At 72.1% G+C, this 53,332-nt stretch carries 64 protein-coding genes (2 of these 64 cut by a window edge); 39 read left to right on the forward strand and 25 right to left on the reverse strand.

Annotated elements, in window-relative coordinates:
* A protein-coding gene (locus QRX60_RS42165) for an alpha-L-fucosidase (RefSeq protein WP_285997061.1) crosses the window boundary here: on the reverse strand, position 1 shows a 1-nt sliver of it. It extends 1,805 nt beyond the left edge of the window; only 1 of the gene's 1,806 nt is visible here; its start codon straddles the left edge of the window (only 1 of its three bases is visible, at position 1); its stop codon lies beyond the left edge, outside the window.
* A gap of 251 nt (positions 2 to 252) precedes the next feature.
* On the opposite strand from QRX60_RS42165, the gene QRX60_RS42170 reads away from it, so the two are divergent.
* Positions 253 to 1,044, forward strand: a complete 792-nt coding sequence (locus tag QRX60_RS42170) for an IclR family transcriptional regulator (protein WP_285997062.1) — start codon at positions 253 to 255, stop codon at positions 1,042 to 1,044.
* Here QRX60_RS42170 and QRX60_RS42175 read toward each other — a convergent pair.
* Positions 1,011 to 2,018 (reverse strand): beta/alpha barrel domain-containing protein, encoded by a 1,008-nt coding sequence (locus QRX60_RS42175; protein ID WP_285997063.1) that lies wholly within the window; start codon positions 2,016 to 2,018, stop codon positions 1,011 to 1,013. The genes QRX60_RS42170 and QRX60_RS42175 overlap by 34 nt on opposite strands.
* Complete coding sequence (locus QRX60_RS42180; protein ID WP_285997064.1) at positions 2,019 to 3,380, reverse strand: MFS transporter; 1,362 nt, start codon at positions 3,378 to 3,380, stop codon at positions 2,019 to 2,021.
* Positions 3,381 to 3,530: 150 nt separating this feature from the next.
* On the opposite strand from QRX60_RS42180, the gene QRX60_RS42185 reads away from it, so the two are divergent.
* From QRX60_RS42185 to QRX60_RS42210, 6 genes are read left to right on the forward strand one after another with little or no spacing between them, the layout of a single operon-like run.
* Positions 3,531 to 4,421, forward strand: coding sequence for a DUF6282 family protein (locus QRX60_RS42185; RefSeq protein WP_285997065.1), 891 nt, complete (start codon positions 3,531 to 3,533; stop codon positions 4,419 to 4,421).
* A gap of 11 nt (positions 4,422 to 4,432) precedes the next feature.
* The gene (locus QRX60_RS42190) at positions 4,433 to 5,296 is read left to right on the forward strand and encodes a cupin domain-containing protein (protein WP_285997066.1); all 864 of its coding nucleotides are present in this window, start codon (positions 4,433 to 4,435) and stop codon (positions 5,294 to 5,296) included.
* On the forward strand, positions 5,293 to 6,063 hold the full coding sequence (locus QRX60_RS42195) for an HpcH/HpaI aldolase family protein (RefSeq protein WP_285997067.1): 771 nt from the start codon (positions 5,293 to 5,295) through the stop codon (positions 6,061 to 6,063). Before QRX60_RS42190 ends, QRX60_RS42195 begins: the two co-directional genes overlap by 4 nt.
* Positions 6,060 to 6,902, forward strand: coding sequence for an LLM class flavin-dependent oxidoreductase (locus QRX60_RS42200; protein WP_285997068.1), 843 nt, complete (start codon positions 6,060 to 6,062; stop codon positions 6,900 to 6,902). The genes QRX60_RS42195 and QRX60_RS42200 overlap by 4 nt, the downstream gene beginning before the upstream one ends.
* Positions 6,902 to 7,822 carry a BKACE family enzyme gene (locus tag QRX60_RS42205; protein WP_285997069.1) on the forward strand — a complete coding sequence of 307 codons (921 nt, stop codon included), beginning with the start codon at positions 6,902 to 6,904 and terminating at the stop codon, positions 7,820 to 7,822. Before QRX60_RS42200 ends, QRX60_RS42205 begins: the two co-directional genes overlap by 1 nt.
* On the forward strand, positions 7,819 to 8,565 hold the full coding sequence (locus QRX60_RS42210; protein WP_285997070.1) for an SDR family NAD(P)-dependent oxidoreductase: 747 nt from the start codon (positions 7,819 to 7,821) through the stop codon (positions 8,563 to 8,565). The genes QRX60_RS42205 and QRX60_RS42210 overlap by 4 nt, the downstream gene beginning before the upstream one ends.
* A 136-nt stretch (positions 8,566 to 8,701) precedes the next feature.
* Here the strand turns inward: QRX60_RS42210 and QRX60_RS42215 are convergent, their stop codons facing one another.
* Entirely contained in the window at positions 8,702 to 8,935 is a 234-nt protein-coding gene (locus tag QRX60_RS42215; RefSeq protein ID WP_285997071.1) for a hypothetical protein, read from the reverse strand.
* Between the two features lie 115 nt (positions 8,936 to 9,050).
* Here QRX60_RS42215 and QRX60_RS42220 point away from each other — a divergent pair, with 115 nt between their 5' ends.
* Positions 9,051 to 9,317, forward strand: a complete 267-nt coding sequence (locus tag QRX60_RS42220) for a GlsB/YeaQ/YmgE family stress response membrane protein (protein ID WP_247023841.1) — start codon at positions 9,051 to 9,053, stop codon at positions 9,315 to 9,317.
* Positions 9,318 to 9,349: 32 nt separating this feature from the next.
* Here the strand turns inward: QRX60_RS42220 and QRX60_RS42225 are convergent, their stop codons facing one another.
* Both QRX60_RS42225 and QRX60_RS42230 read right to left on the reverse strand, forming a co-directional pair.
* Positions 9,350 to 9,682: a hypothetical protein gene (locus QRX60_RS42225; protein ID WP_285997072.1), complete on the reverse strand. Its 333-nt coding sequence runs from the start codon at positions 9,680 to 9,682 to the stop codon at positions 9,350 to 9,352.
* Positions 9,683 to 9,781: 99 nt separating this feature from the next.
* Positions 9,782 to 10,153, reverse strand: coding sequence for an ATP-binding protein (locus tag QRX60_RS42230; RefSeq protein ID WP_285997073.1), 372 nt, complete (start codon positions 10,151 to 10,153; stop codon positions 9,782 to 9,784).
* A 98-nt stretch (positions 10,154 to 10,251) separates the two neighbouring features.
* Here QRX60_RS42230 and QRX60_RS42235 point away from each other — a divergent pair, with 98 nt between their 5' ends.
* The 3 genes from QRX60_RS42235 to QRX60_RS42245 are packed head-to-tail and all read left to right on the forward strand — an operon-like array spanning position 10,252 to position 12,613.
* A complete protein-coding gene (locus QRX60_RS42235; protein ID WP_408630174.1) occupies positions 10,252 to 11,052 on the forward strand; it encodes an alpha/beta fold hydrolase in 801 nt (266 codons plus the stop codon).
* On the forward strand, positions 11,049 to 12,269 hold the full coding sequence (locus tag QRX60_RS42240; RefSeq protein ID WP_285997074.1) for a PP2C family protein-serine/threonine phosphatase: 1,221 nt from the start codon (positions 11,049 to 11,051) through the stop codon (positions 12,267 to 12,269). Before QRX60_RS42235 ends, QRX60_RS42240 begins: the two co-directional genes overlap by 4 nt.
* Positions 12,266 to 12,613 carry an STAS domain-containing protein gene (locus QRX60_RS42245; protein ID WP_285997075.1) on the forward strand — a complete coding sequence of 116 codons (348 nt, stop codon included), beginning with the start codon at positions 12,266 to 12,268 and terminating at the stop codon, positions 12,611 to 12,613. Before QRX60_RS42240 ends, QRX60_RS42245 begins: the two co-directional genes overlap by 4 nt.
* 7 nt (positions 12,614 to 12,620) lie before the next feature.
* Here QRX60_RS42245 and QRX60_RS42250 read toward each other — a convergent pair whose 3' ends face one another.
* Positions 12,621 to 13,223, reverse strand: coding sequence for a hypothetical protein (locus QRX60_RS42250; RefSeq protein WP_285997076.1), 603 nt, complete (start codon positions 13,221 to 13,223; stop codon positions 12,621 to 12,623).
* A 102-nt stretch (positions 13,224 to 13,325) separates the two neighbouring features.
* Between QRX60_RS42250 and QRX60_RS42255 the strand changes: the two genes are divergently transcribed.
* The 3 genes from QRX60_RS42255 to QRX60_RS42265 all read left to right on the forward strand — a co-directional run bounded on the left by QRX60_RS42255 (position 13,326) and on the right by QRX60_RS42265 (position 14,700).
* Positions 13,326 to 13,457, forward strand: a complete 132-nt coding sequence (locus QRX60_RS42255; protein ID WP_285997077.1) for a hypothetical protein — start codon at positions 13,326 to 13,328, stop codon at positions 13,455 to 13,457.
* Between the two features lie 199 nt (positions 13,458 to 13,656).
* Positions 13,657 to 14,229, forward strand: a complete 573-nt coding sequence (locus QRX60_RS42260; RefSeq protein WP_285997078.1) for a VOC family protein — start codon at positions 13,657 to 13,659, stop codon at positions 14,227 to 14,229.
* A gap of 45 nt (positions 14,230 to 14,274) precedes the next feature.
* Positions 14,275 to 14,700 carry a pyridoxamine 5'-phosphate oxidase family protein gene (locus QRX60_RS42265; protein ID WP_285997079.1) on the forward strand — a complete coding sequence of 142 codons (426 nt, stop codon included), beginning with the start codon at positions 14,275 to 14,277 and terminating at the stop codon, positions 14,698 to 14,700.
* A 111-nt stretch (positions 14,701 to 14,811) separates the two neighbouring features.
* Here QRX60_RS42265 and QRX60_RS42270 read toward each other — a convergent pair whose 3' ends face one another.
* Positions 14,812 to 15,249, reverse strand: coding sequence for a hypothetical protein (locus tag QRX60_RS42270; RefSeq protein WP_285997080.1), 438 nt, complete (start codon positions 15,247 to 15,249; stop codon positions 14,812 to 14,814).
* A 100-nt stretch (positions 15,250 to 15,349) separates the two neighbouring features.
* A complete protein-coding gene (locus QRX60_RS42275; RefSeq protein WP_285997081.1) occupies positions 15,350 to 16,381 on the reverse strand; it encodes an ion channel in 1,032 nt (343 codons plus the stop codon).
* A 198-nt stretch (positions 16,382 to 16,579) separates the two neighbouring features.
* Between QRX60_RS42275 and QRX60_RS42280 the strand changes: the two genes are divergently transcribed.
* The 4 genes from QRX60_RS42280 to QRX60_RS42295 all read left to right on the forward strand — a co-directional run bounded on the left by QRX60_RS42280 (position 16,580) and on the right by QRX60_RS42295 (position 19,946).
* A complete protein-coding gene (locus tag QRX60_RS42280) occupies positions 16,580 to 18,619 on the forward strand; it encodes an MGH1-like glycoside hydrolase domain-containing protein (RefSeq protein ID WP_285997082.1) in 2,040 nt (679 codons plus the stop codon).
* 147 nt (positions 18,620 to 18,766) lie between these two features.
* Positions 18,767 to 19,084, forward strand: a complete 318-nt coding sequence (locus QRX60_RS42285; protein ID WP_285997083.1) for a hypothetical protein — start codon at positions 18,767 to 18,769, stop codon at positions 19,082 to 19,084.
* A gap of 36 nt (positions 19,085 to 19,120) precedes the next feature.
* Entirely contained in the window at positions 19,121 to 19,594 is a 474-nt protein-coding gene (locus QRX60_RS42290) for a hypothetical protein (protein ID WP_285997084.1), read from the forward strand.
* A gap of 37 nt (positions 19,595 to 19,631) precedes the next feature.
* Positions 19,632 to 19,946, forward strand: coding sequence for an SRPBCC family protein (locus QRX60_RS42295; protein ID WP_285997085.1), 315 nt, complete (start codon positions 19,632 to 19,634; stop codon positions 19,944 to 19,946).
* Here QRX60_RS42295 and QRX60_RS42300 read toward each other — a convergent pair.
* Positions 19,939 to 20,577, reverse strand: a complete 639-nt coding sequence (locus tag QRX60_RS42300) for a TetR/AcrR family transcriptional regulator (protein ID WP_285997086.1) — start codon at positions 20,575 to 20,577, stop codon at positions 19,939 to 19,941. The two genes, QRX60_RS42295 and QRX60_RS42300, sit on opposite strands and share 8 nt — an antisense overlap.
* Before the next feature lie 114 nt (positions 20,578 to 20,691).
* Between QRX60_RS42300 and QRX60_RS42305 the strand changes: the two genes are divergently transcribed.
* Together QRX60_RS42305 and QRX60_RS42310 are read left to right on the forward strand one after the other, a co-directional pair.
* Entirely contained in the window at positions 20,692 to 21,300 is a 609-nt protein-coding gene (locus tag QRX60_RS42305; RefSeq protein WP_285997087.1) for an SRPBCC family protein, read from the forward strand.
* A gap of 17 nt (positions 21,301 to 21,317) precedes the next feature.
* Positions 21,318 to 21,692, forward strand: coding sequence for a hypothetical protein (locus QRX60_RS42310; RefSeq protein WP_285997088.1), 375 nt, complete (start codon positions 21,318 to 21,320; stop codon positions 21,690 to 21,692).
* On the opposite strand, the gene QRX60_RS42315 is transcribed toward QRX60_RS42310, so the two are convergent.
* Positions 21,676 to 21,972 carry a DUF1540 domain-containing protein gene (locus tag QRX60_RS42315; RefSeq protein ID WP_285997089.1) on the reverse strand — a complete coding sequence of 99 codons (297 nt, stop codon included), beginning with the start codon at positions 21,970 to 21,972 and terminating at the stop codon, positions 21,676 to 21,678. The two genes, QRX60_RS42310 and QRX60_RS42315, sit on opposite strands and share 17 nt — an antisense overlap.
* Before the next feature lie 154 nt (positions 21,973 to 22,126).
* Complete coding sequence (locus tag QRX60_RS42320; RefSeq protein WP_285997090.1) at positions 22,127 to 22,966, reverse strand: LLM class F420-dependent oxidoreductase; 840 nt, start codon at positions 22,964 to 22,966, stop codon at positions 22,127 to 22,129.
* A gap of 110 nt (positions 22,967 to 23,076) precedes the next feature.
* Between QRX60_RS42320 and QRX60_RS42325 the strand changes: the two genes are divergently transcribed.
* From QRX60_RS42325 to QRX60_RS42340, 4 genes are all read left to right on the forward strand, one after another.
* Positions 23,077 to 23,556: a hypothetical protein gene (locus QRX60_RS42325; protein ID WP_285997091.1), complete on the forward strand. Its 480-nt coding sequence runs from the start codon at positions 23,077 to 23,079 to the stop codon at positions 23,554 to 23,556.
* A 511-nt stretch (positions 23,557 to 24,067) separates the two neighbouring features.
* On the forward strand, positions 24,068 to 24,838 hold the full coding sequence (locus QRX60_RS42330) for a choice-of-anchor P family protein (protein ID WP_285997092.1): 771 nt from the start codon (positions 24,068 to 24,070) through the stop codon (positions 24,836 to 24,838).
* Positions 24,839 to 24,842: 4 nt separating this feature from the next.
* Positions 24,843 to 25,403 (forward strand): class F sortase, encoded by a 561-nt coding sequence (locus QRX60_RS42335; protein ID WP_285997093.1) that lies wholly within the window; start codon positions 24,843 to 24,845, stop codon positions 25,401 to 25,403.
* 235 nt (positions 25,404 to 25,638) lie between these two features.
* Positions 25,639 to 26,187, forward strand: a complete 549-nt coding sequence (locus QRX60_RS42340) for a DUF1062 domain-containing protein (RefSeq protein WP_285997094.1) — start codon at positions 25,639 to 25,641, stop codon at positions 26,185 to 26,187.
* A 20-nt stretch (positions 26,188 to 26,207) separates the two neighbouring features.
* On the opposite strand, the gene QRX60_RS42345 is transcribed toward QRX60_RS42340, so the two are convergent.
* From QRX60_RS42345 to QRX60_RS42355, 3 genes are read right to left on the reverse strand one after another with little or no spacing between them, the layout of a single operon-like run.
* Positions 26,208 to 26,954, reverse strand: coding sequence for a succinate dehydrogenase/fumarate reductase iron-sulfur subunit (locus tag QRX60_RS42345; RefSeq protein ID WP_285997095.1), 747 nt, complete (start codon positions 26,952 to 26,954; stop codon positions 26,208 to 26,210).
* On the reverse strand, positions 26,951 to 28,879 hold the full coding sequence (locus tag QRX60_RS42350) for a fumarate reductase/succinate dehydrogenase flavoprotein subunit (RefSeq protein ID WP_285997096.1): 1,929 nt from the start codon (positions 28,877 to 28,879) through the stop codon (positions 26,951 to 26,953). The genes QRX60_RS42345 and QRX60_RS42350 overlap by 4 nt, the downstream gene beginning before the upstream one ends.
* Complete coding sequence (locus QRX60_RS42355; RefSeq protein WP_408630175.1) at positions 28,879 to 29,586, reverse strand: succinate dehydrogenase cytochrome b subunit; 708 nt, start codon at positions 29,584 to 29,586, stop codon at positions 28,879 to 28,881. The genes QRX60_RS42350 and QRX60_RS42355 overlap by 1 nt, the downstream gene beginning before the upstream one ends.
* A gap of 82 nt (positions 29,587 to 29,668) precedes the next feature.
* Between QRX60_RS42355 and QRX60_RS42360 the strand changes: the two genes are divergently transcribed.
* The 5 genes from QRX60_RS42360 to QRX60_RS42380 all read left to right on the forward strand — a co-directional run bounded on the left by QRX60_RS42360 (position 29,669) and on the right by QRX60_RS42380 (position 35,926).
* Complete coding sequence (locus QRX60_RS42360; RefSeq protein WP_285997097.1) at positions 29,669 to 30,616, forward strand: LysR family transcriptional regulator; 948 nt, start codon at positions 29,669 to 29,671, stop codon at positions 30,614 to 30,616.
* A gap of 23 nt (positions 30,617 to 30,639) precedes the next feature.
* The gene (locus tag QRX60_RS42365) at positions 30,640 to 32,208 is read left to right on the forward strand and encodes an amidase (protein ID WP_285997098.1); all 1,569 of its coding nucleotides are present in this window, start codon (positions 30,640 to 30,642) and stop codon (positions 32,206 to 32,208) included.
* Positions 32,209 to 32,341: 133 nt separating this feature from the next.
* Positions 32,342 to 33,625 (forward strand): phosphopyruvate hydratase, encoded by a 1,284-nt coding sequence (gene eno / locus QRX60_RS42370; RefSeq protein WP_285997099.1) that lies wholly within the window; start codon positions 32,342 to 32,344, stop codon positions 33,623 to 33,625.
* Positions 33,626 to 33,671: 46 nt separating this feature from the next.
* Complete coding sequence (locus QRX60_RS42375; protein ID WP_332845800.1) at positions 33,672 to 35,120, forward strand: phospholipase D-like domain-containing protein; 1,449 nt, start codon at positions 33,672 to 33,674, stop codon at positions 35,118 to 35,120.
* A 35-nt stretch (positions 35,121 to 35,155) separates the two neighbouring features.
* Positions 35,156 to 35,926, forward strand: coding sequence for an isocitrate lyase/PEP mutase family protein (locus QRX60_RS42380; RefSeq protein WP_285997101.1), 771 nt, complete (start codon positions 35,156 to 35,158; stop codon positions 35,924 to 35,926).
* 3 nt (positions 35,927 to 35,929) lie between these two features.
* On the opposite strand, the gene QRX60_RS42385 is transcribed toward QRX60_RS42380, so the two are convergent.
* The 3 genes from QRX60_RS42385 to QRX60_RS42395 form a co-directional block, all read right to left on the reverse strand.
* Positions 35,930 to 37,504, reverse strand: a complete 1,575-nt coding sequence (locus QRX60_RS42385; protein WP_285997102.1) for a succinic semialdehyde dehydrogenase — start codon at positions 37,502 to 37,504, stop codon at positions 35,930 to 35,932.
* A 7-nt stretch (positions 37,505 to 37,511) separates the two neighbouring features.
* Entirely contained in the window at positions 37,512 to 39,134 is a 1,623-nt protein-coding gene (locus QRX60_RS42390; protein ID WP_285997103.1) for a GMC family oxidoreductase, read from the reverse strand.
* Positions 39,135 to 39,251: 117 nt separating this feature from the next.
* On the reverse strand, positions 39,252 to 39,572 hold the full coding sequence (locus QRX60_RS42395; RefSeq protein WP_285997104.1) for a hypothetical protein: 321 nt from the start codon (positions 39,570 to 39,572) through the stop codon (positions 39,252 to 39,254).
* Between the two features lie 208 nt (positions 39,573 to 39,780).
* Between QRX60_RS42395 and QRX60_RS42400 the strand changes: the two genes are divergently transcribed.
* Positions 39,781 to 40,107 (forward strand): SRPBCC family protein, encoded by a 327-nt coding sequence (locus QRX60_RS42400; RefSeq protein WP_285997105.1) that lies wholly within the window; start codon positions 39,781 to 39,783, stop codon positions 40,105 to 40,107.
* A 3-nt stretch (positions 40,108 to 40,110) separates the two neighbouring features.
* On the opposite strand, the gene QRX60_RS42405 is transcribed toward QRX60_RS42400, so the two are convergent.
* From QRX60_RS42405 to mftR, 3 genes are all read right to left on the reverse strand, one after another.
* Complete coding sequence (locus QRX60_RS42405; RefSeq protein ID WP_285997106.1) at positions 40,111 to 41,013, reverse strand: DUF1648 domain-containing protein; 903 nt, start codon at positions 41,011 to 41,013, stop codon at positions 40,111 to 40,113.
* The gene (locus QRX60_RS42410) at positions 41,010 to 41,354 is read right to left on the reverse strand and encodes a GntR family transcriptional regulator (protein ID WP_285997107.1); all 345 of its coding nucleotides are present in this window, start codon (positions 41,352 to 41,354) and stop codon (positions 41,010 to 41,012) included. The genes QRX60_RS42405 and QRX60_RS42410 overlap by 4 nt, the downstream gene beginning before the upstream one ends.
* Before the next feature lie 79 nt (positions 41,355 to 41,433).
* A complete protein-coding gene (gene mftR, locus QRX60_RS42415) occupies positions 41,434 to 42,075 on the reverse strand; it encodes a mycofactocin system transcriptional regulator (protein ID WP_285997108.1) in 642 nt (213 codons plus the stop codon).
* A gap of 106 nt (positions 42,076 to 42,181) precedes the next feature.
* Between mftR and mftA the strand changes: the two genes are divergently transcribed.
* Genes mftA through mftD form a run of 7 tightly spaced genes read left to right on the forward strand, consistent with a single transcriptional unit; the run spans position 42,182 to position 47,802 of the window.
* Entirely contained in the window at positions 42,182 to 42,289 is a 108-nt protein-coding gene (gene mftA, locus QRX60_RS42420) for a mycofactocin precursor MftA (RefSeq protein ID WP_285997109.1), read from the forward strand.
* Complete coding sequence (gene mftB, locus QRX60_RS42425; protein ID WP_285997110.1) at positions 42,279 to 42,572, forward strand: mycofactocin biosynthesis chaperone MftB; 294 nt, start codon at positions 42,279 to 42,281, stop codon at positions 42,570 to 42,572. Before mftA ends, mftB begins: the two co-directional genes overlap by 11 nt.
* Positions 42,572 to 43,744 (forward strand): mycofactocin radical SAM maturase, encoded by a 1,173-nt coding sequence (gene mftC / locus QRX60_RS42430; RefSeq protein ID WP_285997111.1) that lies wholly within the window; start codon positions 42,572 to 42,574, stop codon positions 43,742 to 43,744. Before mftB ends, mftC begins: the two co-directional genes overlap by 1 nt.
* 2 nt (positions 43,745 to 43,746) lie before the next feature.
* On the forward strand, positions 43,747 to 44,421 hold the full coding sequence (gene mftE / locus QRX60_RS42435; protein ID WP_285997112.1) for a mycofactocin biosynthesis peptidyl-dipeptidase MftE: 675 nt from the start codon (positions 43,747 to 43,749) through the stop codon (positions 44,419 to 44,421).
* Positions 44,418 to 45,197, forward strand: coding sequence for a mycofactocin-coupled SDR family oxidoreductase (locus tag QRX60_RS42440; RefSeq protein ID WP_285997113.1), 780 nt, complete (start codon positions 44,418 to 44,420; stop codon positions 45,195 to 45,197). Before mftE ends, QRX60_RS42440 begins: the two co-directional genes overlap by 4 nt.
* Complete coding sequence (gene mftF, locus QRX60_RS42445; protein ID WP_285997114.1) at positions 45,194 to 46,615, forward strand: mycofactocin biosynthesis glycosyltransferase MftF; 1,422 nt, start codon at positions 45,194 to 45,196, stop codon at positions 46,613 to 46,615. The genes QRX60_RS42440 and mftF overlap by 4 nt, the downstream gene beginning before the upstream one ends.
* Positions 46,612 to 47,802, forward strand: a complete 1,191-nt coding sequence (mftD, locus tag QRX60_RS42450; RefSeq protein WP_285997115.1) for a pre-mycofactocin synthase MftD — start codon at positions 46,612 to 46,614, stop codon at positions 47,800 to 47,802. The genes mftF and mftD overlap by 4 nt, the downstream gene beginning before the upstream one ends.
* Here mftD and QRX60_RS42455 read toward each other — a convergent pair.
* On the reverse strand, positions 47,794 to 48,222 hold the full coding sequence (locus QRX60_RS42455) for a MerR family transcriptional regulator (RefSeq protein ID WP_285997116.1): 429 nt from the start codon (positions 48,220 to 48,222) through the stop codon (positions 47,794 to 47,796). The genes mftD and QRX60_RS42455 overlap by 9 nt on opposite strands.
* A 37-nt stretch (positions 48,223 to 48,259) precedes the next feature.
* On the opposite strand from QRX60_RS42455, the gene QRX60_RS42460 reads away from it, so the two are divergent.
* Positions 48,260 to 48,877 (forward strand): class I SAM-dependent methyltransferase, encoded by a 618-nt coding sequence (locus QRX60_RS42460; protein WP_285997117.1) that lies wholly within the window; start codon positions 48,260 to 48,262, stop codon positions 48,875 to 48,877.
* Here the strand turns inward: QRX60_RS42460 and QRX60_RS42465 are convergent.
* Together QRX60_RS42465 and QRX60_RS42470 are read right to left on the reverse strand one after the other, a co-directional pair.
* Positions 48,864 to 49,031, reverse strand: a complete 168-nt coding sequence (locus QRX60_RS42465) for a hypothetical protein (RefSeq protein WP_285997118.1) — start codon at positions 49,029 to 49,031, stop codon at positions 48,864 to 48,866. The two genes, QRX60_RS42460 and QRX60_RS42465, sit on opposite strands and share 14 nt — an antisense overlap.
* A 126-nt stretch (positions 49,032 to 49,157) precedes the next feature.
* A complete protein-coding gene (locus QRX60_RS42470) occupies positions 49,158 to 51,422 on the reverse strand; it encodes a glycoside hydrolase family 3 N-terminal domain-containing protein (protein WP_285997119.1) in 2,265 nt (754 codons plus the stop codon).
* Between the two features lie 212 nt (positions 51,423 to 51,634).
* Between QRX60_RS42470 and QRX60_RS42475 the strand changes: the two genes are divergently transcribed.
* On the forward strand, positions 51,635 to 52,993 hold the full coding sequence (locus QRX60_RS42475; protein ID WP_285997120.1) for an alpha/beta hydrolase: 1,359 nt from the start codon (positions 51,635 to 51,637) through the stop codon (positions 52,991 to 52,993).
* 21 nt (positions 52,994 to 53,014) lie between these two features.
* Here QRX60_RS42475 and QRX60_RS42480 read toward each other — a convergent pair whose 3' ends face one another.
* A protein-coding gene (locus QRX60_RS42480) for a S1 family peptidase (protein WP_285997121.1) crosses the window boundary here: on the reverse strand, positions 53,015 to 53,332 show its 3' portion. The gene runs 474 nt beyond the window's last position; the window shows 318 of its 792 coding nt (coding positions 475-792); its start codon lies beyond the right edge, outside the window; its stop codon occupies positions 53,015 to 53,017.

Below are 53,332 nucleotides of genomic sequence, written 5' to 3' on the forward strand. Positions count from 1 at the left end.
TAGCTCTCCTCGTGACGGACCGCGGCCACGAGCCCGGCGGCGGCGAGACGGGGTGGACGAACGCCAGACTAGGTCGGTCATCCATCGGATGTCTAGACCTGACCAGATGACAACGAATGTCGTCGACAAGTCACGGACCCGACTTTCGGACGAGATTGATCCGATGGGTCAAGGGAAAGCGTCCGGTCCGGTAGCCTGATGTCCGTGTTCACGAAGTGAACAGCGATTCCAGACTCCCGGCGGAGGCTCCCCGTGACCAAACCGACGCGGTCCCCGGACGCCCGCGCCGACCAGGCGGACATCCAGGCGGTGAGCCGGGTCAGCCAGATCCTCTCGCTGTTCGACCCGGCGACGCCGGAGCTGACCGCGGGCGAAGTGGCCGAACGGCTCGGCTTGAACCGCACGACGGCCTACCGGTACTGCACGTCGCTCGTCGCGGCCGGTCTCCTGGAACGCAGCGCCGAGGGCGGGTACGTGCCGGGAGGCCTGCTGTTGCAGCTCGGCGCGTTCGCCATCGGCCACCGCCGCGTCGTCAACCTCGCGCCGCGGCACATGCAGGCACTCTCGCGCGCCACGCAGACCAGCGTCGTGCTCAGCCTCTGGGGGCTGACCGGCCCGGTGGTCTCGCGGGTCGAGGAGAACGCCTCGACCATTGTCATCGTGTCCGTGCGGGTCGGCAGCCACCTGCCGCTGGACACCGCGCAGAGCAAGGTCTTCCTCGCCTACCACGCCGACCAGCTGTCGATGGAACGCCTGATCGGCACCCTGTCCGGCACCGCGCGCGACGAGCTGCGCGCCGACGTCGACCGGGTGCGCGCGGTCGGCCACTGCTCGGCGATGAGCACGCCCGGCATCGTCGCGGTGGCCGCGCCGGTCTTCGACGAGTACGGCATCTGCGCCACGATCGCGATCGTGGGCCCGGACAACACGCTGTCGATGAACGACGACACGCCCGAGCTGCGGGTCGTGGTCGACACCGCGCGCGAGCTCACCCACGAGCTGGGCGGGCACTACCGGCCCGACGACATCCAGCGCGCGGTGTAGGGCTCCCAGGCCGGCGAGGGCGGCGGCGGAACGTCGGCGTACTCGCGCGTCCCCGCCAACGCACTGCCGACGAAGTCGTCGCCGACCTCGGCGACACCGTCGACCAGCTCCCGGAGCACCGCGGGCCCGCCGATCCACAACGCCGTCACGACTTCGACCGCCCGCGCGCCGGAAGCGAGGAACCGCAGCACGTCCGTCACGGTCCGGGCGCCGTTGGTGCCGACGATGGGCACGTCGAGCTGCTGGAAAGCCTTGCTCACCCAGTACAGGCTCATCGGGAGGCACCCCGGTGAGCTCCACGCGCCCCACGACCCGAGCACCGCGCCGCCGTCGAGGTCCGGCAGGAAGCCCGGGTACCGGCCGACCAGGCCGACCGCGTCCGCGCCGGCGGAGCGGGCGGCCCGGGCCAGCGCGACGACGTCCGAGGCCTGGCCCGGCAGCTTCACGAACAGCGGAACACCGACCGCCGCGCGCACGGTCCGCACGGCGTCGCGCACACCGTCCACTTCGGTCAGCTGGCGCACCGCACGCGCCTCTCGCCCGTGCGGGGCACCGATGTTCAGCTCGACCGCCGGCACCACGTCCGCCAGCGCACGCCCGATGCGCGCGGCCGCGGCCGGATCGCCGAGGGTGATGCTGCCGACCACCGGACAGCCCTGCGCGGCTCCGTGGGCGACGCCCGCGGCGAGGATTCCGAGCCAGTCGTCCAGGTCCACCTGCGCGAGCCCCGACCGGTTCAGCAGGCCGTCACCCGGGTATGCCCGGCCTGGCGGCCGCACCTGCCGGTCGCCGGAGACGAACGCGTAGTCCGCGATGTCCAGCTGACGCCGGGCGGCGGCGCTTTCGTTCACCGACTTCGCCACGACGGCACCGGCGCCCGCGTCCACGCAGGCGACGATGCCGTCGAGGCTCATGGTCAGCTCGGACGAGCCGACCCACACCGGGCCGGCGGCGACCAGTCCGCCGACATCCATTCAGGACAGTGCCGGGATGGTGCTGTCGTCGGACATGTCGACGTCCTTGGTCTCCGGGCCGAGGAAGCCGCCGAGACTGATCAGCAGGCCGGCGAGGACGATGAGGACGCCCGGCGCGAGGTGTGCGGGCAACACCCCGTCGAACCGCTGCAGGTAGAACTGGTAGAACGCCGGGGCGATGAGCGCGAGGCTGTAGCCGACGCCGTAGCCGGTCGAGCGGATGCTCGCCGGGAACCGCTCCGTCAGGTACGCCGCGATCGGGCCGAACGTGCCGACGGTGAACACCCCGATGAGCACGCCGAAGCCGAGCGCCGCGCCGAAGCCGCCGTTCGAGGCCATCAGCAGCGTGTAGGAACCCGCCCCGACGACGACCATCGACAGGCCGTAGCCGATGTAGAACCGCCGTCGGCCGATGCGCTGGGACAGCACCCCGAACAGCGGGTAGGACAGTGCGGCGGACGCGTTGATCACGAGCATGGTCAGCGTGACCTCCTTGCTGGAAAGCAGGAGGTGCGCCTTCAGCTGCGCGGGTGTCACGGCGGCTTCCATGTTGGTCGCGAGCCACGTGCCGGTCATCAGGATGAACACCTGGCCCAGCGCCCGCGGGTACTTCACCAGCAGCCGGACGAACGGGAGCTTGTGCTTCTCGCCGGTCAGCTCGGCCGGCGGCTCGTGCACCTGCTTCTGGTAGTAGCGGAACAGCACCGCGGCCAGCAGCGCGCCGACGAAGAACGGGACTCGCCAGCCCCACTGCACGTACGCGCTGTGCAGGCCGGCCGACGGCAGCAGCTGCAGCATCAGCAGCGTGATCGCGGCGATCACCGCGTACGCGGCGGGCGAGGTCGACGTGATGATCGAGGCGTAGAGGCCGCGCTTGTGCTTAGGGCTCCACTCCATCGCCAACGGCACGGCCGTCGTGTACTCGCCGCCCAGGAAGATGCCGTCCACGAACCGCAGGGCGATGAGGATGCCGACCGACCACATCCCGATCGTCTCGTGCCCGGGCAGGCACGCGGTCAGCAGCGTGATGATGCCGAAGCCGCCGACCGCGACGAGCGTCGTGCGCTTGCGCCCGACCGTGTCGGCGAAGTGACCGAAGATGATCGCGCCGAGCGGGCGGCCGATCAGCGTGGACGCGAACACCAGGGAAGCCAGCAGCGCCGTCGTGCTCGCGCTGAGGTTGGCCGCCTGGAAGTACGCCGTGGCCGGGGCCAGCACGACGATCGGCAGGTAGATGTCGAACTGGTCGACGAAGTAGGCGAGCGTCCCGCCGCGGACCGCGGCGCGCACCTTGGTCACGTCCGGGCCGTGCGGGGTACCGGGACGGGCGGCCGCCTCGGCGGCGCTGGGCGGTGTGGACATCGGCGTCCTCCGTTGCTTCGAACTGAATGTTCACCAAGTGAACGTCAGACACTCTAAATATGCGTTCGGGGATACACAAGAGCGGTCACAGGGTTGACAGCCGGTCTTATAGTGAACTTTGACTTCATAATGTGAACCGAAAGGCCGCTCATGAGCTCGCGTCCCGCCATCGCCTCCGTCCTGGACGGCTTGGTCGACATGCACGTCCACTCCGGCCCCAGCCCGTTCCCCCGCCGCTTCGACCACGTCGAGGCCGCGCAGGACGGCGCGCGCATCGGGATGCGCGCCATGGTCGCGAAGTCCCACCACCACAACACCCAGATGGACGTCCTCGCGATGAAGGGCCGCCTCGCCGACGTCAAGGCCCAGGTCTTCGGCGGCATCGCGCTCAACAGCACCGTCGGCGGGCTCAACGTCCACGCCGTGCGGATGACCCTGCGCATGGGCGGCAAGGTCGTCTGGTTCCCGACCATCTCCTCCGGCCGGCACATCGACTGCCACCCCGAGGACGGCGCCTTCCCGACCACCACCGTCCCGCTGACGCTGGAGCGCATCGACATCGTCGACGGAGACGGCGTCCTCAAGCCCGAGGCGATCGAGATCCTCGACGAGATCAAGGAGCAGCAGGCCGTCCTCAACGGCGGCCACATGTACCCCGAGTACATCAAGACGCTGTTCCAGGAGGCGCACGAGCGCGGCATGAAGCGGATGGTCGTCAGCCACCCGGACTTCGTCATCGGCGCCGACCCGGCTGTGTGCCGCGAACTGATCGAGCTCGGCGCGTTCATCGAGCACGAGGTCGGCATGTACGACCCCGAAGGCACCCAGAAATGGGACCCGAAGCAGCTGCTGACCTGGATCGAGGCGCTCGGCCCGGAGCACACCGTGCTGGCCTCGGACTTCGGCCAGAAGGCCAACCCGAAGCCGGTCGACGCGTGGCTGCGCGTCGGCGAGGCGCTGCTCGATCTCGGCCTGCCCGAGAAGGACCTGCGGCGGATGGTCCGGGACAACCCGACGTACTTGCTGAACCTCGACGCCTGAAAGGACCTGCCGTGTACGAAAAGGACGATCCCCGGTCGGCGCTGGCCACCGCGGCCCGGCCCGACAGCGGCGCCGCGATCACCGCCGCGCAGTACCTCGACCTGCGCGCGACCCCGGTGGTGCGCGCGCAGAACGTCATCCTCATCCACACCGACGCCCGCGACGGCGACGACCTCGACAACGGCACCCTGGACGGCGAGCTGGCGATCGTCGTCACCGACGCCTCCCCCGCCTTCACGCTGCTGACCGGCGACGGCACCACCAAGGTGGACTCCCCCGGGCTGGTCGTCGTCCCGCCGGGCGCGTCGCGGATCAGCGTCCACGGCGACGGCCCGCTGGTCAGGCTGGTCGAGGCGACCGAACCGGCGTGGCGGGATCGTGTCGCCAACGCTGACGCGTACGCCGAGGACCACCCGCGCGTCACGCTGCTGGAACGCTGGCCGGCACCCGCCGAAGCACGCGTCCGCTTCTACCCGCTGTCCGAGGTGCCGGACGACCCGAAGCGGTTCGGGCGGATCTTCCGCACCCGCTCGTTCATGGTGAACTTCCTGCCCCTGCAGAACGGGCCGCGCGACCCGCACAAGCTCTCCCCGCACCACCACGACGACTTCGAGCAGCTTTCGCTGGCCGTGCAGGGCGAGTACGTCCACCACATCCGCACGCCGTGGCTGCCCGACAGCACCACGTGGCGCGAGGACGAGCACGTGCGGATCGGCAGCCCGTCGGTGACGGTCATCCCGCCGCCGACCGTGCACACGTCCGAAGCGAGCGACCCGGGCGTGAACCAGCTGATCGACATCTTCAGCCCGCCGCGCGTCGACTTCTCGGAGAAACCGGGCTGGGTTCTGAACGCCGACGACTACCCGATGCCGTGAGCGGGCGCACCGGGGGCGGGCTGTTCACCCGCGAGGCCACACCCGTCGGCACCTGGCTGAAGATCGCCTCGGGCGAGCCCGCCGAGATCATGGCGTTCGCCGGGTTCGACTTCGTCGTGGTCGACCTCGAGCACGCGCCGCTCGACCTGCAGACGGCGTACCGGCTGATCAATACGGCGGCCGCGCTCGGCATGACGCCGATCGTGCGGGTGCCGGACAAGACGCCGTCGACGATCCAGAAGATCCTCGACGCGGGCGCGATGGGCATCCTCGTCCCGCACGTCGACACGGTCGAAGAGGCGGCGGCCGTCGGGCGGGCGTGCCGGTTCCCGCCGCACGGCGTCCGCGGCGCCGGCGGCACCAGCCGGGCCGGGGCGTGGGGGCTGCGGCCGAACGCCGAATACCTGGCGGCCGGCAACGACGACGTCCTGTGCATCCCGCAGCTGGAGAGCGTCGAGGCGATCAAGGCCGCGCCGGAGATGCTCGCACTGGACACCGTGGACGCGGTGTTCGTCGGTGCGGCGGACCTGTCGATGTCGATGGGCTCGACGCCGACGTCGCCGGACGTGCTGGACCTGATCGCCTCGGCGATCGCGGCCGCGCACGACGCCGGGAAGCGCTGCGGGCTGGCGTTCGGCGGGGTGCCGGAGAAGGCCGCGCGGGCGGTGCGGGACGGCTGCGACTTCGTCCTGCTCAGCAACGACACGACGATGCTGGCCGAGGCCGCGCGCGGCCTGGTTCGAGCGTTCCGGGACGCGACCGCATGACGCTGTCCCTGCCGCGCACCGCGTTGTCGATCGCCGAGCTGGACGACCTGGACCATGGCGGCGTCGTGCGGTTCGTGCAGGCGCTCGAGGAGTACGGCCACCGGATGGTCTGGATCCCCGAGGTCGCCGGGCGCGAGGCGTTCACGACGGCGGCGCTGGTCCTCGGGTCGACGTCCCGCCTGATCGTCGGCAACGGCGTCGCCCGCGCGCTCGAACGCGTGCCGAAGTCGGCGGCGTCGGCGGCCCGCGACCTCGCCGCCGGCTACCCCGGGCGCTACGTGCTGGGGCTCGGGGTCAGCGGCGCGGTCCGCGAACGCGGGGTCGGACCGCTCCCCTTCCTGCGCGACTACCTCGACGGCGTCGACAAGGTGGCGCACGGGGTGCCGCGGGTGCTCGGCGCGTATTCGGCCGGGATCACCCGCCTGGCCGCCGAGCGCGCCGACGGGCTGATCACGTTCCTGGTCACGCCGGAGCACACCCGCTGGGCGCGCGAGACGGTCGGGCCGGACCTGTTCCTGTCGGTCGTCCAGTGGGCGGTGGTGGGTCACTCGCGGGCGGCGGCGCGGGAGGTCGCGCGCCGCCGGCTCGCCTACTACCTGACGCTCCCCCACCAGATCGCGAAGCTGACCCGGCTCGGCTTCACCGACGAGGACCTCGCCCCGCCGGGGTCCGACCGCCTGCTCGACGCGCTCGTCGCCTACGGCACGCCCGGCCAGGTGCGCGAGGCGGTGCGGGCGCAGTACGACGCGGGCGCCACGCAGGTCGCCTTGAGCCTGGTCGGCCCGCTGGACGAGGCGAAGCTCGACGCCTACCGCGCACTCGCCGAAGAGGAGAACTGATGCGCACGGCCGAAAAGGTCATCATCACCACCGCGATCACGGGCTCGGTGAACATCCCGTCGCAGAGCCCGTACCTGCCGCTGTCCGCCGACGAAGTGGCCGACGCCGCCCTGGCCGCGATCGAGGCCGGGTCGGCCATCGTGCACCTGCACGCCCGGGAGCCGGACGGGCGGCCGACGCCCGACCCCGACGTGTTCGAGAAGATCGTCGGGCGGATCACCGCGGAGACCGACGCCGTCATCAACATCACCACCGGCGGCGCGTCCTCGATGACGATGGACGAACGGCTCGCCGCCGCCTACCGGCTGCGGCCGGAGCTCGCGTCGATGAACATGGGGTCGATGAACTTCGTCTACTCCGGCATCGCCGACAAGGTGACGGAGTGGAAGCACGACTGGGAAAAGCCGTACGTGCTCAACACCTACTCGAAGCCGTTCGTGAACACCTTCGACAAGATCGAGCACACGCTGCGGACGCTCGGCGAGTCCGGGACGCGGTTCGAGTACGAGTGCTACGACATCGGGCACCTGTACTCGCTGGCGTACTTCGCCGAGCTCGGGCTGGCCAAACCGCCGTTGCTGATCCAGGGCGTGTTCGGCGTCCTCGGCGGGATCGGTGCCGACCACGCGAACCTGGAGCACATGGTGCGGATCGCGGACAAGCTCTTCGGCGACGACTACGCGTTCTCGGCGTTCGCCGCCGGCCGCGACCAGATGGGCTTCGGCACGCACAGCGCGTGGCTCGGCGGGCACGTGCGGGTCGGCCTGGAAGACAGCCTGTGGATCGGCAGGGGGAAGCTCGCGGAGAGCAACGCCCAGCAGGTCCGGAAGATCCGGGCGGTGGTGGAGGATCTCGGCAAGCCCATCGCCACGCCCGCCGACGCCCGCGCGATGCTGGCACTGCGAGGAGGAGGAGCATGAGCCTGCTGACCGGAAAAGTGGTCCTGGTCGTCGGGGCCAGCTCGGGTATCGGCGCGGACGCGGCGCGGGTGTTCGCCGCCGACGGCGCTTCGGTGATGCTGGTGGCGCGGCACGAAGAGCCGCTGGCCAAGCTCGCCGCGGAGCTTTCCGACCACGACGTCGCCTACACGACGGGCGATGTCTCGTCGGCGTCCGAGGTGGACGAGTTCGTCTCGGCGACGGTCTCGCGGTTCGGCCGCCTGGACGGCGCGTTCAACAACGCGGCGATGGGCGGCGGCGGACGTCTCGACGAAGTGTCCGAAGAGGACTTCGACCGGATCATGGCGGTCAACGTCAAGGGCACGTGGCTGTGCCTGCGCGCGGAGGTCGCCGTGATGGAGCGCCAGGGCTCCGGGTCGATCGTGAACGTGAGCAGCATCGGCGGCGTGCGCGGGAGTTCCGGGATGGGCGCGTACCAGGCGACGAAGCACGCGGTGATCGGCCTGACCCGCACGGCCGCCCACGACTTCGGCCCGCTGGGCATCCGGGTCAACGTGATCGCCCCGGGCCCGACGGAAACGCCGATGCTGGACGAGCTGCGCCGCACGATCCCGGGCGGCGTGGAGGCCCGCATCGCGGCAACGCCGTTGCGGAAGGTGGGCACGGGCGCGGAAGTCGGCTCGACGGCGGCGTTCCTGCTGAGCGACCGGGCGAGCCACCTGAGCGGGGTGGTCCTCCCGGTCGACGGCGGCTTCACGGCGTAGCTCGAAGTCCGTGAATGGCACATCGAGGGACGTAGAGTCCCTCGATGTGCCATTCACGGACTTCACTGGTCCGCGTACGCGCGCAGCTTCTTGCGGCACGTCTCCGGGCTGCCCACGATCAGCGAGTCCTGCGCGCTCAGGACGTCGAACACCTCCTCGTCGCGCACCTGCTCGCCCTGGAGGCCGGCATGAGCTCGGGCGCGGACGACAGGCTGAACTCCCCCGCCCGGTGCTCGACCTGCCACCAGCACCCGTAGCCCAGCTCGTCGGCGAGGACGGCCTGTTCGATGGCTTGCCGGAACCGCAGCTGTTCGTGCCCTTCGGGCCAGAGCCGTGGGTTCTGGATCTCGTTGAACAGGTCGATCTTCATCCACGGCCTCCCACACTCCACTGAGACCCACGTCACGTCGGCGTGGCTCATCGTGCCGGGGTGCCGTCCGCCTGCCATCCTGTGCCGTCAGGAAGACAGGCGGACGGAGGCAGCCGTGGGCGTCATCAGCTGGATCGTGCTCGGGCTCATCGCGGGACTGATCGCGAAGGCCCTCATGCCGGGCAAGGACCCGGGCGGCTGCATCATCACGATCCTGCTCGGCATCGGCGGGGCCTTCGTCGGCGGCTGGGTCGGCAAGACCCTGTTCCACACCGACCTCGGCACCTTCTTCGACCTGCGCACCTGGGGCCTGGCGGTCCTCGGCGCGCTGATCATCCTGGTGATCTACCGGATGGCCTTCGGCCGGAGCCGTCGCGACTGACGGCGGTCGGTCGAGGCTGACGCCGTCCGCGCTCAGCGCCCGCGAAGACCGTCACACCCAGGCATCCGCCCGGCCGGCCACGCGAGGTCGTCGATGGTCAGGAAGGGTTCGCCCAGCCGCTCGACCCGGACCAGGCCGCGGGTGCGGACCAGCCGGCCCCAGACCCAGGCGACCTCCGGGTCCGCCGCCGGTCCCGCTTCGGCGCGGCCGGCGAGCGCCGCGTCCGTCATCGCGAACCGCTCTTCCCACGAGGCCGCCTCGCTCAGGCGCTCGCCGAGCCGGGCCGCGGCGGCCCCTCGAGTTCCCTCGCGGCCTACCGCGCCGTCCCGGGCGCGCGGGTCGTCCCGCTGCCCGGCGCAGGCCACTCCCCCGTGCTCGAAGATCCGCCGCGGACGGCCCAGGCGCTGCTGGCCTTCACCGGGTCGCCCACGCCGAGCAGTACGGGCCGGCCGCGCCCGTGAGGGTCAGCCCAAGGCGACGGCCAGTTCGGCCCAGACCGTCTTGCCGGCGTCGTGCCACCACTGCCCCCACCGTCGGCTGCACGCGTCGACCAGCATCAGGCCGCGCCCGCCGCCGACGTCCGGGAGCCGCCGACGGGCCGGCCGGGAGCTGGCGTCGGTGACCTCGAACCGCAGGTGGCCCACCTCCCGGGCGAGCCGCACCCGGACCGGGGCGGCGCCGTGGCACAGCGCGTTCGACACCAGTTCGTCGAGCACCAGCACCGCGTCGGCCAGGCTGTCCGGCGCCAGGCCGGCCAGCAGGCCCTGGGCCCACTCGCGGATCAGCGCAGGCTGGTCCGCGCCCGTGCCGAGCTCGCGCGTCGGGATCGTTCTCACACTCCTTCGAAACCTGTGCTTGATACCCCGATCCGGCGGTTCCCAAACAAGCGCGGCTCGGCCCACGCGGCGGGTGCCCGGATGGCAGGATGTGCCCGGTGAGCATGCGCACCAGGAACAACGTGGTCGTGACCGGCCGTGCGGACGGACCCACGGTCATGCTGGCCCACGGGTTCGGCTGCGACCAGAACCTGTGGCGCCTCGTCGTTCCCGAACTGTCCGAGCGGTACCGCGTGGTGCTGTTCGACCACACCGGCGCCGGGCGCTCGGACCTGTCCGCCTGGACCCCGGAGCGCTACGGCACTCTCGACGGGTACGCCGACGACGTCCTCGCCCTGTGCCGCGAACTGGACCTGCGGGACGTCGTGCTCGTGGGGCACTCGGTCAGCGCGATGATCGCGGTACTGGCCGCCAACCGCGAGCCGGACCGGTTCGCGAAGCTGGTGCTGCTCACGCCGTCCCCGTGCTACATCGACGACGAGGACTACCGCGGCGGGTTCAGCCGCGAGGACATCGACGAGCTTCTCGAGGCGCTGGAGTCGAACTACCTGGGCTGGTCGGCGGCGATGGCGCCGGTGATCATGGGCAACCCGGACCGCCCGGAGCTGGGCGAAGAGCTCACGAACAGCTTCTGCCGCACCGATCCCGCGATCGCGCGCGTCTTCGCCCGCGCGACCTTCCTCTCCGACAACCGCGCCGACCTGGCGGAGGTCTCCGTGCCGACGCTGGTCGTCGAGTGCGCCGGCGACGCCATCGCGCCGCCGGAGGTCGGGCGGTTCACCCACGAGCGGATCAAGGGCAGCCGCCTGGTGACGCTCGACGCGATCGGGCACTGCCCGCAACTGAGCGCTCCCGAAGCCACCGCCGCCGCGATCACGGCGTTCGTGAGCGGCCCATGATGTGCGAAGCGAGCGGCCGCGAGAACGCCGACCCGGCGTTTTCGGCGCTGCTGGAGGACAGCGCGGAGGACCTCTACGAAAACGCTCCCTGCGGGTACCTTTCGACGCTGCTGGACGGCACGATCGCGAAGATCAACGCGACGCTGCTCGGCTGGCTGGGCCACGAACGCGAGGAGGTCGTCGGGCGCCGCCGGTTCTCCGACCTGCTCACCGTCGGCGGCCGGCTGTACCACGAGACGCACTTCGCGCCGTTGCTGCGCATGCAGGGCGAACTCGGCGGCGTCGCCTTCGAGATGAAGAAGGCGGGTGGCGGCCGGCTGCCGGTGCTGGTGACCTCGACGGTCAAGACCGGTTCCGACGGCGAGGCACAGCTGATCCGCACGACGGTGTTCGACGCGAGCGACCGGCGCGCCTACGAACAGGAGCTGCTGCGGGCGCGCGACGAGGCCGAACGCGAGCGCGACCGGGTGCAGCGGCTGGCGAGGACGCTGCAGCAGACGCTGCTGCCGCCCGCCCTGGCCGAAGTGCCCGGGATGCAGGTGGCGGCGTACTACCACCCCGCGTCGGCCGACCAGGTGGGCGGCGACTTCTACGACCTGTTCCCGGTCACCGGCGACACGTGGGGGTTCTTCCTCGGCGACGTCTCGGGCAAAGGCGCCCCCGCGGCGGTGGTGACGTCGCTGGCGCGCTACACGCTGCGGGCGGCCGCGGTCCACGCCCCGGACCCGACCGTCGCGCTCGGCACCCTCAACACGGTGCTCAACCAGCAGTTCCACGGCACCGACCCGCGCTACTGCACGGTCATCCACGGCCGCATCCGCCCGCACGGGGACAGCGCGACGGTCACCCTGGCCGGCGGCGGCCACCCGCCCGCGTTGCTGATCCGGGCCGACGGGACGACGTCGTTCCTGCCGATCCAGGGCGGCCAGCTGGTCGGCGCCCTGCCCGGCGCGCGCTTCGCCGCGGTGGACGTGCGCCTGGGGGCCGGGGACACGGTGCTGCTCTACACCGACGGGCTGACCGAAGCCCGCACGCACGGCCGCGCCCGCTACAGCGAAGAGCAGCTGCGCGACGATTTGACCGGCCTGGCCCCGACCACCGCCCCGTCGGTGATCGAGGCGGTCACCGACCTGCTGGCCGGCTTCGGCGACGGCGTCGAGGACGACACCGCCCTGCTGGCGTTCAGCATCCCCCTGCCCGGAGGCGATCAGCCATGACGAGCCCGTTCTCCACCTCGACGGCGTCGGCCGGGACGGGTCCGATCCTGACCGTCCGCGGCGAGCTCGACGTGGCCACCGCACCCCAGCTCCGCACCCGGATCGGCGAGCTCACCCTGGAAGCCGGGCAGCTGCTCGTGGTGGACCTGGAAGGGGTGACGTTCTGCGACTCCAGCGGCATTTCGACCCTCATCGCGGCGCGGAACGTGGCCGAGGCGGCCGAGGCGAAGGTCGCGCTGGTCGCGGTTCCCACCCGGCTCACGCGCACCCTCGCGCTGACGGGACTGGCGGACTTCTTCCCGACCTATCCGACGGCCGGGGACGCCATCTCCGCCCACGGCTGAGGTCGCGTCAGAGGCAGGGCGGCCGGTAGCCGTCGACGCGCAGCCCGCGGAACTCGAGCTCGTTGGGCGTCTTGCCGACGAAGACCAGGCCGCGGGCCTCGGTCAGCGCCGACGCGAACGAGTACGCCGGCGTGCCCAGCTCCGGCAAGGACGTCCAGTCGCGGGACTTGAAGCTGAAGAACTTCGTGACGAGCTTCCCGCGGGTCGAGGGCACCAGCGTGAGCCACTTGTCGCCGCCGCTCCAGTGGGAGGCCGGGCGCAGCTGGACGTAGAGGTCGCCGGTCGCGCGGTAGGTCAGCCAGAACCCGGCCGAGTGGGAGAGATCGGCCTGGGCCTCGAACTGGTTGCCGAGCCACACGACGACCACGTGCCACTCGGCGTTCAGGAACGTCACCTTCGCCGCGTACCCGTGCCCCTGGCGGACGAGAAGGTTCCCGGTGGGCGGGACGGTGGTGCCCTCGCCGCTGGCGAGCCACTGCTGCAGCCGGTCGATCGACGGCGTCGAGCACTCGCACGCGGGCCGCGACGACGCGTTCACAGGCGGGCTGACCAGGGAAAACACGAGGAGGGATGCGAAGATCGCGAGCGTCCGGGCGAAGGCGAGGCGCATGCGGGGAAGCTACCAGACCGGGTGTGCCCTGCGTCACGGAATGCGGGTGGATCTTGGGCGCTACACCAGGGGTAGGAACCGTACGAATCCCTAGGGAGGGCCATGTCCGCCACCACCACGCCGGCCGAAACGTCCACCACGCCGGTGGTGCCCGCGCTCGACGACTTCGACTTCCCGCTCACCGACGGCGCGGCCTGCCGCATCGACGACCCGGACTGCGAAGCCTGCCAGTGAGCCCGGCGCCCCGGTGCGGTCACCCCGCACCGGGGCCGGGCCCGGCGGTCCGGGTGACCGGCGCGAACTCCGCTCGCCCGGCTGCCGACTTCCCGGGACACTACGAGTGCCCGGGTACGACCAGGGTGCGTCCCCGGAGCCGGGGCACGGTGGTCTCGAGCGGCGAAACCCGCCGCGACGCAGGAGAGGAGTTCCGATCATGGACATGAAGCTCGAGGTCGTGGTCCTGCCCGTCGCCGACGCCGACCGGACCAAAGACTTCTACAAGGCCCTCGGCTGGCGCGAGGACGCCGACATCGACTTCGGCGCCTCGCGGATCGTGCAGCTGACGCCGCCGGGGTCGGCGGCGTCGGTCCACTTCGGCACCGGCATCACCGACGCCGCCCCCGGCTCGGTCCGGAACACCTACCTCGTCGTCGAGGACATCGAAGCGGCCCGCGCGGAGCTCGCCGGCCACGGGGTCGACGTCAGCGAGGTGTTCCACCGCGACGAGACCGGTGCGTTCGCCCCGGGCGTGCACCCCGACCGCGGCACGTACTCCTCGTTCGTGTCGTTCGCTGACCCGGACGGCAACACGTGGCTGCTGCAGGAGATCACGGCCCGGTTCCCCGGGCGGGTCGACGGCGTGGCGTACGGTTCGGCGGCGGAACTGGAACGGGCGCTGCGCGAAGCCGCGGCCGCGCACGGCGAGCACGAGAAGGAGACCGGGGAGTACGACGCGGAATGGCCGGTCTGGTACGCGCGGTACATGGCGGAGCACCAGGAGGGCTGAGCCACGGCGGCGTTCTTGTCGGTGGTGCGCGGTAGCGTCCGGCGCATGGCACTTTCGGCAGCGGAACGCGAGCAGTTCCTGGCAGAACCGCACATCGGCGCGCTCTCGGTCACCGAGCGACCGGACCGCGCGCCGCTGACGGTTCCCCTTTGGTACCAGTACACGCCGGGCGGTGAGCTCTGGGTGCGCACAGTGCCGGGTTCGCGCAAGATGAAGGCGATCGACGCGACGGGGCGGTTCAGCCTGATGGTGCAGCGAACCTCGCCGACGGTCCGGTACGTGTCGGTGGAGGGACCGGTGACCAGGACGGAACCGGACAGCCCGGAGAGGGCGCACGAGATGGCGGCGCGGTACCTGCCCGAGGAGAAGGTGGCCGGGTTCCTGGAGTTCGAGCGGACGCGGATCGGGGAGCACATCGCGGTGTTCCTGCGGCCGGAGCACTGGCTTTCGTCGGACATGGGGGCGTTTTGACCGGCGCGGTGCGGTGTCCGCATCGGACTGAGCCGGGGCCGCCGGCTCGCCCGATCCTGACGAGGTGCTCGAGCTTCGCGAGGCAGTGAAGCCGCGCGGGTCACCACCCGCTCAGTGGTAGGGCGCCTCACGCGGTGCCGGCCGCGCCCGTGGAGCCTGCGGTCGTGGCGCCTGGGCTCGCGGCGCCTGAGCTCGCGGCGTCTGGGTTCGCGGCGTCTGGGCCCAGGGTGCCTGTCCCCGCGGTGCCTGCGCCCGCGACGGGGGCGGCCCCGTGCGCCGCGCCGGTGGCCGGGCCGCTGCCGGGCGAGGCGCGCGCTCCCGCGGCTCCGGATCCGGCTCGGGCTCGCGCGCCGGTGCCCGGGATGGGCGGTTCGCCCACGAGTCGAACAGCACGATCAGCCCCGCGAACACCGCACAACCCAGCCCCAAAGCCACGTTGACCAGCGACCCGATGATGCCGGCCACCAGCAGCACCGGCAGCACCGCCATCAGGCAGAACGGGTCGATCCGGCCGAACTTCGGGCGGGACGGCCCCTCCCGGGGGCTCACCGCGCGACCTCCACTTTCCCTCGCGCCATGGTCGAAGTATGCAGCTCCCAGCCCGAACCGGCCACCACCAGCGCCCGGAACTCCGGACAAAGCGCGCGAATCACAGCTCGGAGTCCCGCAAAGCCGTCTCGACTTCCCCGCCGGTGAGCCGCCGGGGGCCGACGTAGTACAGCACCGCCCCGGCCGCCAGCTCCGCCTCCCAGCCCGGGTTCACCACCAGGTCTTCACCCGTGCGCGCGGCCAGCACCGTCGCCCCGTACGCACGGCCGAGTGCGATGCGGCACCGGGACGCCGGCAGCCGGCCGAGGGACTCCGGGAGCGCCACCGAGAACGTGTCCGCTCCCCCGGCCGTCATCAGCTCCGCGTAGACCTCCGCGATACCCGGCGAAGTCAGCTCCTCGGTCACCATCCGCGGCGTGTGCCATTGGACACAGCGGATCCGCGGGTTCACGTACCGCACCAGCGCCGCCCGTTCGAGATCACGCAGCGTGACCACGACGTGCGACGCCGGGCTGGCGTGGTCCACCGTGACCGCGACGGCCAGCGCCTCGTTGTCGTCGGCCATGTCGACCAGGACGGCAGCCGCGCGCGGCACGCCCGCCCGGGCCAGCACCTCGGCGGCCGTCGGCTCGCCGCGGACGAACTCCACCGGCTGTCCCGGCATCGGGTGCACCGGCACCTCCGCGCAGAGCACCAGCCCGGTCACGCCGTCGGCCAGCAGCTGGGCCACGATTCGCTCGGTGCGCCCGGCCGCGTACCCGACCAGCACCGTGTGCCCGGTCGCCCGCACCGGCTCCGTCCCCTGCATCCGCCGTCCCTTCGCCTGTTCCAGCACCGAAGCGAGCTTCGTGAACACCGTCGTGAGCGTGGCGAGCCCGCCGACGATGACGTACGCGCCCACCAAGTGCCCGGTGAACGTCTCCGGCGCGAAGTCGCCGTACCCGACCGTGGTCGTGGTGACGACGAAGTACCACCAGTAGGTGCCGGGCCGGACGAGCTCGCTGCCGGCCGGTTCGGCGAGCGCCATCAGCGGCCAGCTCGTCGCGAACACGACCACCACCACGGCGACCGGCAGGAGCCAGCCCCGGTTCGGCATCCAGCGCGCGAACAGCCGCGAGAGGAAGAACGTCACCGATCCTCCTCACCGGACTCGGGTCACGGTCCCGACACCTGATCACACGGTGCTACCAGGCACAACGGTCTTTACCGGACCGTGACGGCGGTCCGGGCCGCCGGACAGGAACGGACAGGATTCCCGCGTTCCCCGGGAAGAACTCGCGTTCCGTGGTGCACTGTCCCCGGTCCCCCGGGCGCAGAAAGAGGTACGCGCATGAGGAAACGGGTCGGTTCGGGATTCTTCGCCGTGGTTGTCGCGGGCGGCGTCATCGCCGCTCCGTGGTCCACGAGCCCGGCGGCGGCGAGCCCGCCCCCTCCGCAGCTCGAGTTCGCGAACCCCGCGAGCCAAGCCCTGTTCGGCACGGCCTACCGCGAAGCGCTGGACAACCTGCTGCGCACCAACACGATCGGTTACGACCCGAAGTACGACAAGAGCGGCCTGCTCGACCCGGCCACCGGCATCGTCCGCGCGGGCGGCGGGTACGACCAGCCGTGGACGCGCGACGCCTCGATCAACAGCTGGAACGCGACCAGCCTCCTCGCTCCCGCCCTGGCGGAGAACACACTGTGGGCGGTCGTCGACAAGGACGCCGGTGGCGCCCTGCGCGTGCAGCAGGACGACCAGCAGTGGGACCAGGTCGTCTGGGCGACCGCCGCGTGGCACCACTACCTGGTCACCGGCGACGGCGGGTTCCTGGAAAACGCCTACCGCGCAACGGTGAACACGCTGGCCCTCCGCGAACACGCCACCACGGCCGGCTTCAACGCGAAGTACGGGCTCTTCACCGGCCCGTCGTTCTTCAACGACGGCATCGCCGGCTACCCCGCGCCGCCCGCCGACGCGACCGAGTCGGTCAGCACGGGCAGCGCGCCGTGGCCGGGTGTCGCGAGCGGGATGTACCTGAGCACCAACGAGGTCTACTATTCCGCCTACGTCAACGCGGCGAACATGGCGGAGAAACTCGGCCGTCCCGGCGCGGAGATCGCCGGCTACCGGACCAAGGCGAACGCGCTGAAGACCGCGATCAACCAGCACTTCTGGAACGCGAACACCGGCCTCTACGACTACCAGCTGCTCGCCGACGGCACCCGCGGCGCCTACCAGGAAGGCACCGGGCTGGCGTTCGCCCTGCTCTTCGGCATCGCGAACCCGGCGCAGGCCCGGTCGATCCGCGCCCACGCCCAGGAGATGCCGTGGGGCATGCCCGACACCTTCCCGAACTGGGACCGCTATCCGGACGCGCAACTGGGCCGGCACAACGCGATCGTCTGGCCGCTCGTGCAGGGGCTGTGGGCCAAGGCGCTGGCCGGGCAGGGTGACCAGAGCGCCTTCGCGGCCGAAACCGCGCGCCTGGCCAAGCTGGCGGACGACAACAGCGGCTTCTGGGAGATCTACAACGGCCACACCGGCGTCGTGGACGGCGGCTACCAGCGGCTCGGCGACACCGTGAAGTTCCACTGGGGCTCCGAACCCGACCAGACCTGGTCCGCCACCGCGTTCCTCGACATGGTCCACACCGGCCTGTTCGGACTGAGGTTCACCGACCGCGGCCTGACGTTCGCGCCCGACCTCCCCGCGGGCTGGGGTGACGTCACCCTCCGGAACCTCAGCTACCGCACCGCGAACCTGACGATCGCGCTGCGCGGCGCGGGCACCAAGGTCAGCTCGGTCACGATCGACGGCAGGCCCGCGCCCGGCGCCGCCGTCCCGGCCACGCTGAGCGGGAGCCACACCATCGCGATCACGCTCACCGGTGCGATCACCGGCGACCGCGACGGCGACCAGGTGCCCGACGCGGCCGACCGCTGCGCCGACACCGCGGGCACCGTCGGCGGCTACCCGGCGCCCGGCCACCTCGAGGCGGAGGACGCGGTCAACACCGGCGGTGTGAAGACGAACGTCAACCACACCGGCTACTCCGGCCGCGCGTTCCTCGACGGGCTCTGGTCACCGGGCGCGGCGTCGTCGTTCACCCTGCACCGCACGGCGGAGGCACCGACGTCGGGCGCGATCACCGTGCGCTACGCCAACGCCAACAGCGACACCCGCACGATGACGCTGTCCGTGGACGGGCACCCGCTTCGGCAGGTGAGCTTCCCGAAGGTCTCCGACAGCTGGGACGCCTGGGGCACCGTGACCTTCGCCGACGTCCCGCTCGGCGGCCGGGACCCGGTGGTCACCTTGTCGTACGCGCCGGGCGACACCGGTTCGATCAACCTCGACTGGGTGGCCGCCACGCTCGCCACCCGCTGAGCCCGTCACCCGAACCGGTGAACCCGCCGCGCGGCCGTCATATCCGGGACGACGTCCCCTCTCGTTCTTCGTCGCGGTGGCCGGGCGGCACGCCCCCCGACCGGCCGGCCACCGCACACGTTCCCCCGGGCCCCGCATACTGGGCGGGTGAGCGAACCGATCCCGCTGTTCCCCGTCACCCGCGTCGATCCCGAGCGGTTCGCGGCTGCGCAGCACCGCCTCTTCACCGGGATGCGGCTGCGGATCGGCCGGTCCGGCGTCGCCCACCGGGTCGCGTGGGTGCCCTGGCTCGACGAGCTGACCCTGCCCGCGCCCGCCTGTCACCAGGGGTGGTCCGGGCTCGGGGCCGCGGGCGAGATCACCCCGACCGACCTGCCGGTGACCTGCCGCAAGTGCCTGCGCCTCGGCGGCGAACCGGACGATCCCGCCCAGCACACCCTCTTCGCGCTGCCGGAGCGACGTTGACCGGTTAACCCCGGTCCGGCCGGGTACTTCGAGCGGATGACGGAGAACCGAGACCCCGGCGGGCCGGTCCGGCAGTTCACCGCCGACCTCGTCGGGGCCGCGATGGCCGGGGCGTACGACCAGGTGGCCGACGCGCTGGGCGTGCTCGCGCGCGCCGACGCGCCGCACGTCCCCGCCGAGATCGTCGGGGAGCTGGTCGGCCGGTGTGCGTCCGCGGTCCGCGCCCGCCGCCCGGCCGACCCCGGGTCGATCTTCACCATCGTCGTGGCGGACGACCAGTCCCGGCTGGTCGAGGTCGACCGGCTGCCGCCCGGCCCCCTGGCCGCGCTGCGCGCCCTGCTCGCCTCCCTCGGCGGCGACGACGCGAGCCGCGACATCCAGGTGGAGCTGGCCACCCGCGGGCGGCCGGAGGACGTCGTCGGCGTCGTGATCCACCTGCTCGTGTGGCTCGTCGAACTGTCGTACAGCTCCGAGACGGCACTCCCGTCGCTGAGCTGTTTCACCCCCTGACCGCCCGTCCGGCTCGCCGCCGGCGAAAGGAAGCCCGATGAGCACGGAGCCGGACGGCACGATCGAGGTCAGCGGTTCCGCCGGTGGGACGGTGATCGTCCGGGCGCAGGGCGCGCCGTCGGCGGAGGGCCTCGCCGCCGCACTGGCCACCGCGGCCGGCGACGCGGGGACCGTGCTGGTCGACCTCACCGGCGTCGACCACTTCACGACCGAGGCCGTCGCGGCGCTGATCCCCCACCTGCAGGGCGCCGGCTGCCGGGTGACCGTCACGGCGTCAGCCGCGGTGGAGGGCAAGCTCGCCCGGCTCGGGCTGGCCGGAATCGTCACGCCGGCCACGAAGTCCGTTACCTGAGGGCGCCCACTTCCTCGTCGATCAGCAGGCCGGGGTCGAACCCCATGCCGGCGAAGTGGCCGGCCAGCTCGAGCGAGAGCACGCCGTGCAGGCGCGTCCAGAACGACAGCGCGCGGTGCAGCACCGCGGCCGCCGCGGGATAGCCGCCTGCCCACTCGCGGTGGTCTCCCAGGTGGGTGTCGAACGGCGTCGCCGGTGCGTCCGCCGGCCGCGCCCCGCAGGCTTCGACGAGCACCGCCATCACTTCGTTCGAGATCTCCGTGGTGTCGTCCGGGGCGTGGTAGCCGGGGACGGGCGTGCCGTAGATCAGGAAGTACCGCTGGGGGTCCTCGCGGGCCCAGTCCCGGATGACGTGCGCCAGTCCCGCCAGGTCCGCCCCGCCGTCGCGGGCCGCCCGGACGGTGTCGGCGAGACTCCGGTACGCGTCACGGATGAGCGCGGTGACCAGCTCGTCCCGGCCGGCGAAGTACCGGTAGAGCGCGGGCCCGCTCATCCCGAGCTGCTTGGCGATGGCGTTGAGCGACAGGGCCGGCACGCCCGCCTCGGCGATCTGCGCCCACGCGTGCTGCTTGATCTCCGCACGCACCTGCGCCCGGTAGCGCTCGCGTGAGCTCGGCCCCGCGTCCGTCATGAGCGACCCCTTCCGGTTGGTTAGAGGCTATCACTTTTCTTATTGACACTCAGCAGCGGTTCGTTATAGCTTCTAACTACAGCAAGAGCTACTAACAGCCGAGGAGAAGCCGCCATGTTCGAGACCACCCGGCTGCGGTCCGCCCTGCTCGCCGTCCCGCTGGCCGCCGCGGCCCTCTTGGCCGCCGCCCCGGCGGACGCGGCCACCACGGCCCCGCTGACCTGCCGGGGCCAGGGCATCGACCCCGCCGCCCGGCTGCACCACCGGACCGAGACGTTCGTGAAGGCGCCGCCGAGCACCGTCTGGAAGGTGCAGACCGGCGTGGCAGGGTGGCCGGAGTGGCAGGCCGCGGTCACCAGCGCGCAGCGACTGGATCCGGGGCCCCTGCACCCGGGTTCGCGGTTCCGCTGGACGACGCCGGCACCGGCGACGCCCTCCTCCCCCGCCACCACGCTCGTCATCACGTCCACCGTCGGCCAGGTCCAGCGCGACCGGTGCATCCGCTGGACGGGCCCGGCGATCGGCGACGGCCTGCGCATCGACCGGGGCGTCCACGTCTGGACGTTCACCCCGGCCCGGGGCGGTGTCGTCGTCCGCACCGAAGAGAGCTGGACCGGCGCCCAGATCGAGGCCGATCCCGCCACGGCCATCAAGTACCTCGCGCCCGGCCTCGACCGGTGGCTGGCCGACCTCAAGACCGCCGCCGAAGCCCACCCCTGCTGATTCGAAGGAGAAGAGCGATGTCCACACCCACTCGCCCGTCGAAGGCCGTGCTCGCCGCGGCGTGGGCGTTCCCGATCATGGTTCTCGGGCAGTTCGCGCTGCTCGCCGGCATCCCGGTCGCGATCGTGCTGACCCGAACCCGGCGTTCCCGTGCGGCCCGCCGGTGGAGCGGCCTGTCGGCGGCGGCCTACGTCATCCCGCTGGCGGTCTGGCTGCCCGGGCCGAGCACGGCACCGAGCCTGTCGAAGTCCCTGAGCCCGGTGGCCACCGGAGTCGTCGCGGCGGCGGGCGCCGTGGCCGCCGCCGGGTTGCACCTGGTGCGACGGCGCGCCGTGGCGCCGGCCGGGAGCCGGCCGGCGCCGGATGCGCGGGAAACTACTTCGTGTAGGTGAGGCAGTTGGCGGAATGCCCGGCCTCGCCCGGTCCGACCCGGACGCTCGAGGCCGTGCACTCCAGCGAGGAGTTGTGCCGGCAGTCCGCGCGGGAGCAGGCGCCCACCTGGGCCACGACGCGGTCGAGGCCGCCCTTGGTGTTCAGCGGGACGAACGTGCCGCAGTCGGCGGACCCGTTGTCGCCGCCGACGGTGATGGCGAAGGCGTGGCAGCCGTCGTGGTTGTAGGAACAGCCGCTGACGGTGCATTCGTGCACGGCGGGCATCTCGGTGGTGGTCATGCGCGACTCCTGGATCCGTGGTGGGAATACAGTTCGGTGCCCCGAAACTGCCACCGGGCCCGGGGTCGCGCAATTCACCGCAACTCACCCGGGTGATCCACTCCGCACGCCCGGGTGAGAACCGCTTGCCGTGTCCGGGGGACGCCCGGCCGCCTCAGCGCAGCGGCTCGAGCGCCTTCGCCAGCGGCTCCAGCACGGCCGGCGTGTGCGGCGGCGGCAGGTACACGATCGCGAGGTCGAGGCCCGCTTCGCCGAGCGCCTCCGCTTCGGCCGCGACCTTGGCGCAGTCGCCGTCCGGGCCGAGGCGGACGTGCGAGGACAGCGTGATCTCGGCCGGGTCGCGGCCGATGTCCGCGCAGTGGCGGTGCAGCACTTCGCGCTTGTGGGCGAACTCTTCCGGGGTGCCGCCGACGAAGTTCCAGTGCTGGGCGTACTTCGCGGCCGTGCGCAGGGTTCGCTTCTCGCCGCTGCCGCCGATGCAGATCGGCGGGTGCGGCTTCTGCACGCCCTTCGGTTCGCAGCGGGCGTCGGTCAGCTGGTAGTGCTCGCCCTGGAAGGTCGTCGTCTCCTGGGTCAGCAGGCCGACGAGCACCTCGCAGCCCTCTTCGAAGCGGTCGCTGCGGTCCTTGACGGAGCCGAGCTCCATGCCGTACGCGCCGGACTCTTCTTCGTTCCAGCCGGCGCCGATGCCGATCTCGAGGCGGCCGCCCGAAACGATGTCGAGGGTCGCGGCCATGTTCGCGAGCAGCGCCGGGTGGCGGTAGTGGATCCCGCTGACCAGCGTGCCCAGCCGCAGCCGCCGGGTGGCCTGCGCGAGCGCGGTGAGCGTGACCCAGCCTTCGAGGCACGGCCCGGTCGAATCGGAGAAGATGGGATAGAAGTGGTCGAAGGTCCAGCCGGATTCGAAGAGCTCGATTTCGTCGGCGGCCTGCCACACGGCGAGCATGTCCGCCCAGACGGTGTTCTGGGGCGAGGTCTTGATGGCGAATCGCATGATCGTGATCGTAAACCTGGAGTTCCTCCAGGACGGTGATCGCTCGATCCGGTGAAGTGGTTCGCCGGGGCGAGGTCTCCGGGTACTCCCTCCGAAACGAGGAGGACACGATGCCCGACAACGAACTCCCGGGGTTCTTGATCATCGGCCTGATCTTCGTGATCGCCGACGGCCAGATCCTCTACCGCGGCGGCCGCCGCTACCTGGGCGGCCCGGACGACGGCGAAGGGACCGGGTCGATGGCGTGGATGGTGGTGACGGTCTTCCACCTGGTCGCGTTCGGCGTGCTGGCCCTGCTGTCGGTGGTGGGCCCGGGCTGGTCGGGCTCGACGGCCGCCCTCGTCGGCCGGCTGGGCGTGTTCCTGCTGCTGCTGGCGGTGGCCCACGGGCTGACCGTGGCGGTCCTCGGCCGGCGGCGGCAGGACACGATCGTCGAATCCCATTATCAGGACCGGGAGACCGACGGGTACGTCCAGCCGGCCGGCGAGGTGGGGATCGAGCAGCCGACCGTGACGCCGGTGCCCGGGCAGGGCGGGCCGCCGCCGCGGGTCAGCCCGGACCTCGGGAGCCACGGCCCCTACCGGGCTTGAGCGCCGGCCCGGCGTGCGCGCCGCCCGGCCTTTCCCGGCGGTGTCGTGAATGACTCATTCACTTCGTCCGAAGACATGAATGAGTCATTCACGTCGTCGGGCGGCGGCGCGAGCCGAGAGCGCGTGTCGCGAATGACTCATTCGGGACCTCCCCGGGGGCCGGCGGCGGCGAGCCAAACGACCGTGGTGGTCACATCACCCTGCGTGTCCACCGCCGCCCGTCCAGGTAATCACTCGTCCGTGTCTGATCCGCGGCCGAACCGCCTCGAATGCCGCAGTGCGCACTACTCCGCGTCCACACATTCGGAAAACCCGCGCCCTCGAGTGACCGCTTAGTGTCGTCCCCGCACCCGAAGATCACGTTTCGCGCACCACCGAAATCCCCGCCACCGCAAGGAATCCTTGCCCCGGGTAGCGATTTTGATAGCGTGGCCGGGCTTTCCCTCGCCGCCGGGTCACGTCCCGATACGGCGTCTCCCCCGTTTTCCGTTCCGGCGAAAGGACTTTCTTCATGCGCACGACCCTGCTCCGAGCCGGGAGCCTGGCCGGGGTGACCGTCGCCGTTCTCGCCGGCTCCACCGCTGTCGCCACCGCCGACGACGCCGTCACCGGGTCCGCCTTCGGCGCGTCGGCGAGCGTCACCCTCCTGCCCGGGGTCCTCACCGACGGCAAGGGGATCACCGTCGACACCGGGCAGCTGGCGAAGTCGAGCAGCGCCGGCCCCGCCGAGGCGAGTGTCGCCGACGTCCCGCTCAAGGGTCTCGTCACCGCGAAGGCCATCAGCAGCTCCGTCGTCGACGGCGCCGGGTCGGTGGCCGCCAAGGCGAGCGTCGCCGAGGTGACGCTGCCGCTGCTCGCCGCGGCCGCCGGGCGCGTGCCGTCGATCCGGCTGATCAGCGCCCGCTGCGGGTCGGCCGACGGGCACGTCACCGGCAGCAGCGACCTCGCCGGCGTCAACCTCGGCCGGCTCGGCACGCTGCCCGCCGCCACCTCGCCCAACCAGAAGCTCGGCATCCCCGGTGTCGCCGAGGTGACCGTCAACGAGCAGACCCAGCGCTACGACGGTTCCCTCGAAGTGACGGCCCTGCACGTCAAGCTGCTCGGCGGCAAGACCACCGGCGCGCTCGGCAGCGGTGACGTCAAGCTCGCCTCCGTCACCTGCGGCCCGTCGAAGGAACGCGCCCCCGAGGCGCCGCCGCGCCCGACCGGGCCCGGGCAGGTCGTCGTCGTCCCCGCCGGTGCCCCGCAGACCGGCGACGGCAGCCTCGCCACCGAGGGCTGAGGCGATGCTGCGCCGCGCCCTCCTCGTCGCCGTCTCCGCGCTGCTGCTCGCCGGCTGCGGCGCCACGGCGACCCCTGCCGCCCCACCGCCGGCACCCGTCTCCGCCGGCCTGACGCGGTCCCTGCCGACCGCGCTCGACGTCCCCGCGATCGACGCGAAGTCGACGCTGGTGTCGCTCGGGCTCAACCCCGACCGCACCGTCGAGGTGCCGCCGGTGGACCAGCCGCTGCAGGCCGGCTGGTACGAGTACGGCCCGACGCCCGGCGAGGTCGGGCCCGCGGTGATCCTCGGGCACATCGACGGCGACCACCGCAAGGGCATCTTCTGGCGGCTGCACGAGCTGAAGCCGGGCGATCCCGTGCACGTCGACCGCGCCGACGGCGGGAAGCTGACGTTCGAGGTGACGAAGGTCGACCAGATCGCGAAGAAGGAGTTCCCGACGGAAGCCGTCTACGGCAACACATCCGACGCCGAGCTGCGCCTCATCACCTGCGGCGGCAAGTACGACGCGGCGAACCGGAACTACCTCGACAACGTGATCGTGTACGCCAAGCTCAAGAAGTGACGTCGAGCCGGGTCGGCGGTAAGTGAACGCTGACCCGGCCCCCGACGAGGGCACGCGAAAAATCGGTGGAACGACACCGCCGCGCGCCCTTATGGTCCTCCGAGCCCCATCGCCTGGCCGAAGGACCGCCGTTGTACATCGCGTGAGACACCCCGAGTGCTGAATCGTCGCGCGTCGCGCCTGTGCGCCGCGCCGCTTCCTGCTGCGGACTTCTCACGGAAACCGGTGTACCCCTGTGCTCGTCAACTGGGTCGTCGTACCCACCTGCCTGCCGATCGTCCTCCGCCGCTGCCACGTGTGCGCGGCCGGACGGTTCCGGGCCAACGGCAAATTTCGCGTCAACGCCAACCACAAGCTCATCGACGCCTGGCTCCTCGCGCTCTGCACGGCGTGCGGGGACACCGTGAAGCTCACGGTCCTGGAACGCGTGAACGTGCGTTCCGTCCGGCCCGAGCTGCTGGACCGGCTGCACGGCAACGATCCCGGCCTGGCCGCCGAGCTCCTCCGGGACCCGGTGTTGCGGCGCCGCAACCGCATCGCCCTCGACTGGGACGGTGCGTGGCGCCTCGACACCGGCGGATCGGACCACCTGGACCGCGAGGTGGTCGACGTTTCGGTCCGCTTCGGCGCACGGATCCCGATCCGGCCGGCGAGGCTGGTCGCCGAAGGGTTCGGCCTTTCCCGGGCCGAGGTGGAACGGCTGATCGTGGAAGGGAATCTCGTGTCGGCGTTCCGGCTGAGCGGCAAGCTGTCCGGCGATTTCACCTTCACGCTCAAACGCTGAACCCCCCGGGGGCGAGCCGCTCAGCCGCGGCCGGTGCGGCTCGCCTTCCGGAACTCCCGGTTGAGACTCGCGATGCTCGCGAACGGGATCCCCTTCGGGCACGCCGCCACGCACTCGCCGGTGTTCGTGCACCCGCCGAACCCCTCCGCGTCCATCGTGTCCACCATGTCCAGCACCCGGCGGGCCCGCTCCGGCTGCCCCTGCGGCAGCAGGCTCAGATGGGTCACCTTCGCCGCCGTGAACAGCGTCGCCGAGCCGTTGGGGCACGCCGCGACGCAGGCGCCGCAGCCGATGCACGTCGCGTTGTCGAACGCCAGGTCCGCGTCCGGCTTGGGGACCGGGGTCGCGTGCGCGTCCGGGGCACTGCCCGTCGGGGCGCTGACGTACCCGCCCGCCTGGACGATCCGGTCCAGCGCCGACCGGTCCACCACCAGGTCCTTGATCACCGGGAACCCCTTGGCGCGCCAAGGTTCCACGTCCACCACGTCGCCGTCGGCGAAGGACCGCATGTGCAGCTGACAGGATGTCGTGCGCTCGGGTCCGTGCACCTGCCCGTTGATCACGACGCCGCACGAGCCGCAGATGCCCTCGCGGCAGTCGTGGTCGAAGGCCACCGGTTCCTCGCCGTGCGCGATCAGCTCCTGGTTCAGCACGTCCAGCATTTCGAGGAAGGACATGTCCGGGCTGACGTCGTCGACCGGGTAGGACACCAGCCGGCCCTCGGTGGCCGGGCCGGCCTGCCGCCAGATGCGGACGGTGAGTTTCATGTGTAGCTCCGCTGGGTCGGGTGGACGTGCTCGAAAGTGAGGTCTTCGCGGTGCAGCACGGGTTTCTCGCCGTACTCCCACGCGGCGACGTACGAGAAGTGCTCGTCGTCGCGTTGCGCCTCGCCGTCCGGGGTCTGGTGTTCTTCGCGGAAGTGCCCGCCGCAGGACTCCTCCCGCGCGAGCGCGTCGATCAGCAGCAGCTCGGCCAGCTCCAGGAAGTCCGCCACCCGGTTCGCCTTCTCCAGCTCCTGGTTCAGCTCCGCCGCGGCGCCGGGGATGCGGACGTCCCGCCAGAACTCCGCGCGCAGCTCCGGGATCCGGTCCAGAGCCTTGCGCAGTCCTTCGCGGCTGCGGGACATCCCGCAGTGGTCCCACATCAGCAGGCCGAGTTCGCGGTGGAACGAGTCGACAGACCGTGTCCCCCGGACCGAAAGCAGCCGCGAGATCCGGTCGCGCACCTCGGTTTCCACCCGCGTGACCTCGTCGTGGCCCGGGGAGACCTCGTCCAGCCGGGTCCCGCCGAGGTAGTCGTTGAGGGTGGCCGGGAGCACGAAGTAGCCGTCGGCGAGACCCTGCATCAGCGCCGACGCGCCGAGCCGGTTGGCGCCGTGGTCGGAGAAGTTGGCCTCGCCGATGACGAACAGCCCGGGGATCGTGCTCTGCAGGTCGTAGTCCACCCACAGCCCGCCCATCGTGTAGTGGATGGCCGGGTAGATCCGCATCGGCGTCCGGTAGGGGTCCTCCGCCGTGATGCGCTGGTACATGTCGAAGAGGTTGCCGTAGCGGGCTTCGATCGCCGGGCGGCCCATGCGCTCGATCGCGTCGGCGAAGTCCAGGTAGACGCCCAGGCCGCCGGGCCCGACGCCCAGCCCCGCGTCGCACACGTTCTTCGCCGCGCGCGACGCGATGTCCCGCGGCACCAGGTTGCCGAAGCTCGGGTACAGCCGCTCGAGGTAGTAGTCGCGCTCGTCCTCGGGGATCTCCGCGGGCGGGCGCGTGTCGCCCTTCCGCTTCGGCACCCAGATCCGGCCGTCGTTGCGCAGCGACTCGCTCATCAGCGTCAGCTTCGACTGGTGCTCCCCCGAGCGCGGGATGCACGTCGGGTGGATCTGGGTGAAGCACGGGTTCGCGAAGTACGCACCGCGTTTGTGCGCCCGCCAGATCGCGGTGGCGTTCGAGCCCTTGGCGTTGGTGGACAGGTAGAAGACGTTGCCGTAGCCGCCGGTCGCGAGGACGACGGCGTCGGCGAGGTGCGTCTCGATCGCCCCGGTGACGAGGTCGCGCGCGACGATGCCGCGCGCCCGTCCGTCGACGACGACCAGGTCGAGCATCTCCGTCCGCGGGTGCAGCTCGACGTTGCCCGCGTCGATCTGGCGGGACAACGCCTGGTAGGCGCCGATCAGCAGCTGCTGCCCCGTCTGGCCGCGCGCGTAGAACGTCCGCTGCACCTGCACGCCGCCGAACGAGCGCGTGTCGAGCAGGCCGCCGTACTCCCGCGCGAACGGCACCCCCTGGGCCACGGCCTGGTCGATGATCTGCGCCGACACCTGCGCCAGCCGGTACACGTTGGACTCCCGCGACCGGAAGTCGCCGCCTTTCACCGTGTCGTAGAACAGCCGGTACACCGAATCGCCGTCGTTGCGGTAGTTCTTCGCCGCGTTGATCCCGCCCTGCGCCGCGACCGAATGCGCCCGCCGGGGCGAGTCCTGGAAGCAGAACTGCACCACGTGGTAACCCTGCTCGGCCAGCGTCGCCCCGGCCGACCCGCCGGCCAGCCCGGTGCCCACCACGATCACGCGGTGCTTGCGCCGGTTCGCCGGGTTCACCAGCTTCGCGGCGAACTTCCGTTCGTCCCACCGGTTCTCCAGCGCAACGGCGGGCGCCTTGGTGTCGGCGATCGGGTCGCCGGTGCGGTAGTCGCTCATCAGTCCACCAGTCCCGTCATGACCGCGACCGGGACGAGCGCGTAGCCGCCCGCGATCACGACCGCCGTCGTGCTGCCGAAGATCTTGATCGCCCGTTCCCGCTTCGCGCTGGTGACGCCGAGGGTGCGCGCGGCACTGGCGAAGCCGTGGTGGATGTGCAGGCCGAGCATGACCAGGGCCACGAGGTAGATCAGGTTCACCCACCAGACCTGGAAGTCCGCGACGAGGTTGTGGTACGGGTCGCCCGGTACGAAGTCGCGGTTCACCGTGCCCACGGTGAAGTCGAGGATGTGCCAGACGACGAACACCGCCAGTGTCGCGCCGCCCCAGCGCATCGTGCGCACCGCGAAGGTCGCGCGCACCGGGCGCCGGTGGACGTAGCGCACCGGGCGCGCCCGCAGGTCGCGCCGGACCAGCTGCACCGCCGCCGTGACGTGCAGGACCAGCGCCACGAGCAGGACGACGCGCTGGATCCAGAGGAACCAGGCGTAGGGCAGGACCGGTTCGCCGATCGTGCGCAGCCAGTGCGCGTAGTGGTTGAGGTCGACGGCGCCGAGGAACGTCTTGAGGTTGCCGACCATGTGCGCGAACACGAACGCGAGCAGGAGCGCGCCGCTGACCGCCATGACGATCTTCTTGCCGATCGTCGAATCCCAGAACTGGCGGAAGGTCGAGCGGCGCCGCCGCACCGCGAGATCGTTTGCCACCCGACCGACGGTAGGAGCACCCCCATCAGAGGTCAAAGACATCATGACTCTGCACTCGATAGCCAACGGCTATCATCGAGGGATGCAGCTGCACCAGCTCGCCTACTTCGTCGCCGTCGCGGAGCACCGGCACTTCACCCGCGCCGCCGAGGAGATGCGGGTCGCGCAACCCTCGCTGTCGCAGCAGATCCGCACGCTCGAGCACGACCTGGGCGCGCCGCTGTTCCACCGGATCCGCGGCAACGTCTCGCTCACGGAGGCCGGCGAAGTCCTGCTGCCGATCGCGCGGCGGATCCTGGCGGAGACCGAATCCGCGCGGCTCGCGATCCGCGAACTGGACGAGCTGGACCGGGGCCGCGTGCGGCTCGGCGCGCCACCGAGCCTGTGCACGGGCCTGCTGCCCGCGATGCTGTCGGCGTTCCGCCGCCGGTACCCGGGCATTCAGCTGGAGCTGCACGAAAGCGGGTCGGGCGACCTCCGGCAGCGGCTGGCCGAAGGCGCGCTGGACCTGGCGCTGCTGGCCGGTGCGCGGACCGCGGGCGACCCCCACCTGGCGGCGACGCCCCTGCTGCTGGAGGAGCTCGTCGTGATCTCCCCCACGGACGCGCCGGTGCCGCACGCGGGCGCCCGGCTCGCCGTCCACGAGCTCGCGGACGTCCCCCTGGTGATGTTCCGCCGCGGCTACGACGTCCGGGAAGCGACGGTCAACGCCTGCCGCGCGGCCGGGTTCGAGCCGTCGTTCGCGATCGAGGGCGGTGAGATGGACGCCGTGCTGGAGCTGGTGCGCGCCGGCGTCGGGTCCGCGGTCGTGCCGAGCACCGTCGCGGGTGAACGGTTCCTGATGACGCGCTTCGCACCGGAAGCCGGCATGACCCGGATCGTGCAGCTGGCCTACCGCAAGGAGATCGAGCCGACGCGGGCCGTCCGGGCGCTGCGCACCGCGATCGTCGGGTTCGTGGCCGACCGCGCGAGCCTTCCGCCCGGTATCGAGTCCCTTGTGGACAGAGGCGCCCGACCAACGGGGGGTTGACCACCGCCGCGTTCAGGAGTCCGATGGACGCCGTGAATCGCCTGCGCTCGGCCGCCGTGCTCGTCGTCCTCGCCGGTTCCCTCCTGGCCCCGGTCCCCGCCGCCGCCGACACCGGCCTGGGTTTCGACCTGGACGCGGCCACCATCCCCGAACTCCAGCAGCGGATGGACCACGGTGGCCTCACCGCCGTCCGGCTGACGACGGCCTACCTGCACCGCATCGACGCCCTCGACGGCAAGGTCCGCTCGGTGCTCGCCGTCGACCCGGGCGCGCTGCGCGCCGCCGCCGCCAGCGACGCCCGCCGCCGCGCGCACCACTCGCTCGGCCGGCTGGACGGGATTCCGGTGCTGCTCAAGGACAACATCGACACCCACGCGCAGCCGGCGACCGCGGGGTCGCGAGGCCTGCCGCGCAGCCGCCCGGCCGCCGACGCGGCGCTGGTCGACCGGCTGCAGCGCGGGGGCGCCGTCATCCTCGGCAAGACCAACCTCTCCGAGTGGGCCAACTTCCGGTCGACGCATTCGACGTCGGGCTGGTCCGGGATCGGCGGCCAGACGAACAACCCCTACGTCCTCGACCGCAACCCGTGCGGCTCGTCCTCGGGCTCCGGCGCCGCCGTGGCCGCCACGCTGGCCCAGGTCGCGATCGGCACCGAAACCGACGGCTCGATCGTCTGCCCGGCCGGCGCCAACGACGTCGTCGGCGAGAAGCCGACGCTCGGGCTCGTCAGCCGGACCGGCGTCGTGCCGATCTCCGCGGAGCAGGACACCGCCGGGCCGATGGCGCGCCACGTCGTCGACGCCGCCGTCACGCTGTCCGTGCTGCAGGGCCGCGACCCGGCCGACCCCGCGACGGCGGCGATTCCCGCCGGGCAGCCGCAGGACTACGCGGCGCTCCTGCACCCGGGTGCCCTGCGCGGGGCCCGGATCGGTGTCTGGCGGCTGGCCGGCCTGGACGCCGACGTCGACCGGGTCGTCGGGGACGCCGTCCGGACGCTGACCGCCCGCGGGGCGACGGTGGTCGACGTCGACCTGCCGTACCAGGACCGGATCGGCGCGGCCGAGACGCCCGCGCTGCTCACCGAGTTCAAGCGCGACCTGAACGCCTACCTCACGCACCGGCCGGGCCACCCCGCCACGCTCGACGAGCTGATCGCCTTCGACCGGCGCGACCCGGTGGAGCTGTCGAAGTTCGGCCAGGAGCTGTTCGAGCAGGCCGCGGCCGCGCCCGGGCCGCACGATCCGACGTACCGGCAGCAGCGGGCGACGGCCACTTCGCTGGCGCAGCGGTCGATCGACGAAACGCTTTCCCGGCTGCACCTGGACGCGATCGTCGCGCCCACCAACAGCCCGGCGTGGAAGACGGACTACGCCACCGGCGACGCGTTCGTCCTCGGCTCGTCGACCCCGGCGGCCGTCGCGGGCTACCCGAACGTGTCGGTCCCGGCCGGGTTCGCGGGTCCGCTGCCGATCGGCGTTTCGTTCTTCGCCGGCCGCTGGGCCGACGCCCGCGTGCTCGCCTTCGCCGCGGCGTTCGAACGCGCCGCCCCGGCACGCCGGGCCCCCGCCTTCCTGCCCACGCTCGGCTCCTGACGTCCTCCCCGCCGCGAGCGAGTACCGAGGTGAAATAGGCCTTATCGATTCAGACACCCTCTGCTAGCCTCCGTCCCGGACCCGCGCACGGCAGCGCCGCCGGCGCCCCTGGGGAATTCTTCGAGGAGCTGAGATGACGGCAATCGCCCGTGTTCGTGGTCGCGAGGTGCTCGACAGCCGGGGCAACCCGACCGTCGAGGTGGACGTCGTGCTGGAAGACGGCTCGCTGGGCCGGGCCGCCGTTCCGTCGGGTGCCTCCACCGGCACGCGGGAAGCGGTCGAGCTCCGCGACGGCGACCCGGCACGCTACCACGGCAAGGGCGTGCGCAAGGCCGTCACCGCGGTCAACACCGAACTCGCCGAAGCGGTCGTCGGGCTGAACGCCGAAGCGCAGGCCGAGGTCGACGCCGCGCTGATCGCGGCCGACGGGACGGCGAACAAGGCCCGGGTCGGCGCGAACGCCACGCTCGGGATCTCCCTGGCCGTCGCGAAGGCGGCCGCGGCGGCGAACACGCTGCCGCTCTACCGCTACGTCGGTGGCGTCTTCGCCCACCAGCTGCCGATGCCGATGATGAACATCGTCAACGGCGGCGCGCACGCCGACAACCCGATCGACTTCCAGGAGTTCATGATCGGCCCGGTCGGCGCGGAGACCTTCGCCGAGGCCGTGCGGATGGGCTCGGAGGTGTTCCACACGCTGCGCGCGTCGCTGAAGAAGGCCGGGCACGGCACGAACGTCGGCGACGAAGGCGGTTTCGCACCCAACCTCGCCTCGGCCGACGAAGCGCTCGAGTTCGTCGTCCGCGCGATCGAGGAAAGCGGCTACACCCCCGGCGAGGACATCGCGCTGCTGCTCGACCCGGCCGCGTCGGAGTTCTACGCCGACGGCGTCTACGACTACCGCGGCGAGGGCCGCAAGCGCAGCGTCGAGGAGCACGTCGCCTACCTCGCCGAGCTGACCACGCGGTTCCCGATCGTCTCCATCGAGGACGGCCTCGCGCAGGACGACTACGACGGCTGGAAGCAGCTCACCGACGGCATCGGCGACCGGGTGCAGCTCGTCGGCGACGACGTCTTCTGCACCAACGTCAAGCTGCTGCGGGACGGGATCGACCGCGGGATCGCCAACTCGATCCTGGTCAAGGTCAACCAGATCGGCACGCTCACCGAAACGCTGCTCACCGTCGACACCGCGCACAAGGCGGGCTACTCGGTCGTGATGTCCCACCGCTCCGGCGAAACCGAGGACACCACGATCGCCGACCTCGCCGTCGCCACGGGCTGCGGCCAGATCAAGACCGGATCGCTGTCCCGCTCCGACCGCACCGCCAAGTACAACCAGCTCATCCGCATCGAGGAGGAGCTCGGCGCCGAGGCCCGGTACGCCGGCCGCGCCACCCTCCGCGGCGCCCGCTGAGCCACTCGATCGGCGAACCGCGCCGATCTGTAGTGCCATGGGACGGGTGACGACGTTTCACTCTTTCCTGGACAAGGTGGACGAACGACTGGGCGACGGGCTCGAGCACGTCCTGTGCGCGCACCACCGGAGACGGCTGCGCGACCTCGGCTGGGGTGACGTGCTCGAGCCCGGCGGCGACCGGTTCGGCGGCCGGGCCGCGGTCCGCGACGGCAACCACGTCGAGGTGCTGATCGACGGCGAAGAGGTGCTGCCGGCGATCGAGGACGCCATCCGGCGGGCGAAGTCCCACGTGCACATCGCCAACTGGCACGCGAGCGCCGACTTCCGACTGACGCGCGAGCCCGGTGCCCTCAGCCTGCGGGAGCTGCTCGCCGAGACCGCCGACCGGGGCGTCGACGTGCGGGTGCTGCTGTGGGCCGGGCCGCCGGTCCCGGCGTTCAAGCCGACGCGGGGCCTCGCGCAGCGGGAGCAGCGGAAGCTCACCGACGGCTCGGCCGTGCGCTGCGTGCTGGACTCCCGCGAGCGGACCATGCACTGCCACCACGAAAAGCTCGTGATCGTCGACGACGCGGTCGCGTTCGTGGGCGGCGTCGACTTCACCGCGCTGGAGGGCGACCGCCACGACAGCCCGGACCACCCGCCGCGGCCGATCGGCTGGCACGACCTGGCGTCCCGGCTCGAAGGACCGGTCGTCGCCGACGTCGCGGACCACTTCCGGCGGCGGTGGACGGAGGTGGCGGACGAGGACCTGCCGGAACCGAGCGTGCCCGGGCCGGCCGGCGGCAGCCGCGTCCAGCTGCTGCGCACGGTGCCGAACAGCACCTACGACTTCGCGCCGAAGGGCGAGTTCACGATCCTCGACGGCTACCTGCGGGCGCTGCGGTCGGCGCGCCGGCTCGTCTACCTGGAGAACCAGTTCCTGTGGTCGCCCGAGATCGCCGAGGTGCTCATCGACAAGCTGCGCACTCCGCCGGACGACCGGTTCCGCATGGTCCTGCTGCTGCCGCGCAAGCCGAGCAACGGCGCCGACACCACCCGCGGTCAGCTGGGCCGGCTCGTCGACGCCGACGGCGGCAACGGACGCCTGCTCGCGGCGACGATCAGCGCGCACGACGGGGACGCCTCCTCCCCCGTGTACGTGCACGCGAAGGTCGGCATCGTGGACGACGAGTGGCTGACCGTCGGGTCGGCGAACCTCAACGAGCACTCGCTGTTCAACGACACCGAGGTCAACATCGCGACCGACGACCACGAGCTGGCCCGCTCGACGCGGCTGCGTCTGTGGGCCGAGCACCTCGGCCGGGACGTGGGCGAGGTGGACGGCGACCCGGCGGACGTCGTCGACCACCTCTGGCGGCCGGTGGCCGAGGAGCAGGCGGAGCGGGAACGCCGGGGCGAGCACCGGACCCACCGGCTGGTGCTGCTGCCCGGGGTGTCCCGGCGGGCGGGGCGGTTGCAGGGACCACTGCGCGGACTCCTGGTCGACGGCTGAAGCGAAGATCGGCCGGCGGCCCTAGATTGGGCGGCATGACCTCCACCGCCGAAAAGGCCACCCGGCTGCAGGAGCTGCACGCCGCGCCCGAGCTGCTGCTCGTCGTCAACGTCTGGGACGCCATCACCGCCAAGGTCGTCGCCGAGACGCCCGGCACGCACGCGCTCGCCACTCCCAGCCACGGCATCGCCGCCTCGCGCGGCTACCCGGACGGCGAAAAGATCCCGCGCGACGAGATGATCGCCGAGGTCGCGCTGATCGTGCGGACGGCGGGCGACCTGCCCGTCACCGCCGACCTCGAAGCCGGCTACGGCGATCCCGGCGGCACCATCGCCCGGGCCATCGAGGCCGGGGCCGTCGGCGCCAACCTCGAAGACCGGATGAAGCCCCTGGGCGAAGCCGTGAAGGCGGTCGAAGCCGCCGTCGAAGCCGCGCAGAAGGCCGGGGTCGACTTCGTGCTCAACGCCCGCACCGACGCCTTCCTCAAGACCGACCCCGAGACCGCGCTGACCGAGGCCATCACCCGCGGCCGCGCGTATCTCGATGCCGGCGCGTCCAACTTCTTCGTGCCCGGCAAGCTGGACGAGGCCCAGGTCGCCCGGCTCGTCGAAGAACTCGGCGAACGCAAGATCAACCTCATCGGCATCCCCGGCTCGATCCCCCTCAAGCGCGCGCAGGAGCTCGGTGTCTCGCGCGTGTCCTACGGCCCGTGGAGCCAGAACGTCGCCCTGACCGCGCTGGCCAAGCTCGCCGAAGACGTCTACGCCGGCGGCGGCCTGCCCGCCGACACCCGGAAGCTCAACTGAGCACTACCGGATCCGCAGCTTTCGCATGAGCTTCAGCCCGGACAGCATGCTCTCGACGTACTTTTCGTAGCCCTGTCCGGGCCGCGGGCCCATGACCTGCTTCTTCAGCACCGCCAGGTTCTGCCCGTCGGTGTACTTGAGCAGGCCCTGGTCGCCGTGGCGGGCGCCGACCCCGGAGCTCTTCACCCCTCCGGACGGCGTCCCCTTGGCGGCGAACGCCGTCGCGAGGATGTCGTTGACGTTCACGTTGCCGGACTCCAGCCGCGCCGCGACCGCCCGCGCCGCGGCGATGTCGCGGCTCCAGACCGACGCGTTGAGGCCGTAGTCGGTGTCGTTGGCCAGCTCGACGGCTTCGTCGACCGTGCGGTACTTGTGCAGCGCGATGACGGGACCGAAGGTTTCGGTGACGCCGCAGACCATGTCCTTCGTGACGCCTTCGAGGATCGTCGGCTCGAAGAACGCGGGCCCGAGGTCGGGACGCGGCTTGCCGCCGCAGAGCACGGTCGCGCCCTTCGCGACGGCGTCGTCGACGTGCTCCTTGACGCGGCGCATGTGGTCGGGCGAGACGAGCGAACCCATGTCGGGCCCGAAGTCGTAGGCTGCCCGGACGTCCAGCGCCTTCGCGGCCGCCACGAAGGCGTCCTTGAACTCGTCGTAGCGTGACTCCGGCAGGTAGATCCGCTCGATGTGCATGCAGATCTGGCCCGTGTTGCCGAACGCGCCGAAGATCGCACCCTGTACGGCTTCGGAGATGTCGGCGTCGTCGAGGACGATCATCGGGTTCTTGCCGCCGAGTTCCAGGCAGCAGCCGATGAGGTTGCGCCCGGCCCGCTCGCCGATCACCCGCCCGGTGGCCGTGGAGCCGGTGAACATCACGTAGTCGGCCTGGTCGATGAGCGTCGGGCCGACGTCGGGACCCTCGCCGCAGACGACCTGGAACAGGCCCTTCGGCAGGCCGGCCTCCTCCAGCATCCGGATGCCGTAGAGCGGGGACAGTGCCGTCTTGTTGTCCGGCTTCAGGACCACGGCGTTGCCGGCCATCAGCGCCGGGATCGCGTCGGAAATGCCGGTGGCGAACGGGAAGTTCCACGGCGCGATGATGCCGACGACCCCCTTCGGCTGCCGGACCTCGGTCGACGACGTCAGCAGCGGCACCGGCCCGCCACGCTTGACCGGCGCCAGCAGCCTGGCGGCCCGCCGCAGGTAGTGGCTCATCACCATGGCGGGGTCGCAGGTCTCCTCGATCGCCATCCGCCGGTTCTTGCCGCTCTCGACCTGGATGAGGTCGGCGACGGCCCGCGCGCGGTCGACGAAGAGCGCGTGCGCCCGCTTGAACACCGCCAGCCGCTGCTTGAGCGGTGTGGCGGCCCACTTCCGCTGGGCCTCGCGGGCGACGGCGAACGCCTGCTCGATGTCGGCCGGGGTCGACTGCGGCAGCTCGACGAGCGCCTCGCCGGTGTAGACCTCGGTGAGCTTCCAGGTCTCGCCGGACGAACCCGGCACGCGGGCGACCAGCTGCCGCAGGAACGCGTCGGTCACCGAGGCCGGGCGGGTGAGTTCGAGCGGGGTCACGGTCATGGTCCGCTCACTTTCCCAGGACGAGCTGCGCGCCCATCTCGCCGATCATGATGGCGGGCGCGTTGGTGTTGCCGCCGGTGATCGACGGCATGATCGAGGCGTCACAGACCCGCAGGCCCTCGACGCCGCGCACCTTCAGGTCGGGGCCGACGACGGCGAGCTCGTCGACGCCCATCCGGCAGGTGCCGACGCCGTGGTAGACCGACGTCGCGCGGTTGAGGATCGCGTCGCGCAGCTCCTGGCCGCGCAGGTCCTTGCCCGGGTGGATCTCCTCCTTCACCGCGCCCTTGAACGCCTTCGACGCGAAGATCTCGCGGACCATCTCCGAACCTTCGGCGAGCACTTCGAGGTCGGCCGGATCGGAGAGGTACTGGAAGTCGATCAGCGGCGCGGCCGTGGGATCGGCCGAAGCGAGCCGCAGCGTGCCGCGGCTCTTCGGGTAGATCAGCGTCGACAGCACGGTCAGCGCGGGGCGCTTGTCGACGTCGTGGCGGATCGGCGCGTCCTGGTTGGGCGACACGTACGCCCACGGCAGGAGGTGCAGCTGGAGGTCGGGCACGGCGTCGGCCTGGGACGTCTTGAGGAACGCGACCGCCTCGAAGACCGAGTTGGCCAGGAACGTGGTGCCGGGCTTCAGCAGCTCGCGGGCCAGGCCGCGCGCGAAGTACGGTGCCGAGCCCTTGTTCTTGCTGGAGGACACGTGGAACGTCAGCGCGTGGAACATGTGGTCGTGCATGTTGTCGCCGACGGGCAGGTCGGCGAGCACGTCGATGCCGTGTTTCCCGAGGTGCTCGGCGTGGCCGATCCCGGACAGCATGAGCAGCTGGGCGGACCCGGCGAACCCGGCCGAGAGGATGACCTCCTTGCCGGCGCGGACGACGCGGCTCCCCCGGCCGTCGGCGACCTCGACGCCGACCGCACGGCCGTTGTCGAAGAGGACCTTCTTCACGAGCACTCCGGACTGGAGCTGGAGCGTCGGCGGGGCGAGGTGGTGGAGGTAGCCGCGGGAGGCGCTGTAGCGGAGGCCGTCGGCAGCGTTCTGCTGCATCCGGCTGACGCCCTCCTGGGACTCGGCGTTGTAGTCGTCGAGGATCTTGCAGCCGAGCGCGTCGGCGGTGGCGTCGACGAACTGCAGCGACCCTTCCTGCGGGTTCCTGGCGCGGGTGACCCGGATCGGCCCGCCCGCGCCGCGGAACGCGTTCTCGCCGTCCTCGAAGTCCTCCATCCGCTTGTAGGCGGCGTTGACGCTGTCGGCGTCCCAGCCGGTGTTGCCCTCGGCGGCCCAGGAGTCGAAGTTGGCGCGGTTGCCTCGGACGTAGACCATGCCGTTGATGGAGCTGGACCCGCCGACGACCTTGCCGCGCGGCACCGGCATCCGGCGATCGAGAACGTGTTTCTGCGGCACGCCGTAGTAGCCCCAGTCGAACGGCTTCTTGAGCTGGGGCACCGCGTGCATCGGGCCCACCAGCCCGGGCTTCTTGATCAGCAGCCGCTCGTCGCTCTTCCCGGCTTCGAGGACGATCACGCTGGCCCCGGACTGCGCCAGCCGCCCCGCGATCGCCGCCCCCGAGCTCCCCGACCCGACGACGACGTAGTCGGCTTCGTCGCCGCGCGGCGCCTTCTTCGCCATGTCCGCTCCTCGGTCCGGCCCGCCACAAACTATAACCTGTTCTAGTTTGCTCACGGTATAGCTTCGCCGCCTCGGAGCGCAACGGGTACGGCTGGTGTCGCGCGGCAACGCGCGACGCTAGGACGTGCCCATGGCCTTCTTGATCTCCGCGACGAGCTTGCGGACCTGCCCGGTGTCGAGGCTGTTGTAACAGAACGTGTTCATGTCCACCCGGTCACCGCCGCTGGCGGGGTTCTCCACGACCTCGGTGGAGGCGCCTTCGACGGTGAACGTCAGGCGGCCGGGGCGGGAGAAGCCGGGCTCGGAGTTGCTGATGTCCTTGATCCGGCTGACGTTGAAGGTGTGCTTGCGGTCGTTGCCGAACAAGCCGTCCTTGAGGGCCGCGCTGATGGTGACTTCCCTGCCGCTGAACCGGATCGACCGACGTCTGGCGTGCATGCTTCCTCCCCGGGAACCTCGGAAAACCGGAGGAAAACTGTAAGCAGTCACCCCATCGGGCGACAAGCAGCCAACGGACCACTTCCGGAGTCCTGCGCCGCTCCGGCGGCCGGCGCGGGCGGTTCGCCGCCGGTCAGAGTCCGTGCCTCAGCGCGTCCGCCGTCCGGGCGAGGTCCGCGCGGACCTCCCGGGCCGCCCCTTTCGACTGGTGCCGCTGGAGACTCAGCGCGTAGACGCTCCACAGCCCGGTGACCGCCGCCGCCGTGACGCGGACGACCGCGGCATCGTCCGCTGCGAAATCCTCGCGGCCGACACACCCGAACTGCTCAGCTTCAGCTGGCGCAACCAGGAAACCGACCCGCCCAGCACCGTGACCTGCCAGCTCGACGAGACGGCGACCGGGACCCGGCTCACCTACCGGCACACGGGCTTCCGCGGCGCCGGCGGGTTCTTCATGGCCCGGCTGCTGCACCGGGTCCGGCGCCGGATGCTGACCGAAGGCCTGCCCGGCGTCCTCGCCGCCGGCGACTGGTAACGGCTACGAGGCCGGCGACCGGTGCCGGGAGACGTAGTCGTTGACGAGCCCCGCGGCCGTGCGCGCGTCGTCGACGGTGACGAGGAACGTGCCCCCGGACCGAAGCCGCAGCACCAGGCCGTCCCCCGCGCGGACCACGACCGCAGTGCGGCCCGGGCGGCGCCGCCAGCCCCAGCCGCCGTACGCCAGCGGCACGACCCGGTCGGAGCCCGCTTCGGCGATCTCGTCGTAGTCCAGGGTCCGGCGTGGCCAGCCGAGCAGGCCGAGGCACACGCGTACCCCGGCCGGCCCGACGAGCACCCGCACGGTGGAGAACATCAGCGCCACGAGCGAAACCAGCAGCCCGGCCCACCACACGCCCACCCTCCCGAACACCGCGGCGACAGCGGCGGCGACCGGCGCGATGGCGAGCACGACGAAGTTGTGCGCCGTCCCGGACCAGACGGCTTCTTCGCCCGGACGGAGGCCGGCGGAGGGCGCGGTTCCCGAAAGCGCCGCCTCGGGCGGTTTCCCGGGCGCAAGCCACCAGCCCACCGCGGCCGCCACCAGGCCGGTCACGGCGATGCCGAGAGCCAGGGACCACGTCACGGGCCGGGCGCGCTCCCACGACGTCGCGTCGAGATTGGCCCACAACCCCAACGAATGCGCGGCCAGGAACACGCCGCCGAGGCCGTAGACCCCGGGCGCAGCCGACGCGTTCCGGGCCACCACCACCCACGCCACGCCCCAGAACACCGCCGCGCCCGCGGTGACCAGCCACCACGGCGCGTGGCCGTCGGGTGCCCCGCCCCACCCCCAGTGCACGGCGATGGGGTCGGGCAGCCGCGGCGCCAGGACGAGCGCCGGCACGACCATCGCGAGCAGGACCACCGCCGGGATCCCGTGCCGCGTGACGGCGGACCTCATCGAGCCTCCCTGATCATGGTGACCAACTCCTCCCGCTCGATCCCGAGCCGCCGCGCCTCGTCGACCAGCGCCCGGATCCGGTGGTGCAGCCCGGCCCGGTCCGGCCCCGCGGCCACGGTCACCCCGCGCCCGCGCCGCATGACGACCAGGCCCTCGTCCGCGAGCTGGGCGTAGGCGCGCAGCACGGTGTGCATGTTGACGCCGAGGGACGCGCCCAGCTCGCGAGCGGCCGGCAGCCGCTCACCGACGGCGACCTCCCCCGCCGCGAGCGCGCGCCGCAGTCCTGCGGCGATCTTCTCGTGCAGCGGGGAGGTGTCCCGGTCGTCCAGTCGCAGTAGCATTGTTCTACAGATGCTAGAACAAGCCAGCGCTCACCGCCAGCGGCGGTGCCCGACGGGACCGCGCGTCGTCCGAGACCGTTCAGCCCGGCAGCGGGTCCGGCTCCATCCCCAGCACGTCATCGGTGAGCCCGGCCGCGAGCGCCCGCAGCGCCGCGTCCAGATACACCGTCAGGTCGGCGTCGGCACGGGCGGACCAGCGGTCGTAGGCCGCGCGGCAGGCCGCGAGCACCGCGCGCCCCACCACCAGCGGGTACAGCGAGTCCTCCGGCTGCCCGGAGCGGCGGGCGACGAACGCGCTCACCGCGCGCTCCCACGCGTCGTAGTGGACCGCCGCGCTGGCGACGAGGTCCGGCACGGTGCTCAGCAAGGTCATCCGCCGGCGCAGCTCCGGCACGTCGTCGGCGCGGTAGTGGTTGGCCTCGAGCACCGCGCGGCGCACCGCCTCCAGCACCGGCAGGTCCGCCGGCATCTCGGCGAGCAGGGCCCGGATCGTCTCGACCTCGGTGTCGAACTCGTTCCAGAGCACGTCGGCCTTGGCGTCGTAGTAGCGGAAGAACGTCCGCCTGCTGACGCCGGCCGCGGCGGCGATCTGGTCGACGGTCGTCTCGTGGAAGCCCTGCTCGCCGAACAGCCGCAGCGCGGCGACCTCGAGTTCCCGGGCGCTGGTGCCCGGCGGGCGCCCCCGGCGGTTCGCGGGCCGGGCGAGCACGTCATCGGTCATCCGGGTGCCGTTCCCTCCAGAGCCTTGATTATCGACACGGGGTGACACTACTCTCCGCTCTATTCGACACTCAGTGTCGAAAATCATCACTGCCGAAGGAGCCAGGATGACCGAGCACCCCACCACCACCGAACCCGCCGCGACCGACGAGGTCCTCACGGAGGAGCTCCTGGTCGAAGAGGTCTCCATCGACGGCATGTGCGGTGTCTACTGAGGACTCGCCGGCGGGTTTCGACCTGGACGGCGCGTGGCGCCTCGACGACCGGGTCTCGATCCGGCCCGAGCGGTTCGGCGCCCTGCTGTACCACTTCGGCACCCGCCGGCTTTCCTTCCTGAAGAACCCGACACTCCTGGACGTCGTCCGCGGCCTCGCCCGGCACCCGGACGCGCGGGCGGCCTGCGCCGAAGCCGGCGTCGGCGCCGGGGAGCTGCCGAGGTACCGCGCGGCGCTGGCCGCACTGGCCGAGTCGCGCATGATCCAGCCGAGGAGTCTCTGATGTCCCTTGTGGACGAATTCCAGTACGGGCTCGACGCGCCCATCTGCCTCACCTGGGAACTGACCTACGCCTGCAACCTTTCCTGCGTGCACTGCCTGTCCTCCTCAGGACGGCGGGACCCGCGCGAGCTCAGCACCGCCGAGTGCAAGGCGCTGATCGACGAGTTCGAGCGCATGCAGGTCTTCTACGTCAACATCGGCGGCGGCGAACCCACCGTCCGCCCCGACTTCTGGGAGCTCGTCGACTACGCCACCGAGCACCACGTCGGGGTCAAGTTCTCCACCAACGGCATCAAGATCACCCCCCACGTGGCGCGGCGCCTGGCCGGCAGCGACTACGTCGACGTCCAGATCTCCCTCGACGGCGCCACCGCCGAGGTCAACGACCACGTCCGCGGCCCCGGCTCCTACGACACCGCGATCCGCGCGATGGGCAACCTCGCCGACGCCGGCTTCGAGAACTTCAAGATCTCCGTGGTGATGACGCGCCACAACGTCGGCCAGCTCGACGAGTTCCAGGCCATCGCCGACCGCTACGGCGCCCAGCTGCGGATCACCCGGCTGCGCCCGTCCGGCCGCGGCGCCGACACCTGGGACGAGCTGCACCCGACCGCCGCCCAGCAGCGCGAGCTCTACGACTGGCTGGTCGCCCACGGCGAGAACGTGCTGACCGGCGACTCGTTCTTCCACCTCGCCGGCTACGGCGACGGCGGGCTGCCGGGGCTGAACCTGTGCGGCGCCGGGCGGGTGGTGTGCCTGGTCGACCCGGTCGGCGACGTCTACGCGTGCCCGTTCGCCATCCACGACACCTTCCTCGCCGGCAATGTCCGCGGCGGTGGCGGATTCACCAGTGTGTGGCGGGAATCCGAGCTGTTCACGTCGTTGCGGAGCCCGCAGAGCGGCGGCGCCTGCACGTCGTGTTCGGCGTTCGACGCCTGCCGCGGCGGGTGCATGGCGGCGAAGTTCTTCACCGGCCTGCCGCTGGACGGCCCGGACCCGGAGTGCGTACGCGGCCACGGCGAGCTCGCGTTGGCCGGGGTTGCGGCGGGGAGCGTCCCGAAGCCGTCGCTGGACCACTCCCACCGGCGGCGCCCGGTCCCGGTCACCATCGGGATGCGCCGCCCGCCGGAGCGGGCCTGCGACGAGAACCCCCTCGCCGGGTTCGGGCGCTGATCGTGCGGCTCGCGGACCTGTCCTGGCCGGACGTCGCCGAGCGCGCGGCGGCCGGCGCGGTCCTGGCCGTGCCGGTGGGCGCGACCGAGCAGCACGGCCCGCACCTGCCGCTGTCGACCGACACCGACATCGCGCTCGCGCTGTGCGACCGGCTTTCGGACGAGCGGCCGGACGTCCTGGTGGCGCCGGCCGTGGCCTTCGGCTCCAGCGGCGAGCACGCCGGGTTCGCCGGGACGCTTTCGATCGGCCAGGCCGCCACCGAGCTGCTGCTGGTCGAGCTGGGCCGGTCCGCGGCGGAGACGTTCACGCGGCTGCTGTTCGTCTCCGCGCACGGCGGCAACGCGGCGCCGGTCGCCCGGGCCGTCGCGCGGCTGCGGGCGGAGTCCCGGGACGTCGAGGTGTTCCAGCCGCACTGGGACGGTGACCCGCACGCCGGACGACCGGAAACCGCGCTGCAGCTGGCCTTGCGGCCGAACGCGGTGCGGATGGACCGGGCCGTCGCGGGGGACCGCAGGCCGCTGGGCGAGGTGCTGCCGCTGCTGCTGAACGGCGGGGTGCGGGCGGTGAGCCGGACGGGCGTGCTCGGCGACCCGACCACTGCGACGGCTCGGGAAGGAAAAACGTTGCTGGACGAGCTGACCGCCCGGCTGGTGTCCCATGTGGACGGCTGGGCATGACCCCGCGGACCGCGCTCGTCACCGGCGCCGCCCGCGGGATCGGGGCCGCGACCGTGCGGCACCTGACGGGCCGGGGTTACGCCGTGCTCGCGGTCGACGTCGCGGCCGACGACCCCGCGCTGCCGTATGCGCTGGGGAACAAGGCCGAGCTGGCCGCCGTCGCCTCGCAGACCGGCGCCGAGGCGTTCGTCGCCGACGTCCGGGACCCCGCGGCGCTGGCGGCCGCCGTGGCCGAAGCCGAACGGCGGTGGGGCGGGCTCGACGTCGCCGTCGCGGCCGCGGGGGTCATCGCCGGCGGCGTGCCGTTGTGGGAGGTCCCGCCGGAGCAGGAGGACGCGGTGCTCGACGTCGACCTGCGCGGCGTGCTCAACCTCGCCCGGGTGGCGATTCCGGCGCTGCTGCGCCGTCCGCGGCCGCGCTCGGGGCGGTTCCTCGCGGTCGCCTCCGCTGCCGCGACCCGCGGGCTGCCGATGCTCGCGGCCTACTGCGCGGCGAAGGCGGGCGTGGCCGGTCTCGTCCGCGCGCTGGGCGCCGAACTGGGCGGCACCGGCGTCACCGCCAACGCCGTCAGCCCGGGCTCCACCGACACGCCGATCCTCGCCGAAAGCGCCCGGCTGTACGGCCTTCCCGGCGCGGAGGACTTCGCGGCGCAGCAGCCGGTCGCGCGGTTGCTGGAGCCGGCCGAGATCGCGCGGGTCCTGGCGTTCCTCGCGGACCCGGACAGCGGCGCGACGACCGGCGCGGTGGTGCCGGTGGACGGAGGGCTGGCCCTGTGACCGCTCCCCTGCCCGCCGGTTTCCGGGTGACGCTCGACCCGGACACCAAGCAGCTGCGCGAGGACCTCTGGTTCGGCGGCTCGCCGGCCCGCGTGCTCCGCCTCACCGCGGCCGGGCGCCGAGCCTGGCGGGAACTCGCCGACGGTCCGGTCACCTCCCCGGCCGCCGGCGCGCTCGCCCGGCGGCTCACCGACGCGGGCTTCGCCCACCCCGTGCCGCCCGGACCGGCCGCGCCCGCGGACCTCACCGTGGTCGTCCCGGTCCTCGACCGGCCCGGGCCGCTGGCCCGCTGCCTGGCCTCGCTCGACGGCCGGCACCCCGTGCTCGTCGTCGACGACGGGTCCGCGGATCCGGCCGCGGTCGCCGCGGTGGCCGCCGCCCACGGGGCGAAACTGGTGCGCCGGGACGTCAACGGCGGACCCGGTGCCGCGCGGAACACCGCGCTGGAGCACGTCTCCACCGAGCTGGTGGCCTTTGTGGACAGTGACTGCGTCGCCGACGGCGACTGGGCCGACCGGCTCGCGGCGCACTTCGCCGACCCCCTGCTCGCCGCGGTCGCGCCGCGCGTGCGCGCCCTGGCGCCGGACACCGCGGCCGGCCGGTACACGCGGGCCGCGAGCAGCCTCGACCTGGGCGACCGGCCCGCGCGCGTCGCGCCCCGCACCCGCATGTCCTACGTCCCGACCGCCGCACTGGTCGCCCGCCGGGCCGCGCTGACCGCCGTCGGCGCGTTCGACCCGGAGCTGCGGGTCGGCGAGGACGTCGACCTGGTCTGGCGGCTGCACGCCGCGGGCCACCGCGTCCGGTACGAGCCGGACGTCCACGTCGGCCACCGGGAACCGGCGACCTGGCGCGAACTCCTCGGACGGCGCGTGCGGTACGGCACCTCCGCCGCCCCGCTCGCGAAGCGCCATCCGGGGAACCTCGCCCCGCTCGTCCTGCATCCGTGGCCGGCCCTGACCGTCGCCGCGTTGCTCGCCCGCCGGCCCCTGCTCGCGTCCGCCGGCTTCGGCGGCGCCGTCCTGGCCATGCTGAAGACGTTGCGCGCCCACGACATCCCGGCCGAGGGCGTGGTCCGCGCGATGGGCACCGCCGTGCACCAGACCTGGCTCGGCGCCGGCCGCTACGGGACGCAGTTCGCCGCGCCGGTCCTCGCCGCGCTCCTGGTGCCCCGCGGGTGGGGACGGCGCGCCGCGGTCGCGTCGCTGCTGCTCGGCCCGCCGCTGACCCGATGGCTCTCCGAACGGCCCGGCGTGGACCCCGTCCGCTACACCGCCGGCGCCCTCGCCGACGACATCGCCTACGGCACCGGCGTGTGGGCCGGCTGCCTGACCCACCGGACCGCCGCGCCGGTGCTGCCCGAGATCGCCTGGCGCCCGTTGCGCGTCGACAGCAAGGAAAAGCGAGGCTCCGCATGAGCGCCACCTGGTTCGAATCCGTCGCCGAAGCCCAGCGGCGCGCGAAGAAGCGCCTGCCCGCGTCCGTCTACTCGGCCCTGATCGCCGGCTCCGAGAAGGGGTTGACGCTCAAGGACAACCTCGACGCGTTCGACGAGCTGACCTTCGCCCCGCGCACCGCCGGGCTGTCCGGCGAACGCGCGCTAGCCACCACCGTGCTCGGCCGCGAGATCGCGCTGCCGGTGCTGATCTCCCCCACCGGCGTGCAGGCGGTGCACCCGGACGGCGAGGTCGCCGTCGCCCGGGCCGCCGCCGCGCGCGGCACCGCGATCGGCCTGAGCTCCTTCGCCAGCAAGCCGATCGAAGAGGTCGCCGCCGCCAACCCGGCCACGTTCTTCCAGGTCTACTGGACAGGCAGCCGCGACGACATCCTCGCCCGGCTGGACCGCGCCCGGCGCGCCGGGGCCGCCGGGCTCATCCTCACGCTCGACTGGTCGTTCTCCCACAGCCGCGACTGGGGCAGCCCGCACATCCCCGAGAAGCTCACCTTCCGCGAGCTGCTGCGGTTCGCGCCCGAAGGCCTGGCCCGCCCGCGGTGGCTGCTGGACTACGCGCGTACCCGCCGCCTGCCCGACCTCGGCGTGCCGAACATGGCCGAGCCCGGGTCGCCCATTCCGACGTTCTTCGGGGCGTACGGGCAGTGGATGCAGACGCCGCCGCCGTCGTGGGACGACGTGGCCTGGCTGCGCTCGCAGTGGGACGGGCCGTTCCTCCTCAAGGGCGTCATCCGCGTCGACGAGGCCCGGCGCGCGGTCGACGCGGGGGTCAGCGCGATCTCCGTGTCGAACCACGGCGGCAACAACCTCGACGGCACCCCCGCGACGATCCGGGCGCTCCCGGCGATCGCCGATGCCGTCGGCGGTCAGGTGGAAGTCCTGCTCGACGGCGGCATCCGGCGCGGCAGCGACGTCGTCAAGGCACTCGCCCTCGGCGCCCGGGCCGTCCTCATCGGCCGCGCGTACCTCTGGGGCCTCGCCGCGAACGGCCAGGCGGGCGTCGAGAACGTCCTCGACGTGCTGCGGACCGGCATCGACTCGACCCTGCTGGCGCTCGGCCACCGCAGCGTCCACGACCTGAGCCGTGACGACGTCCGGATCCCGGAGACGTTCACCCGCGCCCTGGGTGCCGGTACCCGCAGCTCAGTGTGAGTGGGCTTCTTCCAGTGTCGCCCCGGCCAGGCGCGCGGCGACGCCGCGGCGGAAGTTCGGGCAGTCGTGGACGTCCTCGTGCGGGCAGTCCAGGCCGTGCGCGATCGCCGTGCGGGCGGCTTGGGCGCGGGCGATCCGGGCGTCCAGTTCGGCGAGCTTGCGCTGCTGCAGTTCGCGCCAGGCCGGGGCGGCGGACGTGCGCAGCGCGATCAGCGTCTTGAGTTCGCGGACGGTGAACCCGACGTCGCGCAGGATCAGGATCTCCCCCACCAGCGTGACAGCCGAAGGCGGGTAGCGCCGCCGGCCGGCGACCCGCTCGGGCGCGGACAACAGGCCCTGATCCTCCCAGTACCGCAGCGCGGAGGTGGCCACGCCGGTGCGGCGGGCCAGCTCGCCGATCGTCAGCTGCTCCTCGGGCATTTGACTTCGAGCGTACTTGAAGCCGTTCACTCTCGACATGGCTACGACAGGTCTCAAGCAGCGGATGATCCAGCAGTTCCACCACCCGCGCGGCCTCGGCGGGCGCGTAGCCGGCTGGGTGATGGCGCACCGGGGTTCGAACCGGCGGCGCAACGTCTGGGTGGTGGACCTGCTGGACGTCCAACCGGCCGACCGGGTGCTCGAAGTCGGGTTCGGTCCCGGGACCGCGATCGGCGAGCTGGCCGCCCGCGCCACCCGCGGCCGCGTCTACGGCGTCGACCACTCCGCGGTCATGGTGGAGCGGGCGAGCCGGCGCACCCGGGCCGCGGCCGACCGGGTCGAGCTGATCCACGCCTCGGTGGACCGGCTGCCGTCGTTCGGCGCACCGCTCGACGCCGTCCTCGCCGTGAATTCGTCGGGCTTCTGGCCCGATCCCCCGCAGCGGCTGCGCGAGCTGCGGGGCCTGCTGCGCCCCGGCGGCCGCATCGCGCTCGCGTCCCAGCCGCGGTGCCCCGGCGCGAATCGGGACACCACGACCAGGGCTGCCCGCGAGCTCCAGGACCTGCTGACGAAGGCGGGTTTCACCGAGCTGCGGGTCGAGACCCTCGCCCTCGATCCGCCGGTCGCCTGCGTCCTCGGCGTCAACCCCGGCTGAGCAGCCGGTCGCGCAGCCGGTCCGCGGCCACCAGGTGCGCGCCGACGTCGGCCAGCAGCCGCCTGCGGCGCTTCACCACCCGGCCGGCGACGAGCACGGTGTCGACGTGCGCGCGGTCCATCTGCTGCGTCACCGTGCCAAACGGGTCGTACACCGGTGCGACCCCGACGCGAACCCCGCCCTCCACCGGTACCTGACCGGTCCGTCGCGAGCCTGCCCGGCCTCACCCCCGTGGAGACGGCGCCCATCACCGAGACGGTCAAGCGCGCGGGAGCGGCGCTCAGGTGACCGTGAAGCTCGCCGACAGCGTGGCCGCCGAACTGGTGCCCACGTAGACCTCGATCTTCCCCGGCTCGACGCGGAACTTCGCGGCGTTGTCGTAGAAGCCGACGTCGTCCGGGGTCAGCGTGAACGAAACCGTCTTCGACGCACCCGCCTCCAAGGTCACCCGCTGGAACCCGCGCAGCCGCCGGACGGGCTGCACGATCGTGGCGACCGGATCACGCAGGTACAGCTGGACGACCTCGTCGCCCGCGCGGCCGCCCGTGTTCGTCACCCGCGCGCTCACCTGGATCCGGCCGCCGCGGGCCGGCAAACGGGTGTCGGAAAGCCGGAGGCTGTCGACGCGGAACGTCGTGTACGACAGGCCGTGGCCGAACTCGTAGAGCGGGCTGGTCTCCAGGTCGAGGTACTTCGAGGTGTACTTGTTGTTCGGATCGGCGGGGCGTCCGGTGTTCTCGTGGTTGTAGTAGATCGGGATCTGGCCGACCGCGCGCGGGAAGCTCACCGGCAGCTTGCCGCCCGGGTTGACCGTGCCGAACAGGACGTCGGCGACCGCGTGCCCGCCCTGCACGCCCGGCGCCCACGCCTCGAGGATCGCGGGCGCGTTGTCGTGCAGGTACGGGATCGTCAGCGGCCGGCCGTTGACCAGCACCACCACGAACGGCTTCCCGGTCTCCTTGATCGCGGCCACCAGCTGCTGCTGCACCCCGGGGAGATCGATGTTGCTGCGCGCCGCCGCTTCTCCGCTCATCGCGGCGGTTTCTCCGACCACGACGACGGTGACGTCGGCCGCGCGGGCGGCCTGCTGCGCGGCGGCGAACCCGCTGGTGTCGGTCCCGTCGACGGTGCAGCCCGCGGTGTAGGTCACCGTGGCCCCGGGCGCCGCGGCCTTGATCCCGTCGACCACCGTCACCGGCGGGGTCGTGCCCGCGCCGGTGCCGAGGCCCGCCCAGGTGCCGTTGAGGTCGTAGGTCGCCGCACCGAGCGGGCCGACCACGGCCACCGAGCCGATCGACTTGGCCAGCGGCAGCACCGGCCCGTCGTTCTTGAGCAGCACCATGCACCGCCCGGCCGCCTGCCGCGACGCGGCGAGCGCGGCCGGCGAAGGCGCCTTCACCTCACCGGCCTCGTCGACGTACGGGCGTTCGAACAGGCCCAGCTTGACCTTGACCAGCAGGATCCGGCGGACGGCGTCGTCGATCTGGTCGCGGGTGATCCGGCGCTGGGCCAGCAGCTGCTCCCCGAACTTGACGTAGTTGGTGCTGACCATCTCCATGTCCACCCCGGCCGGCAGCGCGGCCGCCGCGGCGTCCGCCCCGTCGCCCGCGAGGCCGTGGTTGATCAGTTCCTCGATGCCGGTGTAGTCGCTGACGACGAACCCGCGGAAGCCGTAGGCGCCCTTGAGGACGTCGTGCAGGACGTAGCCGTTGCCGTGCGCGGGGACGCCGCTGATCGTGTTGAAGCTGGCCATCACGGTCGCCACGCCGGCCTCGACGCTCGCCTTGAAGGGCGGCAGGTAGAGGTTGTGCAGCCGCTGCAGCGAAACGTCGACGGTGTTGTAGTCGCGGCCGCCTTCCGCGCCGCCGTAGGCGACGAAGTGCTTGGCGCAGGCGGCGAGGCGGTCCGGTGAGGAGTAGTCGCCGCCCTGGTAGCCGCGGACCTTGGCCACCGCCATTTGCGAAGCCAGGTAAGGGTCTTCGCCGTTCCCTTCGGCGATGCGCCCCCAGCGCGGCTCGTGGGTGACGTCCATCATCGGCGCGTAGGTCCAGTGGATGCCGCTGCGCCGGGCCTCCTTCGCGGCGACCGTCGCGTCGGCGGCCGGCACGCCGGGATCGAAGCTCGCCCCCTGGGCCAGCGGGATCGGGAAGTTCGTGGTGTACCCGTGGATCACGTCGAGGCCGAAGATCAGCGGGATGCGCAACCGGGTCTGCTCGACCGCGATCTTCTGCAGGGCGTTCAGCTTCGCGGCGCCGACCACGGAGAACACCCCGCCGAGCTGGCCGGTCGCGAGGGCGGTCCGCGCGATGTCTTCGGTGCCGACCAGCTGCAGCTGACCGAGTTTTTCGGCGAGGGTCATCCGCCGGAGGAGGTCTTCGACCCGCGGGTTGCGCTCCGGCTGAACGGCCGCGTCCGCGGCGGCGGGCGGGGCGAACGCGGTGGCGACTCCCCCGGCGGCGAGGAGACCGCCGACTCCGGCGAGCAGGCTTCGCCGGTTGACGCCGTCGGCGGACGGCAAAGCGTTTCGACGCTCGGGCTGTTCCATGGCGGGGACCCTTTCGCGAGAGAACGAGGGCCGTCAGCATAAGCACGATCGACGCCCGCCGATCGGTTGGTTTTTCTTTCGCGCGAACGCTTGTGGTCCGGCCCCGGGCGCCCTACGGTCGACTCCGGACCGACTGCGGAGGGGGCGCTGTGCGGGCGTTCGGAGCTGTCCTGGCAAGCACGCTTCTGGCAAGCACCGTCCTGCTGACCGGCGTGACCCCCGCCCTCGCGGACGCGGCCTGGTCGCCGTCCCCGATCGCGTGGACGACCTGTCCGGACGACCCGGACAACCCCGGCGTTCCCGACGGCGAGTGCGGCACGCTCCGGGTGCCGCTCGACTGGGACCGGCCGTCGGGGCCGTCGATCGGCCTCGCGGTCGCCCGGCACCGCGCCACCGACCCCGCCCACCGCCTCGGCGTCCTGCTGGCCGACGCCGGCGGCCCCGGCTCGTCCGGCGCGGAGATCCCGCTGTCGCCCGGCTACTTCGGCCCGGAGCTGCGGGCCCGGTTCGACGTCGTGGGCTTCGACCTGCGCGGGACCGGCAACAGCGGGTACATCGACTGCGAGCTCCCACCCGGCGCGCCGCCCGACAACGAGCCGGCCGACCCGGCGCAGTTCGCCGCGCTGCGCGCGTACAACCGGCAGGTGGTCACGGACTGCCGCGCCCGGAACCGGTCGATCTTCGACCACGCCGACACCGCGGCCAATGCCCGCGATCTCGACGCGGTCCGCCGCGCGCTCGGCGAGGACAAGATCAGCTTCCACGGCGCCTCCTACGGCACGCTGCTCGGCCAGCAGTACGCCGAGCGGTACGGCGACCACGTCCGCGCGATGGTGCTGGACGGCGTGATCGACCACAGCGTGGACTTGGCGCACTTCGTCGGCGACCGGGCCGCCGCCGTCGACGAGCTGTTCGGGCAGTTCACCGCGTGGTGCGACCGGACGGCGACCTGCGCGCTGCACGGCCGGGACGTCCTGGCGACCTGGCGGCAGGCCCAGGTTGCCGCCGATACGATGCCGTTCCCGCACAACTGGCTCCGCGACCAGGTGTACGAGGACATGCGGATCCCGGACTGGGACGACGCGGGCCGGGTGATCGCCGACACCGCGGCCGGCAAGTCGCCGATGCGCACCGAGTTCGTCCCCAACTACCCGTCGATCCGCCTGGCTGTGGTCTGCCAGGACTTCGACTTGCGGATGCCGACTTTCGAGCGGTACTCGGCGATGCACACCTCGGAGCTGCGCCGGTCGCCGATCATGCGCGGCAGCACGATCGGCCACGACGAAGCGACCGCGTGCCTCGGCGTCACCGGCCCGCCCGCGAACCCGCCGCACCGGCTGAACATCGCGCGGGCGCCGCGGATCCTGCTGCTCACCAGCCGCTACGACCCGGCGACGCCGTACGCCTGGGCGGTGAACGTCCACCGCCAGGCGCCGGCGAACACCACGCTGCTGACCTACGAAGGCTCGGGGCACGGGGCCTACCGGCGCACCCCGTGCACCCGGGCGGCGGTGGACGGCTACCTGCTGACGCTGAAGACGCCCCACCGCGACTTCGGCTGTCCGGCCTGAGCCACCACCGCCCGGTCCGGCTCAGCCGAGGTGCGAGCTGATCACCGAGTAGTCGGTGCCGACGTTGGTGTACACGCCCGGGAAGTCCTTGCGGGCACAGCCTTCGCCCCACGAGACGATCCCGGCGAGCTTTCCGTCGACGTAGGCCGGGCCGCCCGAGTCGCCCTGGCAGGAGTCCTTGCCGCCTTCGGGCACGCCCGCGCAGAACATCGACGCCTTGTCGTACTTCGCCCCGCCGGTGCTGTACTTCTCGGCGCAGGTGGCGTTGTCCACCACCGGCACCGACACCTTGAGCAGCGTGTCGGAGACGTCGCCGCCCTCGGACGTCGTGCCCCAGCC

This window comes from Amycolatopsis mongoliensis, from assembly GCF_030285665.1.
Classification (GTDB): domain Bacteria; phylum Actinomycetota; class Actinomycetes; order Mycobacteriales; family Pseudonocardiaceae; genus Amycolatopsis; species Amycolatopsis mongoliensis.

Coding starts and splice junctions, on each gene's coding strand:
- QRX60_RS42200 (WP_285997068.1), top strand. CDS start 6,060: ATGACGCTGTCCCTGCCGCGCACCGCGTTGTCGATCGCCGAGCTGGAC.
- QRX60_RS42315 (WP_285997089.1), bottom strand. CDS start 21,972: ATGACCACCACCGAGATGCCCGCCGTGCACGAATGCACCGTCAGCGGC.
- QRX60_RS42180 (WP_285997064.1), bottom strand. CDS start 3,380: ATGTCCACACCGCCCAGCGCCGCCGAGGCGGCCGCCCGTCCCGGTACC.
- QRX60_RS42215 (WP_285997071.1), bottom strand. CDS start 8,935: ATGAAGATCGACCTGTTCAACGAGATCCAGAACCCACGGCTCTGGCCC.
- QRX60_RS42205 (WP_285997069.1), top strand. CDS start 6,902: ATGCGCACGGCCGAAAAGGTCATCATCACCACCGCGATCACGGGCTCG.
- QRX60_RS42385 (WP_285997102.1), bottom strand. CDS start 37,504: ATGACCGTGACCCCGCTCGAACTCACCCGCCCGGCCTCGGTGACCGAC.
- QRX60_RS42330 (WP_285997092.1), top strand. CDS start 24,068: ATGCGCACGACCCTGCTCCGAGCCGGGAGCCTGGCCGGGGTGACCGTC.
- QRX60_RS42255 (WP_285997077.1), top strand. CDS start 13,326: ATGTCCGCCACCACCACGCCGGCCGAAACGTCCACCACGCCGGTGGTG.
- QRX60_RS42310 (WP_285997088.1), top strand. CDS start 21,318: ATGTCCACACCCACTCGCCCGTCGAAGGCCGTGCTCGCCGCGGCGTGG.
- QRX60_RS42260 (WP_285997078.1), top strand. CDS start 13,657: ATGGACATGAAGCTCGAGGTCGTGGTCCTGCCCGTCGCCGACGCCGAC.
- QRX60_RS42460 (WP_285997117.1), top strand. CDS start 48,260: ATGGCTACGACAGGTCTCAAGCAGCGGATGATCCAGCAGTTCCACCAC.
- QRX60_RS42345 (WP_285997095.1), bottom strand. CDS start 26,954: ATGAAACTCACCGTCCGCATCTGGCGGCAGGCCGGCCCGGCCACCGAG.
- QRX60_RS42405 (WP_285997106.1), bottom strand. CDS start 41,013: ATGAGGTCCGCCGTCACGCGGCACGGGATCCCGGCGGTGGTCCTGCTC.
- QRX60_RS42250 (WP_285997076.1), bottom strand. CDS start 13,223: ATGCGCCTCGCCTTCGCCCGGACGCTCGCGATCTTCGCATCCCTCCTC.
- QRX60_RS42455 (WP_285997116.1), bottom strand. CDS start 48,222: ATGCCCGAGGAGCAGCTGACGATCGGCGAGCTGGCCCGCCGCACCGGC.
- QRX60_RS42390 (WP_285997103.1), bottom strand. CDS start 39,134: ATGGCGAAGAAGGCGCCGCGCGGCGACGAAGCCGACTACGTCGTCGTC.
- mftA (WP_285997109.1), top strand. CDS start 42,182: ATGACCGAGCACCCCACCACCACCGAACCCGCCGCGACCGACGAGGTC.
- QRX60_RS42290 (WP_285997084.1), top strand. CDS start 19,121: ATGACGGAGAACCGAGACCCCGGCGGGCCGGTCCGGCAGTTCACCGCC.
- mftC (WP_285997111.1), top strand. CDS start 42,572: ATGTCCCTTGTGGACGAATTCCAGTACGGGCTCGACGCGCCCATCTGC.
- QRX60_RS42410 (WP_285997107.1), bottom strand. CDS start 41,354: ATGCTACTGCGACTGGACGACCGGGACACCTCCCCGCTGCACGAGAAG.
- QRX60_RS42360 (WP_285997097.1), top strand. CDS start 29,669: ATGCAGCTGCACCAGCTCGCCTACTTCGTCGCCGTCGCGGAGCACCGG.
- QRX60_RS42295 (WP_285997085.1), top strand. CDS start 19,632: ATGAGCACGGAGCCGGACGGCACGATCGAGGTCAGCGGTTCCGCCGGT.
- QRX60_RS42350 (WP_285997096.1), bottom strand. CDS start 28,879: ATGAGCGACTACCGCACCGGCGACCCGATCGCCGACACCAAGGCGCCC.
- QRX60_RS42280 (WP_285997082.1), top strand. CDS start 16,580: ATGAGGAAACGGGTCGGTTCGGGATTCTTCGCCGTGGTTGTCGCGGGC.
- mftD (WP_285997115.1), top strand. CDS start 46,612: ATGAGCGCCACCTGGTTCGAATCCGTCGCCGAAGCCCAGCGGCGCGCG.
- QRX60_RS42320 (WP_285997090.1), bottom strand. CDS start 22,966: ATGCGATTCGCCATCAAGACCTCGCCCCAGAACACCGTCTGGGCGGAC.
- QRX60_RS42175 (WP_285997063.1), bottom strand. CDS start 2,018: ATGGATGTCGGCGGACTGGTCGCCGCCGGCCCGGTGTGGGTCGGCTCG.
- QRX60_RS42300 (WP_285997086.1), bottom strand. CDS start 20,577: ATGACGGACGCGGGGCCGAGCTCACGCGAGCGCTACCGGGCGCAGGTG.
- QRX60_RS42335 (WP_285997093.1), top strand. CDS start 24,843: ATGCTGCGCCGCGCCCTCCTCGTCGCCGTCTCCGCGCTGCTGCTCGCC.
- QRX60_RS42265 (WP_285997079.1), top strand. CDS start 14,275: ATGGCACTTTCGGCAGCGGAACGCGAGCAGTTCCTGGCAGAACCGCAC.
- QRX60_RS42395 (WP_285997104.1), bottom strand. CDS start 39,572: ATGCACGCCAGACGTCGGTCGATCCGGTTCAGCGGCAGGGAAGTCACC.
- QRX60_RS42305 (WP_285997087.1), top strand. CDS start 20,692: ATGTTCGAGACCACCCGGCTGCGGTCCGCCCTGCTCGCCGTCCCGCTG.
- QRX60_RS42210 (WP_285997070.1), top strand. CDS start 7,819: ATGAGCCTGCTGACCGGAAAAGTGGTCCTGGTCGTCGGGGCCAGCTCG.
- QRX60_RS42325 (WP_285997091.1), top strand. CDS start 23,077: ATGCCCGACAACGAACTCCCGGGGTTCTTGATCATCGGCCTGATCTTC.
- QRX60_RS42185 (WP_285997065.1), top strand. CDS start 3,531: ATGAGCTCGCGTCCCGCCATCGCCTCCGTCCTGGACGGCTTGGTCGAC.
- QRX60_RS42245 (WP_285997075.1), top strand. CDS start 12,266: ATGACGAGCCCGTTCTCCACCTCGACGGCGTCGGCCGGGACGGGTCCG.
- QRX60_RS42380 (WP_285997101.1), top strand. CDS start 35,156: ATGACCTCCACCGCCGAAAAGGCCACCCGGCTGCAGGAGCTGCACGCC.
- QRX60_RS42365 (WP_285997098.1), top strand. CDS start 30,640: ATGGACGCCGTGAATCGCCTGCGCTCGGCCGCCGTGCTCGTCGTCCTC.
- QRX60_RS42440 (WP_285997113.1), top strand. CDS start 44,418: ATGACCCCGCGGACCGCGCTCGTCACCGGCGCCGCCCGCGGGATCGGG.
- QRX60_RS42470 (WP_285997119.1), bottom strand. CDS start 51,422: ATGGAACAGCCCGAGCGTCGAAACGCTTTGCCGTCCGCCGACGGCGTC.
- mftR (WP_285997108.1), bottom strand. CDS start 42,075: ATGACCGATGACGTGCTCGCCCGGCCCGCGAACCGCCGGGGGCGCCCG.
- QRX60_RS42240 (WP_285997074.1), top strand. CDS start 11,049: ATGATGTGCGAAGCGAGCGGCCGCGAGAACGCCGACCCGGCGTTTTCG.
- eno (WP_285997099.1), top strand. CDS start 32,342: ATGACGGCAATCGCCCGTGTTCGTGGTCGCGAGGTGCTCGACAGCCGG.